This window comes from Gilliamella apis (assembly GCF_030758615.1).
Classification (GTDB): Bacteria; Pseudomonadota; Gammaproteobacteria; order Enterobacterales; family Orbaceae; genus Gilliamella; species Gilliamella apis_A.
This window is the reverse complement of sequence record NZ_CP132381.1, coordinates 2,595,219-2,652,889: the sequence shown is the minus strand read 5'-3', so window position 1 is coordinate 2,652,889 and position 57,671 is coordinate 2,595,219. Positions and strand designations below refer to the sequence as shown.

General features: G+C 34.8%; 52 protein-coding genes and 1 tRNA gene (1 of these 53 only partly in view). 25 read left to right on the top strand and 28 right to left on the bottom strand.

What is annotated here, in order from left to right; all coding sequences use genetic code 11:
• Positions 1 to 404: 404 nt before the first annotated feature.
• The 4 genes from RAM17_RS12180 to murJ all read left to right on the top strand — a co-directional run bounded on the left by RAM17_RS12180 (position 405) and on the right by murJ (position 7,005).
• A complete protein-coding gene (locus RAM17_RS12180; protein ID WP_110447062.1) occupies positions 405 to 2,669 on the top strand; it encodes an aconitate hydratase in 2,265 nt (754 codons plus the stop codon).
• Between the two features lie 21 nt (positions 2,670 to 2,690).
• Entirely contained in the window at positions 2,691 to 3,953 is a 1,263-nt protein-coding gene (gene icd / locus RAM17_RS12175; protein WP_110447063.1) for an NADP-dependent isocitrate dehydrogenase, read from the top strand.
• Positions 3,954 to 3,972: 19 nt separating this feature from the next.
• Positions 3,973 to 5,328, top strand: a complete 1,356-nt coding sequence (locus tag RAM17_RS12170; RefSeq protein ID WP_086362290.1) for a citrate synthase — start codon at positions 3,973 to 3,975, stop codon at positions 5,326 to 5,328.
• A 138-nt stretch (positions 5,329 to 5,466) separates the two neighbouring features.
• Positions 5,467 to 7,005, top strand: a complete 1,539-nt coding sequence (gene murJ / locus RAM17_RS12165; RefSeq protein WP_110447064.1) for a murein biosynthesis integral membrane protein MurJ — start codon at positions 5,467 to 5,469, stop codon at positions 7,003 to 7,005.
• 1,047 nt (positions 7,006 to 8,052) lie between these two features.
• Here murJ and dusC read toward each other — a convergent pair.
• The 6 genes from dusC to RAM17_RS12135 form a co-directional block, all read right to left on the bottom strand.
• Entirely contained in the window at positions 8,053 to 9,003 is a 951-nt protein-coding gene (gene dusC / locus RAM17_RS12160) for a tRNA dihydrouridine(16) synthase DusC (protein WP_110447066.1), read from the bottom strand.
• The gene (locus RAM17_RS12155; RefSeq protein ID WP_110447067.1) at positions 8,994 to 9,773 is read right to left on the bottom strand and encodes a molybdopterin-synthase adenylyltransferase MoeB; all 780 of its coding nucleotides are present in this window, start codon (positions 9,771 to 9,773) and stop codon (positions 8,994 to 8,996) included. The genes dusC and RAM17_RS12155 overlap by 10 nt, the downstream gene beginning before the upstream one ends.
• A 79-nt stretch (positions 9,774 to 9,852) precedes the next feature.
• Positions 9,853 to 11,172: an amidohydrolase gene (locus RAM17_RS12150; protein ID WP_110447068.1), complete on the bottom strand. Its 1,320-nt coding sequence runs from the start codon at positions 11,170 to 11,172 to the stop codon at positions 9,853 to 9,855.
• A gap of 21 nt (positions 11,173 to 11,193) precedes the next feature.
• A complete protein-coding gene (locus RAM17_RS12145) occupies positions 11,194 to 11,643 on the bottom strand; it encodes a hypothetical protein (protein ID WP_065577773.1) in 450 nt (149 codons plus the stop codon).
• A 10-nt stretch (positions 11,644 to 11,653) separates the two neighbouring features.
• Positions 11,654 to 12,430, bottom strand: coding sequence for a DUF3100 domain-containing protein (locus RAM17_RS12140; RefSeq protein ID WP_086354316.1), 777 nt, complete (start codon positions 12,428 to 12,430; stop codon positions 11,654 to 11,656).
• A 45-nt stretch (positions 12,431 to 12,475) separates the two neighbouring features.
• Complete coding sequence (locus tag RAM17_RS12135) at positions 12,476 to 13,021, bottom strand: cysteine hydrolase family protein (protein WP_110447069.1); 546 nt, start codon at positions 13,019 to 13,021, stop codon at positions 12,476 to 12,478.
• A 285-nt stretch (positions 13,022 to 13,306) separates the two neighbouring features.
• On the opposite strand from RAM17_RS12135, the gene aspS reads away from it, so the two are divergent.
• From aspS to RAM17_RS12110, 5 genes are all read left to right on the top strand, one after another.
• Positions 13,307 to 15,064 carry an aspartate--tRNA ligase gene (gene aspS / locus RAM17_RS12130; RefSeq protein ID WP_110447070.1) on the top strand — a complete coding sequence of 586 codons (1,758 nt, stop codon included), beginning with the start codon at positions 13,307 to 13,309 and terminating at the stop codon, positions 15,062 to 15,064.
• A gap of 10 nt (positions 15,065 to 15,074) precedes the next feature.
• Positions 15,075 to 15,542, top strand: a complete 468-nt coding sequence (gene nudB / locus RAM17_RS12125; protein WP_110447071.1) for a dihydroneopterin triphosphate diphosphatase — start codon at positions 15,075 to 15,077, stop codon at positions 15,540 to 15,542.
• Positions 15,539 to 15,955 carry a hypothetical protein gene (locus tag RAM17_RS12120; RefSeq protein ID WP_086359542.1) on the top strand — a complete coding sequence of 139 codons (417 nt, stop codon included), beginning with the start codon at positions 15,539 to 15,541 and terminating at the stop codon, positions 15,953 to 15,955. The genes nudB and RAM17_RS12120 overlap by 4 nt, the downstream gene beginning before the upstream one ends.
• Positions 15,956 to 16,011: 56 nt before the next feature.
• Positions 16,012 to 17,475 carry a 4-hydroxy-3-polyprenylbenzoate decarboxylase gene (gene ubiD, locus RAM17_RS12115; protein WP_110447072.1) on the top strand — a complete coding sequence of 488 codons (1,464 nt, stop codon included), beginning with the start codon at positions 16,012 to 16,014 and terminating at the stop codon, positions 17,473 to 17,475.
• 115 nt (positions 17,476 to 17,590) lie between these two features.
• Positions 17,591 to 18,661: an SEL1-like repeat protein gene (locus RAM17_RS12110; protein WP_110447073.1), complete on the top strand. Its 1,071-nt coding sequence runs from the start codon at positions 17,591 to 17,593 to the stop codon at positions 18,659 to 18,661.
• A gap of 11 nt (positions 18,662 to 18,672) precedes the next feature.
• Here the strand turns inward: RAM17_RS12110 and ppc are convergent, their stop codons facing one another.
• Complete coding sequence (gene ppc, locus RAM17_RS12105) at positions 18,673 to 21,315, bottom strand: phosphoenolpyruvate carboxylase (protein WP_110447074.1); 2,643 nt, start codon at positions 21,313 to 21,315, stop codon at positions 18,673 to 18,675.
• Positions 21,316 to 21,643: 328 nt separating this feature from the next.
• Here ppc and RAM17_RS12100 point away from each other — a divergent pair, with 328 nt between their 5' ends.
• The 11 genes from RAM17_RS12100 to RAM17_RS12045 all read left to right on the top strand — a co-directional run bounded on the left by RAM17_RS12100 (position 21,644) and on the right by RAM17_RS12045 (position 32,938).
• A complete protein-coding gene (locus RAM17_RS12100; protein ID WP_110447075.1) occupies positions 21,644 to 22,135 on the top strand; it encodes an NADH-quinone oxidoreductase subunit J family protein in 492 nt (163 codons plus the stop codon).
• A 1-nt stretch (position 22,136) separates the two neighbouring features.
• Positions 22,137 to 22,439, top strand: a complete 303-nt coding sequence (gene nuoK / locus RAM17_RS12095) for an NADH-quinone oxidoreductase subunit NuoK (RefSeq protein ID WP_065577763.1) — start codon at positions 22,137 to 22,139, stop codon at positions 22,437 to 22,439.
• Positions 22,436 to 24,283 (top strand): NADH-quinone oxidoreductase subunit 5 family protein, encoded by a 1,848-nt coding sequence (locus RAM17_RS12090; protein ID WP_110447076.1) that lies wholly within the window; start codon positions 22,436 to 22,438, stop codon positions 24,281 to 24,283. Before nuoK ends, RAM17_RS12090 begins: the two co-directional genes overlap by 4 nt.
• A 16-nt stretch (positions 24,284 to 24,299) precedes the next feature.
• The gene (locus tag RAM17_RS12085) at positions 24,300 to 25,844 is read left to right on the top strand and encodes a complex I subunit 4 family protein (RefSeq protein ID WP_110447077.1); all 1,545 of its coding nucleotides are present in this window, start codon (positions 24,300 to 24,302) and stop codon (positions 25,842 to 25,844) included.
• A 6-nt stretch (positions 25,845 to 25,850) separates the two neighbouring features.
• Positions 25,851 to 27,566 carry an NADH-quinone oxidoreductase subunit N gene (locus RAM17_RS12080; RefSeq protein WP_110447078.1) on the top strand — a complete coding sequence of 572 codons (1,716 nt, stop codon included), beginning with the start codon at positions 25,851 to 25,853 and terminating at the stop codon, positions 27,564 to 27,566.
• Between the two features lie 182 nt (positions 27,567 to 27,748).
• A complete protein-coding gene (gene yajC, locus RAM17_RS12075) occupies positions 27,749 to 28,081 on the top strand; it encodes a preprotein translocase subunit YajC (RefSeq protein ID WP_086359534.1) in 333 nt (110 codons plus the stop codon).
• Between the two features lie 58 nt (positions 28,082 to 28,139).
• On the top strand, positions 28,140 to 29,996 hold the full coding sequence (secD, locus tag RAM17_RS12070; protein ID WP_110447079.1) for a protein translocase subunit SecD: 1,857 nt from the start codon (positions 28,140 to 28,142) through the stop codon (positions 29,994 to 29,996).
• A gap of 15 nt (positions 29,997 to 30,011) precedes the next feature.
• Entirely contained in the window at positions 30,012 to 31,007 is a 996-nt protein-coding gene (gene secF, locus RAM17_RS12065; protein WP_110448012.1) for a protein translocase subunit SecF, read from the top strand.
• A 123-nt stretch (positions 31,008 to 31,130) separates the two neighbouring features.
• Positions 31,131 to 31,206, top strand: a tRNA-Ala gene (locus RAM17_RS12060).
• A 183-nt stretch (positions 31,207 to 31,389) separates the two neighbouring features.
• On the top strand, positions 31,390 to 31,641 hold the full coding sequence (locus RAM17_RS12055; RefSeq protein WP_110447080.1) for an integrase arm-type DNA-binding domain-containing protein: 252 nt from the start codon (positions 31,390 to 31,392) through the stop codon (positions 31,639 to 31,641).
• 514 nt (positions 31,642 to 32,155) lie between these two features.
• The gene (locus RAM17_RS12045) at positions 32,156 to 32,938 is read left to right on the top strand and encodes a primase-like DNA-binding domain-containing protein (RefSeq protein WP_110447081.1); all 783 of its coding nucleotides are present in this window, start codon (positions 32,156 to 32,158) and stop codon (positions 32,936 to 32,938) included.
• Between the two features lie 167 nt (positions 32,939 to 33,105).
• Here RAM17_RS12045 and RAM17_RS12040 read toward each other — a convergent pair whose 3' ends face one another.
• Positions 33,106 to 33,726 (bottom strand): NADPH-dependent F420 reductase, encoded by a 621-nt coding sequence (locus tag RAM17_RS12040; RefSeq protein ID WP_110447082.1) that lies wholly within the window; start codon positions 33,724 to 33,726, stop codon positions 33,106 to 33,108.
• Between the two features lie 100 nt (positions 33,727 to 33,826).
• Here RAM17_RS12040 and RAM17_RS12035 point away from each other — a divergent pair, with 100 nt between their 5' ends.
• Entirely contained in the window at positions 33,827 to 34,723 is an 897-nt protein-coding gene (locus tag RAM17_RS12035) for a LysR family transcriptional regulator (RefSeq protein WP_081298781.1), read from the top strand.
• 154 nt (positions 34,724 to 34,877) lie between these two features.
• On the opposite strand, the gene RAM17_RS12030 is transcribed toward RAM17_RS12035, so the two are convergent.
• The 7 genes from RAM17_RS12030 to RAM17_RS12005 all read right to left on the bottom strand — a co-directional run bounded on the left by RAM17_RS12030 (position 34,878) and on the right by RAM17_RS12005 (position 40,702).
• Positions 34,878 to 35,237, bottom strand: a complete 360-nt coding sequence (locus RAM17_RS12030; RefSeq protein ID WP_110447083.1) for an MmcQ/YjbR family DNA-binding protein — start codon at positions 35,235 to 35,237, stop codon at positions 34,878 to 34,880.
• An 810-nt stretch (positions 35,238 to 36,047) separates the two neighbouring features.
• Positions 36,048 to 36,263, bottom strand: coding sequence for a LysR substrate-binding domain-containing protein (locus RAM17_RS12650; protein WP_370548274.1), 216 nt, complete (start codon positions 36,261 to 36,263; stop codon positions 36,048 to 36,050).
• A 104-nt stretch (positions 36,264 to 36,367) separates the two neighbouring features.
• Complete coding sequence (locus RAM17_RS12025) at positions 36,368 to 36,619, bottom strand: LysR substrate-binding domain-containing protein (RefSeq protein WP_181414614.1); 252 nt, start codon at positions 36,617 to 36,619, stop codon at positions 36,368 to 36,370.
• A 217-nt stretch (positions 36,620 to 36,836) separates the two neighbouring features.
• Positions 36,837 to 37,295: a cyclophilin-like fold protein gene (locus RAM17_RS12020; protein ID WP_110447086.1), complete on the bottom strand. Its 459-nt coding sequence runs from the start codon at positions 37,293 to 37,295 to the stop codon at positions 36,837 to 36,839.
• Positions 37,296 to 37,318: 23 nt separating this feature from the next.
• Complete coding sequence (locus RAM17_RS12015) at positions 37,319 to 38,350, bottom strand: alpha/beta hydrolase (protein ID WP_110447087.1); 1,032 nt, start codon at positions 38,348 to 38,350, stop codon at positions 37,319 to 37,321.
• 30 nt (positions 38,351 to 38,380) lie between these two features.
• The gene (locus tag RAM17_RS12010; RefSeq protein WP_110447088.1) at positions 38,381 to 39,589 is read right to left on the bottom strand and encodes an MFS transporter; all 1,209 of its coding nucleotides are present in this window, start codon (positions 39,587 to 39,589) and stop codon (positions 38,381 to 38,383) included.
• Positions 39,590 to 39,820: 231 nt separating this feature from the next.
• A complete protein-coding gene (locus RAM17_RS12005; protein WP_110447089.1) occupies positions 39,821 to 40,702 on the bottom strand; it encodes a LysR family transcriptional regulator in 882 nt (293 codons plus the stop codon).
• A 515-nt stretch (positions 40,703 to 41,217) separates the two neighbouring features.
• On the opposite strand from RAM17_RS12005, the gene RAM17_RS12000 reads away from it, so the two are divergent.
• Complete coding sequence (locus RAM17_RS12000) at positions 41,218 to 41,535, top strand: chorismate mutase (protein WP_110447090.1); 318 nt, start codon at positions 41,218 to 41,220, stop codon at positions 41,533 to 41,535.
• 121 nt (positions 41,536 to 41,656) lie between these two features.
• Here the strand turns inward: RAM17_RS12000 and ureG are convergent, their stop codons facing one another.
• The 12 genes from ureG to urtA form a co-directional block, all read right to left on the bottom strand.
• On the bottom strand, positions 41,657 to 42,274 hold the full coding sequence (ureG, locus tag RAM17_RS11995) for an urease accessory protein UreG (RefSeq protein ID WP_086359531.1): 618 nt from the start codon (positions 42,272 to 42,274) through the stop codon (positions 41,657 to 41,659).
• A 38-nt stretch (positions 42,275 to 42,312) separates the two neighbouring features.
• Entirely contained in the window at positions 42,313 to 42,981 is a 669-nt protein-coding gene (locus RAM17_RS11990; RefSeq protein ID WP_370527345.1) for an urease accessory protein UreF, read from the bottom strand.
• A 1-nt stretch (position 42,982) separates the two neighbouring features.
• A complete protein-coding gene (gene ureE, locus RAM17_RS11985; protein ID WP_086359529.1) occupies positions 42,983 to 43,450 on the bottom strand; it encodes an urease accessory protein UreE in 468 nt (155 codons plus the stop codon).
• A gap of 20 nt (positions 43,451 to 43,470) precedes the next feature.
• Positions 43,471 to 45,174, bottom strand: coding sequence for an urease subunit alpha (ureC, locus tag RAM17_RS11980; RefSeq protein WP_110447091.1), 1,704 nt, complete (start codon positions 45,172 to 45,174; stop codon positions 43,471 to 43,473).
• On the bottom strand, positions 45,167 to 45,496 hold the full coding sequence (locus RAM17_RS11975; protein WP_110447092.1) for an urease subunit beta: 330 nt from the start codon (positions 45,494 to 45,496) through the stop codon (positions 45,167 to 45,169). The genes ureC and RAM17_RS11975 overlap by 8 nt, the downstream gene beginning before the upstream one ends.
• 12 nt (positions 45,497 to 45,508) lie before the next feature.
• Positions 45,509 to 45,811, bottom strand: coding sequence for an urease subunit gamma (ureA, locus tag RAM17_RS11970; RefSeq protein WP_086363101.1), 303 nt, complete (start codon positions 45,809 to 45,811; stop codon positions 45,509 to 45,511).
• A gap of 33 nt (positions 45,812 to 45,844) precedes the next feature.
• Entirely contained in the window at positions 45,845 to 46,687 is an 843-nt protein-coding gene (locus RAM17_RS11965) for an urease accessory protein UreD (RefSeq protein ID WP_110447093.1), read from the bottom strand.
• Positions 46,684 to 47,379, bottom strand: coding sequence for an urea ABC transporter ATP-binding subunit UrtE (gene urtE / locus RAM17_RS11960; protein ID WP_110448013.1), 696 nt, complete (start codon positions 47,377 to 47,379; stop codon positions 46,684 to 46,686). The genes RAM17_RS11965 and urtE overlap by 4 nt, the downstream gene beginning before the upstream one ends.
• Positions 47,372 to 48,232: an urea ABC transporter ATP-binding protein UrtD gene (gene urtD / locus RAM17_RS11955; protein ID WP_110447094.1), complete on the bottom strand. Its 861-nt coding sequence runs from the start codon at positions 48,230 to 48,232 to the stop codon at positions 47,372 to 47,374. The genes urtE and urtD overlap by 8 nt, the downstream gene beginning before the upstream one ends.
• Entirely contained in the window at positions 48,229 to 49,329 is a 1,101-nt protein-coding gene (gene urtC, locus RAM17_RS11950; RefSeq protein ID WP_110447095.1) for an urea ABC transporter permease subunit UrtC, read from the bottom strand. Before urtC ends, urtD begins: the two co-directional genes overlap by 4 nt.
• A 2-nt stretch (positions 49,330 to 49,331) precedes the next feature.
• A complete protein-coding gene (gene urtB, locus RAM17_RS11945) occupies positions 49,332 to 50,906 on the bottom strand; it encodes an urea ABC transporter permease subunit UrtB (RefSeq protein ID WP_110447096.1) in 1,575 nt (524 codons plus the stop codon).
• Positions 50,907 to 51,029: 123 nt separating this feature from the next.
• The gene (gene urtA, locus RAM17_RS11940; protein WP_110447097.1) at positions 51,030 to 52,325 is read right to left on the bottom strand and encodes an urea ABC transporter substrate-binding protein; all 1,296 of its coding nucleotides are present in this window, start codon (positions 52,323 to 52,325) and stop codon (positions 51,030 to 51,032) included.
• Between the two features lie 317 nt (positions 52,326 to 52,642).
• Here urtA and RAM17_RS11935 point away from each other — a divergent pair, with 317 nt between their 5' ends.
• Together RAM17_RS11935 and RAM17_RS11930 are read left to right on the top strand one after the other, a co-directional pair.
• The gene (locus RAM17_RS11935; protein WP_110447098.1) at positions 52,643 to 53,155 is read left to right on the top strand and encodes a ClbS/DfsB family four-helix bundle protein; all 513 of its coding nucleotides are present in this window, start codon (positions 52,643 to 52,645) and stop codon (positions 53,153 to 53,155) included.
• A gap of 36 nt (positions 53,156 to 53,191) precedes the next feature.
• Positions 53,192 to 53,425 carry a helix-hairpin-helix domain-containing protein gene (locus RAM17_RS11930; RefSeq protein ID WP_110447099.1) on the top strand — a complete coding sequence of 78 codons (234 nt, stop codon included), beginning with the start codon at positions 53,192 to 53,194 and terminating at the stop codon, positions 53,423 to 53,425.
• A gap of 368 nt (positions 53,426 to 53,793) precedes the next feature.
• Here the strand turns inward: RAM17_RS11930 and cas3 are convergent, their stop codons facing one another.
• On the bottom strand, positions 53,794 to 56,502 hold the full coding sequence (gene cas3 / locus RAM17_RS11925; protein WP_110447100.1) for a CRISPR-associated helicase Cas3': 2,709 nt from the start codon (positions 56,500 to 56,502) through the stop codon (positions 53,794 to 53,796).
• 413 nt (positions 56,503 to 56,915) lie between these two features.
• Here cas3 and RAM17_RS11920 point away from each other — a divergent pair, with 413 nt between their 5' ends.
• A protein-coding gene (locus RAM17_RS11920) for an extracellular solute-binding protein (RefSeq protein WP_220000017.1) crosses the window boundary here: on the top strand, positions 56,916 to 57,671 show its 5' end (the start). 1,200 nt of this gene lie beyond the right edge of the window; the window shows 756 of its 1,956 coding nt (coding positions 1-756); it begins with the start codon at positions 56,916 to 56,918; its stop codon lies off the right edge, out of view.

Below are 57,671 nucleotides of genomic sequence, written 5' to 3'. Positions count from 1 at the left end.
AATAATGAGATTAATGTTAAAAAACTTAAAATAAAATTTAGATGTAACAAAAAATTATTTATTAATATCAAAAAAACATCCTCCGTTTGCCATTTTATAGCTTAAAAAACCCCTCTCCTCAAAATTTTCACATTATTTTTACTTATACAATTTGCTAATTTTGAATTTTCTTTAATGTGCATAATATTTAATATTCCGCTAGTATAGAATTTGTACTAGTTAACAAGTCTAAACTAATTACTGCTAATAATATTTATAGTAGCAATTACGTTAGGATTGCATAAAATAAAAACAATGCTATATTATATGAATAATTAATCAAAAAAATAGAATAAATATTCAATTATTGTGCTTGTGAATAGAGCTTTAAAGGATATTATAATATCAGCAATGGGAGCTTAATTATGGTTTTCGATATTGATTTAATAAAAGGTATTTATCAAAGTTATCCACAAAAAATTGATGTTATCCGCCAGAAAATTGGAAAACCATTAACATTGACGGAAAAAATTCTCTATACTCATCTTGCCGAAGATGAAGAGCTGAAAGCTTATAAAAGGGGAGAGGATTACGTAAATTTTTCACCTGATCGAGTTGCAATGCAAGATGCAACTGCACAAATGGCGCTATTACAACTGATGAATTCTGGACGTAAACGAGTTGCAGTTCCATCAACAGTCCACTGTGATCATCTGATACAAGCCTATAAAAATGCACATGATGATCTGATTATTGCTGAAAGTAATAACCATGAAGTTTATCAATTTTTACGTGATGTATCGAACAAATATGGTATTGGATTCTGGAAACCTGATGCCGGAATTATTCATCAAGTGGTACTTGAAAATTATGCCTTTCCGGGCGGAATGATGATTGGTACTGATTCACACACACCAAATGCTGGTGGTTTATCGATGATTGCTATTGGTGTTGGTGGGGCTGACGCGGTTGATGTTATGGCTGGTATGCCATGGGAATTGAAAATGCCGAAAATCATCGGTGTAAAATTAATTGGGAAATTATCCGGTTGGGCCTCTCCCAAAGATGTCATCTTAAAGTTGGCTGGAATACTAACCGTCAAAGGAGGCACCAATTCAATCATTGAATATTTTGGAGAGGGTACTGAGTCGTTGTCTGCTACTGGTAAAGCTACGATTTGTAATATGGGGGCTGAAGTAGGAGCGACCACTTCAATATTTCCTTATAGCCAAAAATCAGCTGATTATCTAACCATGACCGGTCGTCAAGAGGTAGTTGATTTAGCAAATACATTAATCTCTTGTTTTAATCCTGATGCAGCTGTTTTAGATGCTCCAGAAAGCTATTATGATCAAGTTATCGAAATTGATTTGTCGACGTTAGAGCCTTATGTAAATGGTCCATTTACACCTGACTTAGCTTATCCAATTTCACAGCTAGCAAACGCAGTTCAACAACATGATTATCCTGATAATATGGAGGTAGGTCTTATTGGTTCATGTACTAACTCTTCATATGAAGACATGATGAGAGCTGCTTCTGTAATCGATAGTGCCAATAAATTAGGCTTAAAAGTAAATGCAAAACTAATTATTAATCCTGGTTCAGAACAAGTTAAATATACTTCTAAACGTGATGGTATTTTGCAGTGTTTTGAACAAGCAGGAGCAGCTATTATGGCTAATGCCTGTGGTCCTTGTATAGGCCAATGGCGTCGTGATGATGTTGCCGATGAGCACAAAAATTCGATAGTTACTTCGTTTAATCGTAATTTTGCTAAACGAAATGATGGTAGTCCAAACACTTATGCATTTGTGTGTTCGCCCGAAATTGTTGTTGCATTATCGATTGCGGGTAAATTAAGTTTTAATCCAATAACTGATGAACTAATTAATGATAAAGGTGAAAAAGTTAAGCTGCCGGAACCTATCGGTGATGAGTTACCAAAACGAGGATTTGCTGTCGATGATGCCGGATATATTAAGCCAATTGCTGATGGTAGTTTGGTTGAAGTAAATATTGATCCGCATTCTGAACGTTTACAACAGCTTGTACCTTTTTCCCCATGGGATGGTAAAGATATTCTTTCCCAACCACTGCTGATTAAAGCAACAGGTAAATGTACCACGGACCATATTTCAATGGCTGGTAAGTGGTTAAAATTCCGCGGCCATCTAGATAATATTTCGAATAATATGTTAATTGGTGCCGTTAATGCCTTCAATCAAAAAACTAATAGTGTATTAGACACTCAATCTGGTAATTATATTGAAGTACCTGCTTTAGCTCGTAAATTAAAAGCGCAAGGAATGGGGTCGATAGTTGTAGCCGAAGAGAATTATGGTGAAGGGTCATCTCGTGAGCATGCTGCAATGGAGCCTCGTTTTTTGAACGTTAAAGCAATTGTCGTTAAATCTTTCGCTCGTATCCATGAAACGAATCTGAAAAAACAAGGTATGTTAGCGCTAACTTTTGTTAATAAGGATGATTACGACAAAATTCAAGAAGATGACCAAATCAGCATTACTGGACTTAGTGATTTTGCTCCAGGTAAAAATCTAACATTAACCCTTCATCATCATGATGGTAGCATAGAATCTTTTGCTGTTGCACATACTTACAATCACGCACAAATTGAGTGGTTTAAAGCGGGTAGTGCATTAAATAAGCTAAAAGAAGAATTTAAGTAACAGATAAGAGGAAGAGACAATATGAATCAGCAAGTTTCAATTGAAAATGGACAATTAGTCGTCCCAAATCATCCAACTATTCCTTTTATTGAAGGTGATGGTGTTGGCAAAGAGATTTGGCAGGCTGCTCAAACAATTTTTGATAAAGCTATTGAAAAAGCTTATCAAGGTAAGCGTAGTATTCAATGGCAAGAAGTACTTGCTGGCGAAAAGTCATACAACCTAAATGGTACATGGCTCCCAGAAGATACCATGAATGCTTTTAAACATTATCTTGTTGGTATTAAAGGGCCATTAATGACACCTGTTGGTGGTGGGATCCGTTCACTTAATGTTGCGTTACGCCAAGAATTAGATCTTTATGTCTGTTTACGGCCAGTGCGTTGGTTTAAAGGGGTAGAATCACCATTAAAGCATCCTGAAAAGGTTAGTATGACGATTTTCCGTGAAAATACTGAGGATATTTATGCTGGGATTGAATGGCAACAAGGTACAGTTGAAGCTGAAAAGTTTTATCATTTTTTATCTGAACAAATGCAAGTGAGTAAAGTACGCTTTCCTAATACATCCGCTTTTGGTGTTAAACCTGTTTCAATTGAAGGATCGGAACGTTTAATTCGATCTGCCATTAACTATGCACTACAACATAAATTACCGTCGGTTACTTTAGTTCATAAAGGTAATATTATGAAATTTACTGAAGGTGGATTTAAGCAATGGGGCTATGAACTTGCGGAAAGAGAATTTTCTGACGCTGTGTTCACCATGAATCAATATGGCAAAATTCAAAAAGCCGAGGGTAATGCTGCAGCTGAACAAGCATTACAAACTGCTAAATCAGCCGGTAGATTAATTATAAAAGATGTTATTTGTGATGCATTCTTACAAAATACCTTATTAAAACCAGAAGATTATTCGGTTGTTGCAACATTAAACCTTAATGGTGATTATGTTTCCGATCAGCTGGCTGCGATGGTTGGAGGAATTGGTATTGCGCCGGGCGCTAATATTAACTATTTAACCGGACATGCTATCTTTGAGGCAACTCACGGAACTGCCCCTGATATAGCTGGCAAAAATCAAGCTAATCCGTCATCACTTTTATTATCTGGCGTGATGATGTTTGAATATTTAGGATGGCATGAAGTTGGGCAACGAATTACTAATGCCATGGAAAGCTTATTTCAATCAGGCAAAGCAACTGCTGATTTAGCACGTTTTATGCACAATGGGCAATCACTATCAACAACCCAATTTACTCAAGCAGTAATTGATAAATTATAGTTCAAAAGGGAGGTGATTAATGAAAGAAAAGTTTTTGGTTTATAAATTATCGGAAACGATTAAAAACACGAGCAAAATTGAATCACAACTATTTGAACAATTTAATGTAAAACGCGGATTACGTAATGCCGATCATACTGGGGTTTTAGTAGGATTAACTAAAATTGGCGATGTACTAGGTTATGAACGCTTAGATGATGGTTCATTGAAACCCATCGCGGGTAAATTATTGTATCGTGGTATCGATATTGAAGAATTAGTACATAATGCACAGAAAGAACAACGTACAGGTTTCGAAGAGACTATTTATTTACTCTTATCTGGTTCTTTGCCCGATAAAGAAGAATTACGTGATTTCTCACGTTTACTTTGTGAATCAATGGCATTAGAAAAGCAAACCAAGATTGCAATTATGGAGCTTGAAGGGCACGATGTAATGAACATTTTGGCTAGAACTGTTCTAGAAATGTATACTTATGATTCACTACCAGATGATACTTCTCGTGATAATTTAATGCGTCAATCCATAGATCTGATTGCTAAATTTCCAGCTATTATTGCGTATGCTTATAATATGTTAAGCCATAGCGCTAAAGGTAAATCCTTACATATTCGCCATCCTCATGAGGATTTTTCAATTGCGGAAAATTTTCTTTATATGATGAAAGGGTCAGGCGGATATACCGAGTTAGATGTAAGAGTACTTGATTTAGCGATGATTATTCATGCTGAGCATGGTGGTGGTAATAACTCGACGTTTACCGTTCGGGTAACAAGTTCAACAGGTACAGATACCTACTCATCAATTGCCGCTGGGATTGGTTCATTGAAAGGGCCATTACATGGCGGAGCAAATTTACAAGTCGGAAAAATGCTTAAACATCTTGCTGATGAGATTAAAAATTGGACTGATGTAAATGAAATTGATGCTTATTTACAACGTATTTTAAATAAAGAGGTCTTTGATCAAAAAGGGCTAATTTATGGTATTGGTCATGCTGTTTATACGGTGTCAGATCCACGGGCAATGTTACTAAAAGAGATGGCATATAAATTAGCTCAAGAAAAAGGCCGTGAAAAAGAGTATAACTTCTTAAATTTATTAGAAGAACGAGCTATTCATGCGGTGGTGAATCGTAAAAATGCCAGAACCAAAAAACAAGTTTGTGCCAATGTCGATTTTTACTCAGGGTTTGTTTACGACATGATTGGTTTACCTAAAGAAGTTTATACCCCTCTATTTGCTATGTCGCGAATTGTTGGTTGGTGTGCTCATCGCATTGAAGAACTCAATTTTGATGATCGTCGAATTATACGTCCAGCCTATAAAAACATTGGACAACTTATGTCATTTACTCCTCTAAAAGATCGTTAGTTTATTTACCGTCAGTATTCTCTGACGGTAGCACCCCAAAATATTGCTTATTAAAAAATCGTGGTGATTTAGAGCAATAGTTTGTAGACTATGCCTAATTAATCGTTTTTGGCTATGTACTTTGTACATAAATTATATATGAATCTTTTAAAATCTTTAGCTACAGTCAGCTCAATGACAATGGTTTCACGAGTTTTAGGCTTTGTTCGTGATGCGATTATTGCCCGCTTTTTTGGTGCGGGGATGGCAACTGATGCCTTTTTTGTTGCTTTCAAATTACCAAATTTGCTTCGCCGTATATTTGCCGAAGGTGCATTTTCACAGGCGTTTGTACCGATTTTAGCTGAATATAAAAATCAACAAGGTATTGAGGCATCACGTACTTTTGTGGCTTATGTTGCTGGGCTATTAACGCTAGTATTAGCTATTGTTACCTTAATTGGTGTTATAACTGCACCTTTTATAATAATGTTAACTGCACCTGGATTTATGCAAGATTCAACTGAAAAGTTTGAGCTTGCTACTGTAATGTTGAGAATAACATTTCCATATATCTTTTTTATTTCACTCGCATCATTAGTTGGTGCCATACTTAATACCTGGAATCGTTTTTCTGTTCCTGCTTTTGTGCCAACTTTACTTAATTTAAGTATGATAGTTTGTACATTATTTTTAACACCTTATTTTAATCCGCCAGTACTTGCACTCGCTGTTTCGGTCGTTATTGGTGGTGTTTTACAACTGCTTTATCAGCTACCATATTTAAAAAAGATTGGTATGTTAGTTTTACCTCGGATTAGCTTTAGAGATAGTGGTGTTTGGCGAGTGTTAAAACAGATGGGGCCTGCTATTTTAGGTGTTTCGGTTGGTCAAATATCGTTGATCATTAATACGATATTTGCATCATTCTTAATTTCTGGTTCTGTTTCTTGGATGTATTATGCTGACCGACTTATGGAGTTTCCTGCCGGTGTGCTCGGTGTGGCACTAGGTACTATTTTATTGCCATCTTTAGCTAAAAGTTTTGCTAAAGGTGACCAACAGCAATATTCTGAATTATTAGATTGGGGCCTTCGTCTCTGTTTTTTACTAGCATTACCAAGTACTGTCGCATTAGGTGTAATTTCTAAACCATTAGTTTCAACACTCTTCGAGTATGGGCAATTTACTTTGAATGATACATTAATGACTCAACGTGCTTTAATTGCGTATTCAATTGGTTTACTCGGGCTGATTTTAATTAAAGTATTAGCTCCTGCGTTTTATTCCAGACAAGATATTAAAACACCCGTTAAAATAGCCATTGTCACTTTGATACTAACTCAGTTAATGAATTTGGTATTTATTGGGCCATTACAACATGCAGGGCTTTCATTATCAATTGGCCTTGCTGCTTGTTTTAATGCCGGTTTATTATTTTGGCAATTACGTAAAAAGAATCTTTATCAACCTCAACCTGGCTGGTATCGATTTTTAATCAAGGTAATTATTGCTGTTGTATTGATGTCTTTGACTTTATGGTTTGGTGCTCAGTTATTACCTGATTGGTCTACTGGCTCAATGTTAACCAGAATTGGTCGTCTATTGTTGTTGGTTATAGTTGGTATTGGCATCTATTTCGGATCACTGGCTTTAATGGGGTTTAAAATAAAGCATTTTATTAAACGAATTGAATAAATTATTTTTACCTGCTAATTAAAACCAGTTATTCAAAAAGAGTTGAATGACGAGTTATTATCAATAAATAAAAACATTGATAATTAGGAAATTAAATAGAAATGGAAAACGGGTCCTTCTTCCAATTGTCGCTAATAGGCAGTTTAGTCTATTTTTTAATAAGCATATTATTGACTATATTGGTTTTATTTTTACAAACAGATATTTTATTGCCACAAGGTCTATTCTGGCATCTTTTTTTGAATTCATCATTCTTTTTGCGAATTCTTTTAGATGTTTGTTTGGTTGAAATTCTATGGACGTTTGGTATTTTAACGTTATTTTTGTATTCAGCTCATATTAATATAGTTAATAGAATTAATGTCATTTCATTAATCATTTTAATGTCGATTTATTCAGTTATAGCTTATTTTATTTCGATAAATACTAACATTCACTTGCAAACTCTATCGCCGTTCGGGCAAATATTTCTTAGCATAATTTTTGCTATTATCCGATATTTACTTGAAGCTTTGCTGTTATATTATTTAATTGAATTCTCAAAAGGTTATTTTGTTAAAAGTCAAAACAAGTTTCGTTTAACTGAAAAGAATCTCTCACAAATTCATTATATTGTTTTTTCTACTTTTAGCTGTTTTATATTATTGAAAGGTTATATTTTGGAAAGTAACGCTTTTACAGCTTTATTTTCTGGTACATTACATAATTATTTAGCTACTATTTATTTGTTTGCTGTATTGCTAGGTCTTATCATAAGTAAGCGGAATTTTAAGATTTTCTCTGATAAAATTCGATATGGAAAACTTGTTAAAAGCATATCAATATCAAGTATTTTTATTTTATCGGTGATTTTTATTGTCTTTAGCCTTATTGATAATAATCCATCAAAATATTATGTTGATTCATTTAGTGCTATTTTTAATAGTATTCATAAATTGTTTTTGTTGTTATTACTTAGTTCATTAATTTGTATAATTCTTAATATCACTACTCAATATCATTTTAATAAGACACGAATTAGAGACAATAAAATCGATTAGATTACCTCTAATTAGCTAAGTGGTTGTTCAGGAATTCGCAAATATCATTTTGTGATTTTAGTTGCCTGATTTCAGGTAATAATATTGATGCTTGTGGGTAATATTGCCTTAAATAAGCTAACCACTGCTTTATCCTAGCCGAATGATAAAGTGGTTTAACATCTTCGATTGATGTCATTGCATAACGAAGTAGTAATTGCATTACTTGATGCCAATTTAATGGTGAATGATTAAAACGAATTGTATTGGCTAAATTAGGAATATTAAGTATTCCTCGACCTAGCATAATGTCATTTGTATGACATTGTGTTATGCAATTTTTAGCATCTTCAGCAGAAAATATTTCACCATTAGCAATAACAGGAATGGTTAATTTTTGCTTAATTTTACCAATGGTTGGCCAATCAATTTTCTCGGCTTTATATCCATCAATTTTTGTTCGTCCATGAATAACAATTTCATTAGCACCAGCTTGTTCAATTGCTTCAGCTATTTCGTAACAGTGAGATTTATCATCCCAACCTAATCGAATTTTAACCGATAAAGTTGGGATAGCGCCTATTGCTGTCCTAACCTGCGTTACAATCTTCAATATTTGTTCGGGATATTGTAATAAATAAGCACCACCGTGGCTGCCAACAACGGTTTTAGCGGGACAACCAAAATTGATATCTATGCCATAAGAACCTAGTTCAAGCGCTCTAATGGCATTTTCTGCCATCCATTCAGGAGATTGTCCTAATAGTTGAACTCGGACTGGCGTTCCTGATAAGGTTTTTCCTTCATTATAAAGTTCTGGACATAGTCGATAAAAAGTTCGGTTTGATAATTTATGCTGGGTTACTCTTACAAATTCAGTTACACAATAATCAAATTGATTGATTTCGGTTAATATTTGCCGCACATGATAATCAAGAACCCCTTCCATTGGTGCTAAAATGATGCGATTTATTTGCATTTTAAATCCTGTTTAGCATGTTGGTTTCCACACACAATACAATTAGTTTGTTTAGTAAATATGACTTGGTTAAATTCCATTGTCATACTATCAATCATTAGAACTCGACCAATTAAAGGTTTTCCATAATTGGTAAGTACTTTGATTGCCTCTAGAGCTTGCATTGAACCGAACATACCAACTAATGGAGCCATTACGCCCGCTTCAATACACGTCAGCTGGTTTTGCCCAAATAATTGACTTAAGCATTGATAGCATGGTTGATTCTCTTGATAATTGAATACAGTGAGTAAACCTTCCATGCGGATTGCTGCACCAGAAATTAATGGTTTCTTTTCGATAAAACAACAGCGATTAATTTGTTCACGGCTAGTTAAATTATCGGTGCAATCAATAACGATATCATGTTGTTTGATTAGGGAAATTAGCTCATTATCACTCAGTTTCTGATTAATTGTTTCAATAATCATATCGGCATTAATATTACATAATGCTTGTTTTGCGACTTCAACCTTATACTGATTTATTGATTGTTGAGTATATAAAATTTGCCTATTTAAATTCGACGCTGATATTGTGTCAAAATCAATCAATGTTAGTTTACCGATGCCTGATGCTGCTAAATAGACGGCAGCAGCACAACCTAACCCGCCTAATCCTATAATTAATGCTGTACTATTTTTTAAAATTTGCTGCTTGTCGATATCGAATCCATGCAAAGTGATTTGTCGATCGTAGCGTAGCAATTCTTGATCAGAAAGCGTTAACATATGAAATGATAGTTATTGTTGATAATGATTTGTATAGTATAACAAAAACTTGGCACATGATTGTGCCAAGTTTTTAACTTTATTTATCAAAACCAGATAGGAATGTTAAATATTCTTCTTTTGTCATAAGTGGCTTGTAGTTTGCCATTAGTGTTTGAGCTGATTCAGCATCATCATAAAGTAAATCAATAATGGTACAGGCCATCATTTGTGCAGGGCGGATATAAGCCATATCTTCATCAAATACGGTGTAATCTTTACCATGTAATACGCCTCTAACCGAACCAATCCAAGGGTGACTTACTGGCATAATATGCGATAGATCACCTGTGTCGGTACTTCCTGTCATATGAGGTGCAATTGAAACATTTTCTTCACCAATTAAATTTTCAGCATTTTGTTTTAGAAAATCATTGAGTGTTGGATTATTATTTAACGGCAGATAACCTGGAAGATCTTTAATTTCACAAGTAGCACCAACAGCCATTGCTCCTGCCTTTAGTGCTTGATTAATTCTTTCATTAGCATCAATCATGGCTGGTACATTACCTGCTCGCACATAACTTTCCATTCTTACATCGCTTGGTACAACATTCACTAAATCACCACCTTGGGTAATAATTGGATGAAAACGAATATAATCTTTTTCTTGAAATGTTTCACGGATAGCATGTACACCCATCATTCCCATCATAGCTGCATTTAATGCATTTACACCAGCATGAGGAGCTGCGGCAGCATGGGATGCTTCACCTTTATATTTAATTAGTTTACCAATAAAGCCATTGCTTGTAGTTGAGATCTCAATAAAACCATCTTGGCGTTCAGCAGGTACACTGGTTAAATGTATTTGTAATGCCATATCAACATCATCAAAATCACCACGTGAAATTAATTCTGGTTTACCACCAATATATTTAATCTTACCTTCTTCTATTAATCGATTTCGATAAGTAATTTCAACATATTCTTCTGCAGGAACGGCAAATGGTACTACATCACCAGCTAAAAATTCCATTGCACCTGAGTCAATTAATCCCATGGTAACCGCCATCATGTTGGCTATTTGGGCATTATGTCCACAGCAGTGAGCTGCACCTGATGTTTCATCAGCAGCTGGGTGGTCGGCACAGATGATAGCATCTAGCTCACCAATAACCGCTATACTATATTTGCTACCTTTACCGCCTTTAAGACGACCTTTTACCCCGGTTAAGGCTAATTTATTTTTAAAAGGAACACCTAATTTTTCAAAAGCATCTTCTACTTTTTTAGCGGTTTTATGTTCTTTGTAACCAAGCTCTGGTTCTGACCAAATTGCTTCGGCAATTGACTTGATATCTGCTTTTCGATTTGCAATTGCATCGCAAACTTTTTTCTTTAGTTCTTCTTTTGTCATAAATAAAATCCTTATCTAAATTTAGATAACGCCTTCCCAGTGTAGTGTGACTTGAGCAATTATAGCAGCAAAAATAAATGTACCAGAAAAAACAGCTAAAGATACGGGAATAATGCGCCAAGATATATTTTTAAATAGTGCAAGATCTTTACCGATAGCCAATCCTGCATAAGCAAGTATAGGAGTACAAACAGCAAGTAATGACACTTGATCAGTAATTGCAACAATTTCTTGATGGTATGGGAATATTGGTGCTGACATGATAGCTGCAACCACAGATACCCATAAAATTACCGGTAATTTATTAAATCCGGGTAACTTACTGATTAACAGTCCTACAATAGAGATAATAACTAGCATCGCTACTGCTTCAAGCGATGAAATCAAATCAATTTTATATCCCACGGTGTTACCAGCTGCCATAATAATGGCGACTAGAATAAATACAAAAATCGTCTCAAAAATCTTCATTATGACATCCTTATTTCTTGCGTCGGAAACGGTCTAAAGTGTTATACATAAAAGAAGCGAAAGGCAAAGAAAATAGTGTGTAAATATACATGCCCACCATTCCCGACATTAAATTCGCTGTGGTAGCATAAGCATTAATGTTTTCTGATAAGTCAGGGTATAAATCACTTATTGGTGCAAGAGAGGCTGCCATCATACTTCCACTACCTACGCCAGCTCCCATTGCTAGCGCATATGGGTGTAGAATGTTCAATTGTGCTATTAAGCTGGCAAGAATACTCATCCAAATCGCACCATAAAGCGTACCGCAGACATACATAGCCATGACACCTCGACCTTCGGGTGAATCTAAACCATATTTATCAGCAACTATGGCGATATTAGGTTCGCGAGCTACCGAATAAGTAGCCCCAACAGCTTCTCGTTTCATACCTAATATCATTGCTAATGGTAGGCCCAGTAAAATGGTTCCGGCAAAATGACCTAATTCTTGAAAAATTAGGGCTAGCTTGGCATCTTCTAAAATCATATCAATTTTCGGGCCTACAGCTACACCAAGTTTTGCCACAAGTAGAATTAATGTAACCATCATCACAAGACTTGCATTTTGCATATTTTTGTTGGTTAATATTTTTAGTTTTGGGAAGCTAATGATGCCACCAAAAATCATTGCATATAGCATTGGATAAACTGCAATAATCCATATAGTTTGTCTACCGATAAGCTCACAAATAATTACTACTAAAAAGGCAATTAAATGCAATTTATAGTCTCGTAAAACTTCCATTCTTGCTCCTTCTTCATTTTTTTATCTATTTTTACACTGCACTTCTTATACTACGGTTGCTCCTAAGGTATTTTGAAAATGCTTTAAAGCCCATTGATGGCCAATGGGATCAAAGCTTGCAACAGCATTTTGATGAATAACTAATTTATAACCTAAGTTATAGGCATCTACAGCCGTATGTAAAATACAAATATCAGTACAAACGCCAATCAGATGGATTTCAGTGATATGTCTTTCGCGTAAACGGAGGTCAAGATCCGTACCACAAAATGCTGAGTAGTGACGTTTATTGATCCAGTAGATATTGTCTGAATATTGATGTTGTTGGTAAAGTTGCTGTAATTTACCAAATAATTGTTGGCCAAGAGTCCCAACAAGATTGTGAGGGGGAAATAGCAAATTTTCCGGATGGTATTTATCTAAGGGATTATGAGCATCAATAGCAAAAACGATAAACTCATTATTTTTAATAAATGATTGAGTTATATTTATCATTTCTGATTCAATTTGTTGACCCACAGCGCCAGTCGTTAATGCTCCATCATCAGCAATGAAATCATTGGTATAATCAATTGAAATTAAAGCTTTCATATCCAATAAACAATATTTAAATAGTCCTAAAGCTTATTAATAAATATCAGATATGACAAGTTATTAAATTAATCATTTTTCAAATTTATTTATAAAAGATGTAATTTGATTAATTATCTTATTGAATTTAAATAAATTTATAAATGATTATATAAATTAAAATTATTATCATAAACTGAGTATAAATAAATTAAATAAGGATTATTTTTATAGATGGTCTTTATCCCCCGATAAATTGCTCTATAATAATTATCATTTTTGACAATTGTACACAGGATATATTTAATGAGAACAATTTATTGCGGACAATTAAACGCAAGTTATATTAATCAAGAAGTCACACTATGTGGATGGGTCAATAAACGCCGAGATTTAGGTGGAATGATTTTTATTGATATGCGTGATCGTGAAGGAATTGTGCAAGTTTTTTTTGATCCTGATTACCCACAAGCACACGAATTAGCTGGTGAATTACGTAATGAATTTTGTATTCAAATTAAAGGGAAAGTAAGAGCAAGACCTGACGGTCAAGTTAATAAAGATATGGCAACGGGTGAAGTTGAAATTTTGGCCACAGAGCTGATTATTTTTAATCGTAGTGATATCTTACCTCTTGATTTTAATCAAAATAACAGTGAAGAGCAGCGTTTAAAATATCGTTATATTGATTTGCGTCGCCCGGAAATGTCTACCATTTTCAAAACTCGAGCCCAAATTACCGCATTTGTTCGTTCTTTCATGAATGAACATGGCTTTTTAGATATCGAAACACCAATGTTAACCAAAGCTACACCTGAAGGGGCTCGAGATTATCTTGTACCAAGTCGTGTTCATAATGGTGAGTTTTATGCATTGCCACAATCGCCGCAGTTATTTAAACAGCTACTAATGATGTCAGGCTTTGATCGCTATTATCAAATAGTTAAATGTTTTCGTGATGAAGATCTTCGCGCTGATCGTCAACCAGAATTTACCCAAATTGATGTTGAAACTTCTTTTATGAGTGCTGAACAAGTACGTGAAATAATGGAGAAAATGATTCGTGAACTTTGGTTACATGTGAAAAATGTCGATTTAGGTAGTTTTCCAATATTAACTTTTGCTGAAGCAATGCGACGATTTGGTAGTGATAAACCAGATTTACGTAACCCACTGGAAATTATTGATGTGGCTGATTTAGTAAAAGATATCGATTTTAAAGTATTTTCAACGCCAGCGAATGATCCAAAAGGTCGCGTTGCACTGCTTTGCGTACCAAATGGTGCACAATTAACGCGCAAACAATTAGATGATTATACGCAATTTATCTCGGTATACGGCGCGAAAGGTATGGCGTGGATCAAAGTTAATGAACGTAACAAAGGTTTAGCTGGTGTACAAAGCCCTGTAGCTAAATTCTTTAATGAAACTCAAATGGAAGCTTTATTGAATCGTGCTGATGCTGAAGATGGTGATATTTTACTATTTGGTGCAGATAGCTATAAAATTGTTAGTGATGCATTAGGGGCTTTACGTTTGAAAGTCGGTAAAGATTTAAGTATAACTGATGAAAATAAATGGGCAGTACTTTGGGTTGTTGATTTCCCTATGTTTGAAGAAACAGACGAAGGCTTAAGTGCTATGCATCATCCATTCACATCACCGAAGGATTTCACTCCAGAGCAATTAATCAGTAACCCTGAAAATGCGGTAGCTAATGCATACGATATGGTTATTAATGGTTATGAAGTCGGTGGTGGTTCTGTGCGTATTCATCGAAGTGAAATGCAACAAGCCGTATTCTCAATTTTAGGTATTAATGAAGATGATCAACGTGAAAAATTTGGCTTCTTACTTGATGCGCTAAAATATGGTACGCCACCGCATGCAGGTTTAGCCTTTGGCTTAGATAGATTAACTATGCTATTAACTGGAACAGATAATATCCGTGATGTTATTGCTTTTCCAAAAACAACTGCAGCAACATGTTTGTTAACTGATGCACCTAGTCCAGCTAATCCAGCAGCGTTAAAGGAACTTGGTATCGAAGTGAGCCAAAAGTAACGGTATTTATATGCAAAAGTATAAGAACCCTGAGTCAGTTTTAGTTGTTATTTATTGTAAAAGCACTCAGCGTGTTCTTATGTTGCAACGTAAAGATGATCCTAATTTTTGGCAATCAGTTACAGGTAGTTTGGAAGAAAATGAATTGCCAAGGGAGGCGGCAATTCGTGAAGTTTTTGAAGAGACCGGTATAGATATTAATGGAAAAAATCTTAAATTAATTGATGCAAAACATGTGGTTGAATTTGAAATTTTCCCTCAGTTCAGATATCGGTATGCACCAGAAATAAAGATAAATAAAGAGCATTGGTTTTATTTACCTCTTTGTGATGAGATAACGCCAGTGCTTACAGAACATTTATCTTATCAATGGTTAACTATAAATAGTGCAGCCAATCTTACTGTATCACCAAATAATTGTGAGGCTATTGGTAAAATTGGTTCAATTGAGAAAATTAATTTAAGAGACCAAAAATGAAATTTAACCAATATATCTTTTTGTTGTTTAGTTTATTCTTTCTAATGTCAAACAGTTATGCTGAGATAAATATAAAAAAATGTAAAGCAAATCAAGGTGACTACATTATTTTTGATGAGTATGATTCTCAAATTGCCGAAAAAATTATCGATTATAAATTACATAATCAACCTGAGAAACGAGAAAATAGCATTATTAAAATTTTTGCCAATGAAAATAGTGATGATCGTAATTACTGGTTAGCTTCGATTCAAACAGATAATAAAGCTGAGGATTATCTATTTTATCAAGTAGATCAAAATAAATTTACTGAAGTTGATCAGCAACAGTTTCAAATTTTATTACCTAAAATTGTTGAGTGTAATCAGATCAAAGAAGTTCCTATATATAGTGAAAACTTCGATGCAGATTAGTTAATATTTATCAGCTTGTATTTGATTAATGTAATTTAGAGTTGAAAGGAGTAATAATGGCATTATCTAATTTTCGAAATTTTTTAGATTACCTTGAGCAGCAAGGCGAACTGAAACGAATTAGTTATCCCGTTAATCCTTATCTTGAAATGACAGAAATCGCTGATCGTGTATTACGTTCACAAGGCCCGGCATTATTATTCGAAAATCCAATTGGTTATAAAATTCCAGTATTGTGTAATCTTTTCGGTACGGCTAAACGAGTCGCTATGGCGATGGGACGTGAAGATACCACGGAATTGCGAGAAATTGGCGAATTACTCGCTTTTTTACGAGAGCCTGAACCACCGAAAGGTATTCGACAGTTTTTTAATGTTTTGCCTAAATATAAACAAGTTCTCAATATGCCGGTAAAGCATCGGTCTTCAGCACCTTGTCAGGAATTAATTTTTAAAGATGATGAGGTCGATTTAACTCAATTACCTATTATGCATTGCTGGCCAGGAGATGTTGCTCCACTTGTAACTTGGGGGTTAACAGTAACCAAAGGGCCTCATAAAGAGCGTCAAAATATTGGCGTTTATCGCTTACAATTATTAGGTAAAAATAAATTAATCATGCGTTGGTTATCGCATCGAGGTGGCGCGCTTGATTTTGCTGAATGGCAAAAATCTCATCCAAATGAAAATTTTCCAGTTAGTATCGCAATAGGCGCAGATCCGGCAACTATATTAAGTGCCGTTACGCCGGTACCAGATACATTATCAGAATACGCTTTTGCAGGATTGTTACGAAATAGTCGAACTGAAGTTGTGAAGTCATTATCAAATGAATTAGAAGTGCCAGCGACAGCTGAAATTATTCTCGAAGGTTATATCAATCCCAACGAACTAGCTGCTGAAGGCCCTTACGGTGATCATACTGGTTATTATAATGAAGTTGAAAAATTTGCCGTGTTTACGGTGACTCATTTAACTCGACGCAAAGATGCAATTTATCATTCCACTTATACCGGTAGGCCTCCAGATGAACCAGCTGTAATGGGATTAGCATTAAATGAAGTGTTTATTCCGATATTGCAAAAGCAATTTCCTGAAATTGTTGATTTTTATCTTCCACCAGAGGGATGTTCTTACCGTATTGCTATTGTCACAATTAAAAAACAATACCCAGGACATGCCAAAAGAGTCATGATGGGCGTTTGGTCTTATTTAAGACAATTTATGTATACAAAATTTATTATTATTTGTGATGATGATATTAACGCAAGGGATTGGAAAGATGTTATGTGGGCGATCTCAACAAGAATGGATCCACACCGAGATACTACTTTTGTTGATAATACTCCAATTGATTATCTAGACTTCGCTTCACCAGTGTCTGGTTTGGGATCTAAAATGGGATTGGATGCTACAAATAAGTGGCAGGGCGAAACAAATCGAGAATGGGGTAGCATTATTACGAAAGATGAAAAGGTGGTAGCCCATGTTGATGAAATTTGGCACGAACTTGGTTTGTAATATATTTAACTAATTAATGGGGAAAGTAATGGATAACGTTTATTGCAAAACAAAACTATTCCCTTTTAGGGCAATTATGTATAATTATTGCCAATATTATGGCATTTAGACAATTATGAAAAAACTTCAAATTATATTGGCTTTGATGTTATTTATCTCTTGTGGAGTAATGGCAATTGAAGCTAAAACACAGCCTGATACGGAATTAAAAGTGAGCGATCCTAGTTCACTAATACCTTCTTTATTACTTGCTGCTGAAAAGGGTGATATGCAATCACAATATACTCTCGGTACCATTTATAAACAAGGATTAGGTGTTGAAGTTAATGATTTAAGAGCCTTTTTTTGGTTTAATAAAGCTGCTGAACAGGGATCAGCTAGGGCACAAAACAATTTAGCCTATATGTATCAAAATGGATTAGGAACCAAAGTAAATTTATCTGAAGCATTTAAATTTTTTAAATTGGCTGCAGATCAGAATTACGCTTTAGCTAAATATAATTTAGCGTTAATGTATAAAAATGGAGAGGGAGTTGCTAAAGATATTTCTGCTGCGATTAATTATTTTACTCAAGCCGGTGATCAAGGTATTTATGATGCCTATTTAAATTTGGGTATTATGTACTTTTTTGGTGATGATGTCGAAAAAGATCGAATGATTGCTGCTGATTGGTTTAGTCAAGCTGCAAAAGATAATAATGCTGAAGCACAATATTATTTAGGATTAATGTCTCAAAATGGTGATGGTTTAACTCAGGATTATGTTGCAGCACTTTATTTTTATACGCAAGCCGCAGAACGAGGCCATGTATTGGCAATGTATAATTTAGGTATTATGTATGCAACAGGCTCGGGGACAAGACCAGATAATACTCAAGCAGCTTATTGGTTTACTAAAGCAGCCGAGGGTGGTAATGCTGATGCCCAATATAATATTGCTGTTATGTATGATGTCGGTGGTGGGGTCCCTAAAGACGAGAAAAAAGCTATAGATTGGTATAATAAAGCCGCCAATCAAGGAAGTGTTGATGCTCAATATAATTTAGCTATTAAATACCTTGAAGGTCAGGATGTTAAACAAAATATCAAGTTAGCTATCTATTGGTTCACCAAAGCTAGCGAGCAAGGTGATGAAGATGCTAAAGCATATTTGGAACAACTTTCTCAAAATAAAAAGGGCGAATAAGCCCTTTTTTATTATCCTGAATTTCGCATTCCAGCTGCAATACCTGAAATAGTTATCATTAATCCTTGTTCAACGATACTATTTTCATCATTATTTTTACGAGAACGACTCAATAATTCGGCTTGCAATAAGTTAAGAGGTTCAATATAAGTATTACGCAATGCGACTGATTCGGCAATCCATGGCAAGTCTGCCATTAAGCTAATATCATCTGTGATCGTTAGTACAGTATTGATATCTTCAGTTAATAAATTTCTTAATTCATCACCTAATGGCCATAATGTAGAAGAAACTAGACGTTGTTCATAATATTCATGAATATTTGGTGCTGCTTTGGCATAAACCATTTCTAGCATTCCTAAACGAGCATTAAAAAATGGCCAATTATGATACATATCTTGTAATTGCTCTTTTTTGCCTTCACTGATAACAACTCTAAGTGCACTACCTGCACCAAGCCATGATGGCACCATTAAACGGTTTTGTGTCCAAGCAAAAATCCATGGTATTGCTCGTAGGCTCTCAATCCCCCCACCTGTTCGACGTTTTTGTGGACGAGAACCTAATGGTAATCTACCTAGTTCAGCTTCTGGTGTAACGGCTCTAAAATAATCGACAAATTCAGCTTTTTCTCGAACATAGCTTCGATAGCATTGGCAAGAATAATCTGACATTTCATCCATAATATCTCGCCAGACTTGCTTAGGCTCTGGAGGTGGAAGTAAATTTGCTTGTAAAATCGCTGAGGCATAAAGCATTAAACTACTAAGTGCAACCTCAGGTAAACCAAGCTTAAATCTAATCATCTCACCTTGTTCGGTAACACGTAAACCACCTTTAAGTGATCCTGGTGGTTGTGAAAGTAAAGCCGCATGAGCTGGTGCACCACCACGTCCAATTGAACCACCACGACCATGGAATAATACTAAGTTGATATTATATTTTTCAAATAAATTGACTAGTTCTTCTTGTGACCGATATTGTGCCCATGACGCAGCAAGCGATCCTGCATCTTTCGCTGAATCTGAATAGCCAATCATTACCATCTGTTTGCCATTGATCTTTTCACGATACCAAGGAATATCTAAAAGTTTTTGCATAACAGATTTAGCATTATTTAAATCTTCTAAGGTTTCAAATAAAGGCGCAACAGGAATATTTTTTTGGCAATCAACACTTTTTAGAAGTAAATAAACAGCCAAAATATCAGAAGGTGCTTTGGCCATTGAAATTACATAAGAAGCAATTGATTCCTCACCAGCTTTTTTGATAACTCGGCAGGTATCTAATACTTCTTGAACCATTTCATCAGGTTGCCAATTATAAGGAAGTAATGGTCGATTAGATTGTAATTCAGCTAATAAAAATTCCTGTTTTTCTTCTTCTGTCCATGAGGCGTAACTACCTAAATTAAGTTCTTTAGTTAAGGCGTCTAATGCTTCTGTGTGTACAGAACTATCTTGGCGAATATCTAATCGAACTAATTGCAACCCAAAGCTTTTAATACGTCTTAATGTATCTAATAATGGCCCATGGGCAATAGTTGACATGCCATTCTCTATTAAAGATTCATAACAGATATAAAGTGGTGTCCATAATTGTTCATTTTTAGTCAACAGATCGGCTGGTGCTAAAACTTGCTCATTGTTTAATAGAGAAACGATATAACTATGAGTTTTAACTAAACGAGACCGTAGTTGTTTCATTACCGCTCGGTAAGGCTCTGATGCTGTTTTATTTTGTTCGTTTAATAAATCAATAACCGACTGACTACATTCTGTCATGGATAATTCACGAACTAAAATCTGAATATCAGCTAAAAATAATTCGATTGCTTTTAATCTGGCTTGTAACATGACCTTTTCAGTCACCTTTGCTGTCACATTTGGGTTGCCATCTCGATCTCCGCCCATCCATGAGGTAAATTTAACTGGTACATGTTCAACGGATAGTTCTTCATTAAAGGAATCAACTAGCTGGTCATTGAACTCACGTAAAAATAAAGGAACACCTTCCCATAAACTATCTTCAATAACCGAAAATCCCCACTTAGCTTCATCAAGCGGAGTAGGGCGTTTTTTACGAATTTCATCGGTATACCATGCTTGGCAAACGAGCTGTTTTAAACGACGCATAATCCGTTCTTTTTCATAATCGGCTAAATCATTATGGTCAAGTTGTGATAAGCAACTATTAATTGCGGTATAAGTATTAATCATTGTGCGGCGGTTAATTTCCGTTGGATGAGCAGTAAGTACTAACTCAATAGATAAATTATTAATCGCTTGTGAAATAGTCTGAGGGGCAAAATTTAAGTTTTTAAGTGATTTGAATAATTCAGTCATTTTTTTAGGACTGCTTGATGCTTCGCCATGAGGCGAAATACCATAATACTCTGCAGCAGTGTTAACTAAATTTAAAAATTGGTTAAATGCACGTGCAACATGAAGTAGATCTTGATCATTAAGATTCTCTATTAACTTAAGTAATTCGTTATGCGCTTGTTTATTTCCTTGTTGCGCCGATTTGGATAACTGACGGATTTTTTCGACTAAATCGAAAGTTTCATTACCTGTTGCGCGTTTAATTGCATCGCCCAATAGGGTGCCTAACATGTTGACGTTGCTTCGCATTGATGAGTATTGATTATTCATTCTATTCTCTACTTGTTTATATTTTGCCTAAGTACCTTTAAGCTGCATGATTAAAATGACAATTTAAAGAAAAAGGTATAAATATAGGTTAATCGCTCAGAATACATACTTTATAACAATGTTGTATTGAATTTAAATAATAAAATTTTATGGATTTTATTATTTCTATTGTTTTTATTATATTTGCTAAATAAATATCCTGACTATTATGAAAGGTTAATATTCTATTTAGAAAGACTTTTTTGCATTAACACTAGGTTAGTAAACTGTATATTGTTGTCAATTAAGTATATACTAGTGGCATTATGAATAGGTATTGGATGAATTAATGATCGTTGTTTTTTATATCGCATCGATAATTGCTGTTGTTGCAAGTATAAAAGTGATTTTTTGTCGGCGAGTAGAAAAAGCAATTTTATATCTGGCTATATCACTTTTTGCATCAGCATTAATATTTATTCTCCTTGAAACGTATATTTCGGCTGTTTTATATATTCTCTTTTTTATAAGTGGAGCAGTCATTCTGTTTAGAGCTGTTTCTTTAATGCTGGAAATACGTCGTGACAATGTTGAAAATGGTAAACATGGTATTAGTCCTAAAATTTGGCTAGGGCCATTAGTTTTAGCATTTATTTTATTAGTTGTTCTTATTTATGGCGTAGTAAGTACTGACTATACACAATTCACTGAATCGCATGAATTGATGCACCAAATGTCAATCTATGCTTATGTATTAATGGCTGAGTTAGCTGCGTTTTTATTATTAGGCGCTGCAGTTATATCTTATCATTTTATGCATCGAATGCTGTCGGAGAAATAATGTGATACCACTTATGTATGGTTTGATTTTTGCCTCAATCTTATTTGTAATAGGACTTTTAGGGGTAATGATTAGACGTAATCTCTATTTCTTATTGTTAAGTCTTGTCATCATGAATAATGGGGCCATCGCTGCACTTTTTGTCGCAAGTAGTTATTGGCAACAATCCGATGGAGAGGTGCTTGCTATATTAGCGGTAACGGCTGTATTAGCTCAAATATCTGTCGGGCTTGCTTTATTGGTAAAATTAATTTATCGACGTAAAAACTTTAATATTGACTCATTGAGTGAAATGAAAGGATGAATTTACTTTATTTAACTATCATTGTTCCATTGCTATCTTTCTTGATATTAGTCTGTTTTGGGCGACAAATACAATCCATTAATGTTATGTTAATCGGGATTTGTACGATGTTTCTTGTTGGATTAATAACAATATTTTCTTGTATTGATTTTACTACCAATACAGTTCCAGATATGACATTGGTTTATACAAGAAATTTATGGACTTGGTTTTCAGTTGGTGATTTTGATGTTCCTATATCTTTAACGCTAGATGGCTTATCACTGACATTCTTGGTATTAATATCATTCTTTGGTTTGTTGATCTATTTTTTTGCTGCCTGTTATTTAAAATCGAGGAAAGATATTTACACTTTTTATGCATATAGCAATTTACTGATAGCAAGTGTGTTAACGGTTGTTCTTGTTGATAATTTGTTTGTGATGTTACTTGGTTGGGAAGGGGTAAGTATAAGTACTTACTTACTTATTGGTATCTACTACAAACAAACTCGCAATAGTTATGCAGCAGTTAAAGCATTTGTTATGATGCATTTAACTGATATTTTTCTAATCATAGGTATATTTTTACTTTATCAGACTTTAGAAACATTAAAAATCAGTGATATTTTAATAAAAGCACATAATGACTTAGCAGTTGATTCAGACATTATTTTTTGGATTACGTTGATGTTATTCCTTGGCGCTATGAGTAAATCAGCGCTTTTCCCAATGCATTCATGGTTCAAAGAAACAACACTAGCACCGATGCCTGCTGTCGCGTTATTGCAATCATCTACTGTTATATTCGCTGGTGTTTATCTAGTCCTAAGGCTAAGTAATCTGTTTATGATGTCAAGTGATACGCTTTATATAATGCTTTTATTCGCTTCTTTAACTGTTATTTTTGCTAGTAGTATTGCTTTGGTTCAAAATGATATAAAACAGATTATAACTTATATCAATTTAGCGCAAATAAGTTATCTATTTTATGCATTTTCGACACAGAGCTGGAATTTATCCTTAAGTTGTTTGATTAATTATACTGTTACTAGCACTTTACTCATTCTTGCTTCTGCAATTTTAATCAAACAGTGCCAAGGTGAACGGGACATCAATAAACTTGGTGGCTTGTTAAAGTCTAATAGAGTCTTATATGCAATTTTCTTAGTCATCATGTTATCACTTAGTGCCTTACCGTGGGTCTCCGCATCTTTTTATATTAAAGGCGATATTATCTGGGGTTTAATGGTTCAAGATAGCTTAATGGCCGGTACTATTGGCTTATTAGGAATTTTATTGTCGAGTTTATGCATTTGGCGTTTGATATTTTTAGTTTTTCATCATTCAATTAAAATTGAAAAAATAATAAGAATCAGAAAAATAAATTATTATCCGATTTTTATTTTATTGATATTTACTACGGCACTGTTTATCTACTTACCATTACCGATACAAGGGATAATCCCACTAGCCAATTTAGATACACAAGGTCAAATCCCATTTAGAATATTATTGTGTGCAGTAACCCTATTAAGTTTTGTCATTGCATATATTCTTTATGCTCATCCGAATGCTGAAGTTCATGAAATTCTTAATACTCCGATGATCAAATCGTTAGGAAAATTATGTAAAAGTGATTGGCGATTCGACTATTTGTTAAATAATTTTTTTGTAAAACCGTATATTTATTTAGCAAACTTATTGAAAAAGGATCCACTAGCCTTATGGGATGATTGGATTATGTGGGGTATAAAGAAAATAAATGCCTATATTGTCAGTTTAGAAAATGGACAAATAAGATGGTATATGGTTTCAATGGTAATAGGTAGCATTATTATATTAATGTTATTGATTTTTATTTGATAAAGGTGTGAACTTAATGTTGTTATGGCTTGTTTTCTTACCTGTAATTGGTGGATTTATTGGTTGGTTTTGTCATGTATTTTTACAAAGAATCGTGACTTCAACCGATATACAGTTGCGTTGGCAACGTTTACCAATGATGATTGCTCTTACAACCATATTAATCACATTTATTTTGGTAATTGTTTTATGGGCAGATGCAAATAGTGCTTTAGAACAAAGTCCAAACTGGATTAAAGAAGTTAATATTGATTGGATACCTTTACTTGGCATTCATTTTCATCTGGTATTAGATGGTTTATCTTTGATTGTTATTAGTTCAACACTCTTTATTGTATTGTTAGTTATTGTTTATTCTAGTAAAGAAAATCTTAATAATGTCGGATTGTTTTATTTATGTGTATTATTTATGACATCAGCCATTATGATGTTATTCGTAATTACTGATCTGTTTTTAATGTTTTTCTTCTGGGAAGCGGTAGCTATTCCAATTTATTTTTTAATTTCATTGTGGGGCAGACGCGATTTAAATTCTCAATTACGTTTTAATGGGGCTAGTAAATTTTTAATTTACACTCAGATAAGTAGCCTACTAATGCTAATATCGATTGTGTCGTTGGCTTTGATCAACTGGAATCTAACGGCAAAATGGACTTTTGATTATCAAATTTTAACTAAGACGCCGATTTCAAGTAATACCGAATTTTTATTAATGCTAGGATTTTTAGCCGCTTTTATTATACGAATTCCTTTAATCCCTTTTCATAATTGGTTTATTGAGGCACATATCGAATCTTCAACAAGTGGTTCGATGATGATTAGTGGTTTATTAGTTAATACGGCGGCATTTGGTTTATTACGTTTTGTGATACCTCTTTTCCCTAATGCTTCGTTAGCGATTATGCCGTTTATTTTAGTATTAGCTATATGCACGCTATTTTACACCGCGTTACTTGCTTTTAATCAAACCGATATTAAGAAACTGATTGCTTATATCCATATTGCTTTAATGGGGTTTGTGACGGCGATTATCTTTAGCGGCTCAGTTATTGCTTTCCAAGGTGTTGTTATTCAAATGATAGCGATTAATTTAGCTATTGTTGGTATGTTTATAATAAGTGGTTTATTAGCAGAATGCTATTTAACTCGAAATATTAACCAATTTATTGGCTTAAAAGAACAAGTAAAGTATTTGTCTTCTTTTACTCTGTTTTTCATGTTAGCTGTGTTAGGTATTCCCGGAACAGCTAACTTCATAGGTAATTATATGATGTTATTAGGTAGTTATAATTCATATCCTTATTACACTATTTTATTAGCAATTGGATTATTGTTATTGTCGATATCGTTAATTATTCGCATGCAACCTATTTTTTATGGTGAAGTTGATAAAATTACGGTTACAAAACACTTGCTGAGTAAAAAAGATATTTTTCTATTGTCTAGTGTTCTTATTGTATTAATTTTTATTGGATTATATCCAAAAATGGTTTTAGATATGTCTTATTCTATTGTTAACCAAACACTGCAATATATAATTACCGAACGAGTGGGAGAGTAATAACTTATGATAGCTTTATTGCCAATATTTATATTGAGCTTTGCCATAATAATTTTGCTCATCGCACTATTTATTTTTAAAATAGATACTAAAAAATGTGCTACTTTAACCATATCGGGATTAATTTTTGCACTAATCGGCTCAGCATTTTTGGGGTATAAAATTTCCTTTAATACCGAAGCAATATCAGATATTAGTAGTGATAATATGCAAATATCGGTTTCTTCGCCAGCAGAGAATACCGATACAACATCTGCAACAGAACAAACAGTCGCTATTGATACCGTACCTACGGAGCAAGAAACCACCGCCTCAACAAGTGAAGAAGTTACCGAATCTATTGCGGAAAATAATGATATGGTTGGACCATTCCCTCAGGTTGATGATACTCAGCAGTATGATACCAATAACGAATGGCAAGCACGTCATGTTACTGCATTATTTACTTGTGATGGTTATGGATTACTTTATACCTGCTTAATTTTAATTATTTCAATTGTGGTTTCATCATTAGCTTATCGATGGTTTGTACAAGAAAAAATCAACCATGGATTATTCTATCTAATTTTACTGTTTATGGCGTTAGGCGGAATAACTTTAGTTTATGCTAGCCACTTAATGTCATTCTTTCTTGGCATTGAGTTGCTTTCAATTCCATTTATAGGTTTAATAGGCTATCAATATATCCAAACTCATGCGCTTGAAGCTGCGATTAAATATATGATTTTGTCCGCCATTGCTAGTTCATTTTTGTTAATGGGAATTGCTTTCTATTATGCAACTACTGGTGAGCTCACATTTAGTGGTTTAAGTTATCAATTATCAACTATGACTTATCCAAGTACTTTATTATTAATCGGTATTTGTTTAATGTTAGTTGGTATTGGTTTTAAACTTTCGCTGGTACCTTTTCAACTTTGGTTACCCGACGTTTATCAAGGGGCTCCGACTGTTGTTTCATTACTACTATCAACTGTAGGTAAAGTTGCTGTGTTTTGTGCTATTGCCAGACTATTTTTATTAGCGCCAATAGTGAATAATGAAACAATCCGTATTATTTTGGTTATTATGGCCTTTTGTTCAATTCTATGGGGAAATTTATCGGCATTAATGCAAAGTAGCTTAAAAAGGTTACTGGCTTATTCATCAATTGCTCATTTTGGTTATCTTTTGCTGGCATTAATTGCCGTGCAGTATCAAGTGCTCGCTTTAGAAACAATAGGTGTTTATTTAATTGGCTACATTTTTGCCAACATCTGTGTTTTAGGCGTGATCAGCTTAGAATCCCATTCCAATGAGTTACAGGATCATGAAAAGGAAATTGATCTTTCAGGATTATTTTGGCGTCGACCTATTTTAGCCTTAGCAATGGGAGTCGGTTTATTATCTCTAGCAGGAGCACCACTTACTGCGGGTTTTGTGGGGCGTTTTCTTTTAGTTCTATTAGGGGTTACGGCTGAATTATGGTGGTTAATTGCTGCAGTAGTGATTGGTAGTACCATAGGATTATATTTCTACTCAAGACTTATTCTCAATCTTTATATCAGGCCTATCAATCGTGATGATTTCTCCAGTAATAATTCTATTATTAAATTGAAGTGGCGAGATATAAAAGTGAGTGAATTGTTTATTGTTATCGCAGCATTTTTAACCATGGTATGTGGTGTTTATCCTAAATGGTTATTTAACCTGGTTAGTATGGCACAATATTTAACGACTTAATTTTTTTGCTGGTTGATTGTTAGTGGGTACTGTATTTATTTAGTTAATTGAATAAAATAGTTAATAATAACGATATTTGTTGTTGACTTAAAAGATATTGGCAAGAAATAGTTAATAATCGATTTATTTATTGTGTTATAATTCTGCACTTTAATATTTTTATATACATTAAGAGGACCAATATGGACTTTTTTATTTCTAATGCATACGCAGCTGATGGTGCTAGTGCTGAAGCAAATCCTTATTTTTTACCTATCATGTTAGTCGTGTTTGGACTATTTTTCTATTTTATGATTATGCGTCCACAACAAAAACGTGCTAAAGCACATCGCGAGTTAATGGCTTCTATTTCAAAAGGTGATGAAGTATTAACTAATGGTGGACTTATTGGTCGAGTATCAAAAGTTAATGAAAATGGTTATATTGTGTTAGAGTTAAATGATACAACTGAAGTTGTTATCAAACGTGACTTTATCACATCAGTATTACCAAAAGGAACAATGAAATCATTATAATAGATTTTCCTATTATAATTCATTGTATTAATTATCTAATCCCACAAGAGAATATGTCGTGCTAAATCGCTATCCTTTGTGGAAGTACATTATGTTGGTCGCCGTGATTTGCGTCGGCCTACTTTATGCTCTTCCAAATATTTATGGTGAAGATCCCGCTATACAAATTTCAGGTTCAAATAGTGCCGAAATTAATGTTGCTACGCAAGATAAAGTCAAACAACTTTTGGTGAAAAATCAAATTGAACCTAAATCACTAGTTTATGAAAATAAATCTATTTTAATTCGTTTAAGTGATAATGATACTCAGCTGAAAGCTAAGGAATTAATATCACAAGAATTAGGTGATGATTATACTGTTGCACTAAATCTAGCGCCTGCAACACCATCATGGTTAACGATCATTGGTGCCGAACCCATGAAATTAGGGCTCGATTTGCGTGGTGGTGTGCATTTCTTAATGGAAGTAGATATGACTACTGCGTTAAGTAAATTGACAGAACAATCGATTGAAAATTTAAAAGCAGAGTTCAATAAAAATAATTTAAATTACAAAGCATTAAATAAAAGTAGTAATCAACAAATCTTAATGCAATTCGATAATACAGAAGATCGAAACAAAGCTATTACTAAAATTAATGGATTGCTAGATTATGAATTAACTTCGCAAAGTGAAAATAGCATCGTTATTAGTGTTAGCCAACAGCGCCTACAACAAGCTAAAAGTGATGCTGTACAACAAAATACCACCATTTTGCGTAATCGTGTTAATCAATTAGGTGTTGCTGAACCAATTGTTCAACGTCAAGGCTCTGATCGTATTGTTGTTGAGTTACCAGGTATTCAAGATACTGCATTAGCTAAACGAATTTTAGGTGCAACTGCAACCCTTGAGTTTAGACAAGTAAATGAAGATGGTTCAACTAATTTAGAAGCTATTTTAAAAGGTGAAATGCGTGTTCCATATGGTTCTGAAATAAAATATATGGAAAATGGTCGTCCGGTCTTACTTTATAAACGTGTGGTATTAACGGGTGATCATATTACCGATTCTTCATTTAGAGTAAATGAATATAGCCAACCAGAAGTTTCTATTAACTTAGATAGTGCTGGTGGCAAAACCATGCTTGATTTCACGCAGAAACATCTGAAAAAAGCAATGGCAACATTATTTGTTGAATATAAAGATACTGGAAAACGTGATGAAAATGATAAACCTATTCTTGAAAAACAAGAGAGAGTTATCAATGTAGCAACGATCCAAGGTATTTTTAGTGACCGATTCCAAGTAACTGGGATTAGTAGTGTTGATGAAGCTAGAAATTTATCACTATTATTAAGAGCAGGAGCCTTGATTGCGCCGATCCAAATAATCGAAGAACGCACCGTTGGGCCATCAATGGGGCAAGAAAATATCACTCAAGGTTTAGAATCTTGTGTATGGGGATTATTAATTTCGGTAATCTTTATGTTAGTGGTATATCGTCTATTTGGTGTATTTGCTAGTCTTGCATTAGTTGCAAACTTAATTTTAATTGTTGGTGCAATGTCTTTATTACCTGGAGCAACATTAAGTATGCCAGGGATTGCAGGTATCGTACTAACTGTAGGTATGGCGGTCGATGCGAATGTTTTAATTAATGAGCGTATAAAAGAAGAGCTCAGTAATGGTCGAGGTGTCCAACATGCAATTAACGAAGGTTATGCTGGTGCTTGGAGTAGTATTTTTGACGCCAATATTACTACATTGATAACTGCGATTATTCTTTATGCAGTAGGTACAGGTTCTATCAAAGGCTTTGCCATTACATTAGGTATCGGTATTGTAACATCGATGTTTACCTCGATCGTAGGGACTCGAGCTCTGGCCAATCTTATTTATGGTGGTCGTCGCGTCAATAAGTTATCAATTTAGAGGTTTATTGTGACTATTAATAAAAAAGAAAATCATGATGTTAGAGAACTAAATCATGGACGAAGAGTACTCGACTTTTTAAAATTTGGCTTTATTGCTTTTGTTATCTCAATGTTATTGGTTGTTGTTTCATTTGTGGTTATTCTTGTTAAAGGCTTTAATCTTGGACAGGATTTTACCGGTGGTACCACCGTTGAACTGACAGTAACTAAAGCTGTAAATCTTGATGATTTACGTAATAGTTTACGTGATGCAGGTTATCATGAGCCAGTCGTTCAGTATTATGGTAGCAGTAAAGATATTATTATCCGATTAGCCACCGCCAATCAAAATGAGAGTAGTGCATCATCTGCAATTGATAATGCATTAGGTACTAAAATCTCTAATTTAGTACATAAAGATATTGATAGTAATGCTGAAATTAAGCGAGTTGAATTCGTTGGTCCTACGGTTGGTTCTGAATTAGCTCAAGATGGTATTTTGGCGATCTGCGCCGCATTAATTTGTATCTTAATCTATATTGCATTTCGATTTGAATGGCGATTTGGTACTGGTGCTGTTGTAGCATTAGCGCATGACGTGGTTATTACCGCTGGTTATTTATCACTCTTTGATCGTGAGTTGGATTTAACCATTATTGCAGCAATGTTATCTATCATTGGTTATTCTCTTAATGATACTATCGTTGTATTCGACCGAATTCGTGAGAATTTTAGAAAAATACGACGTGCGTCGCCATATGATGTTATCAACATTTCGTTAACCCAAACATTACATCGAACCTTAATGACATCTGGCACAACGTTAGCCGTTGTTATTATCTTATATATCTTCGGTGGTTCAATGTTAAAAGGTTTCTCTGAAACATTAGGGGTTGGTATTGTGTTAGGTACAATTTCATCAATTTATGTAGCAGCATATATGTCGCTTAAATTAGGTGTGAAACGTGAACACTTTATGCCACCAAAAGTTGAAGCAGAAGGCGCGGATCAAAACGCAATTTTACGTTAATCATTTAAGCTCTGTCATAGACTGACAGAGCTTTGTTAGCTTTTTTTTTGAGCAAATAATATTAAATTATTTGACACCCTTTAACTAGTTGCATATTATTAGCCACAGTTTTTTATCCCTTTAGGGGCCATAGCTCAGCTGGGAGAGCGCAACGCTGGCAGCGTTGAGGTCAGGGGTTCGATCCCCCTTGGCTCCACCAATTCAATAATCAGTAACATTCTTTTAAACCCTACAAAGTACACCAAATCCAGTAATAACAAGCCTTAATGTCTATTTCATTGCCCATTAAGTATCAGTAAGGTACATTTACAACCATAATTTTTAGGTATACGCTTAGGTATACAGATGCAATATACCTATATATCGTATACCTTAAATAATTATGGGAAGGAAAACACATCCATTAACAGACACCCAAATAAAAACCGCCAAACCAAGAGATAAAGATTACTCTTTATTTGATGGCGGTGGTATGTATCTCTTAGTTAAATCGAATAATTCTAAAATCTGGCGTTTTAAGTATACTCGTCCGTATACCAAAAAGGGCGCATTAATTAGCTTCGGTAGTTATCCTGAGGTTTCACTACAGCAAACACGAAAACAACGAGATGAAGCGCGAGAATTAATAAAGTAAGGTGTAGATCCTCAAGAGCACAAAGCAGAACAAGAACAACGCAAGCATGACGAAATTACTAGCACCTTTAAAAAGGTAGCCGCTGATTGGTTTAAAGTTAAAAGTGGTAAAGGAGTAACTGAAAGCACCTTAAAAGAACGTGGGAATCGTTAGAGTTACATTTATTTCCTTATATTGGTGATAAATCAATCTTTAAATGAAAAGCAAAAGAATTTATTAAGGCCATGGAGCCACTAAGAGCTAATGGTAAATTAGAAACAATTAAAAGACTTTGCCAACGTATCAATTAGGTTATGTTTTATGCGGTGAATATAGGCTTGATTGATGCTAACCCAGCAGCCAAGATAAAAGATGCTTGAAAGCCCTATAAAAGGGCAGATGCCAACAATAAACGCACAAGAGCTTCCCCAATTTATGCAATCCCTTACTATGGCCCGAATCGAATTACAAACGCGTTGCTTGATTGAATGGCAATTATTAACGCGGTAAAAGTGTTTTTGCTGAAATTGCGACGATGTTATCAGGTAAAAACAATACTGTAATAGGCACTATGGACGCATTAGAAAAGGCAAGGGACAGAGCCTTAATCGTGGGTTACTCATTAGTCATATTACCCGACCAACCACGTTACATGGGCAGTGGCGCAGGATTAAAAGCGATTACTGGCGGTGATGAAGTCGCAATTGACCCTAAACATAAGCAACCCTATTCCTGCAAGATTCCAGCAGTAGTGTTAGTAATTAACAACGAAGCCATGCGATTTAATGAGCGCAACGGGGGCATATCAAGGCGAAGAGTAATATTTCACTTTGGCGAGGTTATACCAGAAAAAGAGCGAGATTTAAACTTGGTTAGCAAAATAGAGCAAGAGCTACCCTCAATTGTTAGACTGCTACTTAATGAGTTCTCTAACCCTAATGATGTCAAAGAACGATTACACAAACAGCAACAATCAGAAGAAGCAACGACTATTAAAAGAGAATCGGACCATTTAGTCGATTTCTGTAGCTATTTTGACGCGTTAAACAACCCTACCGGTATGTTAATAGGAAATCTTGGAATTACGCCATTTAATCCAAGAAAGTATCTTTACCATGCTTATATCGAATACATCCGTAACACAGGGCTGAATAATCCCCTATCCCTTACCCAGTTCGGCACATCTTTAAGTTATGCAATGAACGAGAACGGCAAGCAATACATGAAGAAGCGCTATACAGCAGGAAATAAAACTAATTTAGAACTTAATTTAAACGTCAGCAAAGACTGGTTACCTAAAGCGGAAGAGCCTATCTAAAGCTAATTATTTATTAATGTTTAAACCGCCTTGATTGGCGGTTTTTTGTATAGTACGAATGTAGAGTTAAAATATAGACCGTACATGATGATTATTCAGAAATATAAATTTTAATATCATTTTGTTCATTATAAATTGAATAACAAAATTGACTGTTATTTTCGTATTTATGCTTTGACCCAAATCGGGGCTACAGTTGGTCCTTGCCCAAGGAAAAAGGCAAAATGAATATTCATTGCACCAATAGGTTCAATAAAACGACTATTACACAAAGAACCAGCGTCAATCGGTTCAAATCCAATTGAATTAGCAATGTTTGATACAACGGTTTTCGCGTTATCATCATCAGAAGCAATAAAAACTTGCAAAGTTTGTTTTGTTCGTGCTGATGTAGGTAATAATTGAGCAAAGATAGTATTAAATGCTTTTACGATTTTCGCCTTTGGTGCCAATGCTTGAATTTCTTCTGCGCCTGATGTGACATGACCAATCAGTAACTCTTTAAAGTCTTCCGTAACTGGGTTAGTTATATCAATTAATATTTTATCGGTTAAATCACCACAAGAGAGTAATACCTCTTTTACGGCTTGATAAGGTAGTGCTAAAATCACCATTTCGGCTGATTTTACCGCAGTTTCAATACAACCGCTTTCAGCGCCTATATTTTTTGCGAGAGTCTGAGCTTTTGCTGAGTTTCTGCTTGCAATTACAATATCATGATTTGTTGTGGCAAGTACATTTGCAAGTCCTGTCCCCATATTTCCTGTTCCAATAATAGCAATTTTCATTTTTATCTCCTGTTTATGAATGAATTGATAAAACTATACAATAGAAATAAAAAGTGATAAATTTCAGTTATATTTCATATTTAAAAACAAATTGTTTCTAATGGATAGATTAACTTCTATGTCTGTTTTTGTGAAAGCCGTTGAATTAGGCTCATTTTCGGCTACAGCGAACGTATTTAATATGTCACCACAATTAGTCGGTAAACATGTCCGAATGCTTGAAGAACACCTAAATGTTCGTTTGTTAAATAGAACAACTCGTCACCAGAGCTTAACCGAAGTAGGACGTGCATTTTATGAACGTGCCAAAAATATTCTTGCCGAAGTTGAAGAGTCAGAAGCGATTGCAGCACAAATTAATGCCATACCTCGAGGGCGAATTAAGATTAGTGCACCAACAACATTTGGCACTCATGCATTAGCACCTCAGTTACCCGAGTTTTTAAGCACTTATCCAGAAATTTCCATTGATTTATCACTTACTAATCGTATTGTTGATTTAATTGATGAAGGATTTGATTTAGTTTTCAGAGTTGGCGAATTACCTGATAGTGGATTAATTGCAAGAAAATTAAAACCTTACCAGTTGATTTTGTGTGCTGCCCCTTTATATTTAAAATCCTCACCACCGATTAATTCACCAAAAGATCTTAAATATCACGAATGTTTAGGTTTTTCTCATACAACATTACAAACTCATTGGCAATTTGAGGGAGCTGAAGGTCATTTTTCTGTACCTGTATCAGGGCGATTCATGACCGACAGTGGTGATGCACTATTACCAGCTGCCATTGCTGGATTAGGTATTATGTTACAATCAGCCGAAATGGTGACACCAGCAATAGAAAAAGGACTGTTAGTTCATCTTTTACCTGATTATCATGTACCAACCCGACCCATGCATATTCTTTATGCATCTAATCGCCATGTTTTACCTAAACTAAGATGTTTTATTGATTTTTGTATTAAAAAATTTGGTGAATGTGAACAAAGTTAGAAATCATAATAAGCTGTATAAATTGGTTACCTAAAGCAGATGAGCCTGCTTTTTTGTTCATGAGTATTCTAATCGCCTTGATTGGCGGTTTTTTTGTATTATACAAAATAGATACTTAAGGAAATAAACAAATATATTAAAGCTAAGGCTAAACTTACTTTGAAGTTAAGTGATAACTTTCGGTAAGTAAATCGAATATTTCTTTATCTGATAAATGTCCAGAAAGAATAATGCTGATCCAATGTTCTTTATTCATATGATATGCTGGCAAAATACCTTCTTTTTTCCTTAAAGATCCTATATGTTCAGGTCTTGCTTTAATATCCAGAATATCAATCTCTTTATCATCTTTTATACCAAGTTTTGAGCCAGATACATTCATAACAATAGCATACCATTTATCACCATCTTGATGATGTCGCAATACTGCATAATTAGGTAAATTTTCCCACAGATAATTAGGTTCTGAATGAAAATGTTTTTTGGCATAGTTAAATAATGTTTCTCTATTCATTATAATCTCCTAAAGATGTTGGATATAGAAAATACAACTTAACCGCATTGAAGTTTATTCCCTTAAGTATAACATTATAGTTGACTTGGAATAATCAAAATCATAAAAAATAAATAGCCCATTATTTAGCTAATCTAGTAATAAATTTTTACACCACTGAATTATGTACAGCTCGAATGTAGAGTTATGTATAGTTAAAATGCCGACTATACATAGCATAAACCCTTATACAATAGGGCTTATAAGAAATCATGTATAGTATGTACAGTTTTTTATAAAATTTTATGTTAATGGGGAAGTAATTTCTTTACCACTCAAATTTGGGTGCAGTCTCTTTGGACTGATTTTTACATCTGCGAAAAATCAACTTTAAATCAAAAATAAGAGAGTACTAAAAATACCCAATTTTAGGGGTTACTTTTTATTTTTTGGGTACACTAACAAATATAAAAAATAGAAATCATTTACCCAAAAGGGTTTAAAAGACGTTTTTCAAGTCCCGACCATGCACCATTAACAAATCTACACAACTCTACCGAAGTCAATCAAACCCTTATATACAAACACTTTCAAGAAATCCTTACTCAACTGAGTTCAACTGCAATTATCCCAAATCTAGTATTAAATCGGATACCAAACAGGATACAGAAAAAACATTAACTAAATTTTTTATTTTTATTCAACATGTTAGTTAAGTTATTCGTGTCCTATAACAGGGCTTGAAAAATATATTTCATAACTTTCCCTTAATAACGATTATAATTTTATTTCTTAAAAATTGAACAATCCTCTAAATATTCACATTTAAATTTAAACCCTCAACGTATTCACCACAACCCGTAATGCGGATGATATATTGCGATGTGGATAGTAGAGGTATAAAAATGGAAAAGTATAGCTATACTCATTAAAAATGCGGATGAGTTGACCATTAACCAGTTCCTTTGCAATCAGTTCTTCGGGTAAATAAGCAATCCCTAATCCCATTTTTGCGGCAACGAGCGTTGGATAATCATCATTTAAAATCCATTGTCCTTGTGGGGTGATTTTAACAATTTGACCTGAGTATTCAAATTGCCACTAAAAAAGATGTCCGTTGGATAAACGATAACCAATACCTTGATGTTGTGTTAACTTTTGTATCGTGCTAGGAAATCCTTTTTTTGAAAATAATCAGCCGTTGCTACAACCGCCATTTTCATAGGTTGACTAATGCAAAAAGCGACCATATCTTCCGCAACACCACTACCAAAACGAATACCCACATCAAATCCTTTTGCAACAATATCAACAAAACGATTATTACTAATAAACTCAAACTGAATATCAGGATATTTGTCCTTAAAATGGGCTAATTTAGAGAGTAGTAGCCTCTCAATCACTTGTAGTCCACAGTTAATACGCACTAAGCCAGATGGTCAATTTCGATAGTGTTCAATCTGTTGAAGTTCGTTATCCATTTTAGCAAAACTTGTTTCAACAGTACGAAATAGCTGCTCGCCAACTTGGGTAAGCGATTGCCAGTGCAACGGATAAAAGTAATAATATTACCACTATTTTATAAATCCACTTTTTTTATATTTTAATGCCTTATTTAATTTACTCCACACGACTTAGTGTTGCCACAAAATCCTGTTTTAAATTTGCTAATACGGTTCGGCCAGACTCAATATGACCCAATGTATACAATTGTGAATTAGTACCTACACCTTGATAAAACAGAGCCAAATTCCCCCAAGGTGCATAATAAGTAAAATCCCCAGAAATATGAGCGGCACTTGCCATACCTTGAGTAATTAAGCGTTGTGGCAGATAAGCGATCTTCTCGGCACCAACATAATCACTAAAAGTCAGTGTTAAAGGTAGCAGTGCCAGTAGCTGATGACTGGCAGGAGTATCGAGCAAATTGACAATCACTTGCTGATCGTCAATAGTCAGTTTTATTTTTGCTAATGTTGCACTTTCAGTTTTTTGACTAAACGCCGAGAAACTCATCAAAAGTGTAATAAATGCGGTTATAAACAAGTTTAATTGTCGTAATGGATGTCTATTTATCATGATGATATCGCCTAGAGTGAGAATTAGTTAGCTAGATACTGATCAAAAAACTGACTTGCTTCATTAAAATAACGCTGGGCTTCTGGCGCATCAGAAACCATTAAATATTGGGCATGAGATACGCCTTCTAGCACCACTAAATCAGCAGCCACGCCGGCATCTCGTAATTTCAAATGCATTCTGATTGTGTTACTTAAAAATAGATCGCGCGTTCCCGTAACTAACAGCGTTGGTGGAAAATCATTCACGTCACCATAAATGGGAGATAATAGTGGCTCTTTAAGATCATGATCGCCAGCATACAGTTTGGCTGCGTCTCCCAACCAGCCGTCATAACTGACGAGCACATTATCAATCCCCTCATGCGTAAAATAGGAATCACCAGTTTTACTTAAATCGGTCCAAGGCGTGCCAACAACGATCGCCGCTGGTAAAGGTAGGTCGTGAGCTTTGGCATTTAGCATTAAGGCTAGTGTCATACCACCGCCAGTTGAGGTGCCAAATACGCCAATATTCTCGGCAGGATACTGTTTAAGCAATTCGCGATAGGCTGTTAGTGCATCGTCTACGGCCGCTGGAAACAGAAAGTCTGGTGCCATTCGATAATCAATTGAAATGACGTTGATTTTTCCATATTCCGCCATCATAATTGCTTCAGCGGTACCTGCCTCACCTGGATTAAGCACATAACCACCGCCATGAAAATGTAATAAGATACGATTTTGATTATATGGTGCAATCGTTTTAGGTGTGACCATAAAGGCATTAACATTACCAAGCTGCGTAGCTGTAACACTGACTTGCATTCGTTCTTTTAACATAGGAAGTGTTTTTAATGTTTGGGCAGCAATCGTATCAACCCATTGATGCCATTCGGAATTAGTTTTAGGATGATCATTCCAAAAGGAAGGGGGTTCGCCAGAGACTAAAGGTTGTAATGCTTGACTCACTGTTGATGGATTTGGAAAATGTTGCACAGCCACTTCTGCCGTGTTCGCAAGTGTTGTTTGTACAAAAGTTAGCATAAACACTAAAGCCGTAAACTTGATTTTCATTTGTGCTCCTTTTTATCTATATAAGATTGATTAAGCATGGTTGCCTGTTGCTTTTTTATATAAACTAAAACACAAGGCGGTAATGATAGCACCTATAATACAAATAATCGTGGCCGTGATAAAAATGCCACTAACCCCTAATTGGTCAAAGGTCATTCCACCAACACCAGCTGCTAAACCAATGGAAAGTTGAATCGCGGCAACCGACAATCCACCAACCAATTCAGCTTTATCAGCAAGCGTTCGAGTGATCCACGTTGACCAACCAACAGGGATAAATCCAAACACAAATCCCCAAGCAATCACTAATGTAGTATCCATAGTCACATTATCAGAACTTAAAAACCTATATTTAATAAATAAGAGCATGGCTATAGCGGCTAAGACTAAATGAATAGCGATCATCACAGGTCTAAAAAATCGGCCAAGTAGTAAACCCGCAACAAAGGTTCCGATGCAATTAGCGATACCAAACACCAATAAAATAAGGGTTAATGGACCGGTTTGTAGTGCTAAATTGTGTTCTAAAAACGGTCGCAGATAAGTAAAAAAGAGGTGATAGCCTCCATAACTAAAAATTGTACCGATAATGCCAAGAAAACACCAATTTTGCTTAAATAGGGCAAACATATTTTTAAAATTACTGCTTTCACGCGGCGGTAAAGATGGTAGGGTAAGCCGTTGCCAAACTAGTGCGATAAAACTTAACGCCGCAGCAATAAAAAACACATTACGCCAACCGACTAAATGACCTAAATAACTGGCAAGAGGCAGTGAAATAATCGTTGCAACCGACACTCCGGTATAGACAATACTTAATGCTCGAGGAATATCTTTACTCGGCGCTAATTGTAATACTACAGCAGATGCCATTGACCAAAATCCACCAACACAAATCCCTAATAGCGCTCGACCAATCAGCATAATGAAATAATTAGGCGCAACAGCAACGAACAAATTGGATAATACTAATAAAATAGAAAAAGTGAGTAATACTACTCGACGATTAATATTTTTGGTCATGGGTGCGAGAACCAAACTGGTGACTACCGCAAAAATCCCCACCATTGTGACGCTTTGGCCTGCTTGACCTTCAGTAATATTGAAATCTTGTGCGATAGGGGTTAATAAGCTAACAAGAATAAATTCCGCGGCAATCAAACTTGTTACTCCAATAAATAGTGAAAATATTGCTCCCCAATACGCCGTACTTGGGGAATTTAATGTGTTATCTGACATGGTTAATCCCATTATTATATTAAAGACGAATGAATTGAATAGTTGTGGAATGGGTCATAGTCTAAATAGCAGCTAAATATATGTAAATTACTTATATTTTATGGTTATTTATGCCTTAAAAGCATGGGTATAAACTGTATTTAATGTCATTAATATCAATAAAAAGAAGTCATAAGAATAAGCCCAGCAAAATAGGAGGATCATTTTGCTCACTTCTATATTCAGAGGAATTTATTGAGAAAAAGCCCGTTTCATTCGCTGTAAACAGATTTCAGCTGCTTTTGAAAAAATTTGATAACGTTTCCAAACTAAGTGAATATCAACCATTAATTGTGGCTCTAAAGGTTTAAAACAAAGATGACTATTACCTGTCGTGTTAATCAGCTTATCAATACTTAATGCATAACCCATATTTTTTTCGACCATAAGTGAGGCATTGTAAAGTAGGTTATATGAGCCAATTACATTGAGTTTATCTAAATCACGTTTTAACCAGCGCGTAATTCGGTTATCGACTTCTTTCTGTTTAGAGATAATAAGTGGCAAGTTCCATAAATCGCTAGGTCTAATCACATCTTGATGTGCAAGTGGACTATCTTTACGCATTAACACTCCCCAAGTATCTTTTTCCGGTAATAGCAACGACTCATATTTGCTGATATTTTCCACACCAATTAATAATCCAAAATCGAGCAAGCCTTTATCGAGACGTTCTGTTACTTCATCAGCATCACCACTATAAATATGCACATGAATTTGCGGATAGTCGTGTTGTAATGCTTTAACAACCTCAGCAATTAATCCCATGGCATGGGTTTCACCACAACCAATATAGATATTGCCACTGATTTCCTCAGCTGAGGTTTGAAACTCTAATTCAGTTTTTTGCACTAATTCTAAAATTTCTTCAGCACGTTTGCGTAAACGCATACCTTCATCGGTTAAGGTAATTTTACGACTGCCTCGAATAAATAAGGTGTTACCCAATTCTTGCTCTAATTCAGCCAGTTGACGAGATAATGTTGGCTGAGTCAGATGTAAATACTCAGCAGCCGCAGTGATACTTTCCGCTCTAGCAAGAGCTAAAAAATAACGTAATACTTTAATATCCAAAATGACCTCACATACAACTATTTTTTATGCTTAAAAAGTATAACAATAATTAAGTTATAGGAAAAAGGTTCGTTGTTTTTATGTACAGTAAAAATGTAGAGTTATGCAGAGTTAAAATGTAGACTATACATAGCACAAACCCTTATACAATAAGGCTTATAAAAAATCATGTATAGTATGGACAGTTTTTTATAAAATTTTATTTTAATGGAGGGGGTAATTTCTTTAACACTCAAATTTGGGTACAGCCTCTTTGGACAGATTTTTACATCCGCGAAAAATCAACTTTAAATCCAAAATAAGTGAGTACTAAAAATACCCAATTTTAGCGGTCACTTTTCGTTTTAGGTATACGATTGAGTTTGTTAAAAATAAAAATATAGTACTAATAAGGTTTTTTATTGGGTTGTTTAGTTTCCCTTGGCTCACCAATTCCAAATTTGGCAATTTAAATTCTTTTAGCAATATTTATACAGTGCTAAGATAGCAAAACTATCAATTATCGGCCACACTATATGTTTCAATACCATCCAAATGTCTTAGCCAATGAATGTCGTGATATGAATGATATTCGCGCGGAAATTGATAATATCGATCATCTAGTAATTCAATTACTAGCAACTCGTTTTGACTATGTTAAAGCCGCCAGTCAGTTCAAAAAAAATGCTATCGATGTTCAAGCTAAAGAACGTTTTAATAGTATGCTTGAGCAACGTAAGCTTTGGGCTGATGAGTTAGGTCTCGATGGTGATATCATTAAAGAATTGTATGCTAATTTAGTGAAATATTTTATTGATGAAGAATTAAAGCGTCTTCAACATAAAGAAAAATAATTACATTAACTTGTTATTAACAATTTAATTTAAGCTTATTAATTGCTAGGTTAAATGTTTATGCTTGGTTCTTAACTTCCCCAACATTATTTATCTGGATAATGTTGGGAATGTGATAAACTTATTTAAATAAACCATTGGTTTCAATAAATTCAATGACTTTATCTAATCCTTGTTTCGTCCGTAAATTAGTAAATGCCCATGGTTTATCAATGCGCATTTTATTGGTATCAGATTCCATCACTGCTAAAGAAGCACCGACATACGGTGCGAGATCAATTTTATTAATGACTAAAAAGTCTGATTTAGTTATACCAGGACCTCCTTTTCGTGGAATTTTTTCTCCTTCAGCAACATCAATGACATAGATAGTCAGATCGGCCAATTCAGGACTAAAAGTTGCACTAAGATTGTCTCCTCCACTTTCGATAAAAATAATATCTAGATGTGGAAACATTTCCATTAATCCCTCAACTGCAGCTAAATTCATTGATGCATCTTCGCGAATTGCTGTATGTGGGCAACCACCAGTTTCAACACCAACAATACGTTCGGGATCTAATGCTTTTGCATCGGTTAATATTCGCTGATCTTCTTTTGTATAAATGTCGTTAGTGACAACGGCTAATTGATATTTGTTGCGCATTGTTTTACATAGCATTTCAAGTAGGGCCGTTTTTCCTGAACCTACCGGTCCGCCAACTCCAATTCTTAGCGGTGTATGTGTAATGGTATTCATATTCTCTTCTCTTTTTTCTATAATTTTATGAGCTTAATTTATGATCGAAACAGTCTTGAGTACTGTGTTTCGTGACAACTACTGGCAATAGCTACTAAAGGCGATCCTGCGCCAATATCATCATCTTTAACATCATTTGCTTGCTTAATAATTGAAGGTAATAATGTTGATAATTGATAAATCAGCTGTTGTCCTGCTTGCTGTCCTAAAGGTACTAATTTGATTGCCGCCATAATGTTGCTTTCGAGCCAACTGTAACTCCAGCTTATTTGTATATCTTCTAACGACATTTTATTTGTCGCACCATACCAAGCAAATCCGGCAACTTGTGATTGTATTAATAAATTTTGCCATGGATGAATAAACCCTAATCCTTCTAGGAATCGAAAAAAGGCTTTTCCTCGTTGCTGTTCTTCAAGTCTTAATTCACTTGTTTCTCGTTGACGTAGTAAATTTCTAGTCCAATAACTAAAACCTTGTTCATCTTGGTTAATAGTACATTGATGTAGTCGAGCCAAAATAGGTAAGTCACAAAAGCGCAATGTGCTATACATTTGCTGTATTAGCCAATCTTTGGTTTCGATTTGATTAGTTACCCATTTGGCTTCAACTGCCCATTCTAATCCTTGAGAATAGGTGAATCCCCCAACAGGTAAATTTGCACTGGCTAATTGTAAGTTACGTAAATATTGCAGCATGTTTTTTATCTTAATGATGATGGTGGCCAATAGCACTACTTTGATAAGCTCCAGCTTCCGGTTCAAATGGAGCTTGTTCAACCAGTACTTTAATTCCTAATTGTGTTAGCATTTCATCCAACACATGATCATGTTGATAACGAACAAAGTCTGTAGCAATTTGTAATGGAACATGACGATTACCTAAATGATAACATGCTCTGGCTAACAACAATTTATCATTGCAGTAGGCTGTGGATACATTTTCGTTTGCAGCCAATACTTCAATAATTATTGATTCATCCTCTGTTGCAAGATAATCACCACCGCGAATTAATAAACCTCTAGGTAATATAACACCGGCTTCCTGACCACTATTAAGCACTATTTTGCTGCGGCTTTTTATTCGGCTATCAATATCTAATTTAGTACAGTATTTGACAGACTGTAGTTGTGTTTTTGTTAATGGTTTAGTAAGTATCTTTGTTAAAATTATCATGATGTTATGTTCTCAATTTATTAAAATAAAAAGTATCTCTGTGCCATTGGTAAGATAGATGCAGCTTCACAACTCAATAGATTGTTATCGGCCTTTACTTCATAGGTTTGGGCATCCACTTCAATATTGGGTTGCCATGAGTTATGGATCATGTCTTGTTTTTTAATCTGACGGCAATTTTTTGCCACACCAATCAAACTTTTTAATCCCAAGTTTTTTGCTACATTTAAATCGGCAGCTGTTTGTGAAATAAATGTCATTCTAGATAAAAAACCTGCTTTTCCTAAGCTAGCAAACATAGGGCGATAGTGTACGGGTTGTGGTGTGGGAATTGATGCATTAACATCACCCATTTCGGCGTAAGCAATCATTCCCGCTTTAATAATTAAACTTGGTTTTATGCCAAAAAAAGCAGGTTGCCAAATGACTAAATCGGCTAATTTTCCTACTTCAATAGAACCTACTTCATGGCTTATACCATGGGTAATCGCTGGATTTATAGTGTATTTAGCTAGATAACGTTTAACTCTAAAATTATCATTCTGTTGATTATCTGGATATAATGGGCCACGTTGCGTTTTCATTTTATGAGCAGTTTGCCATGTTCTTATGATAACCTCTCCCACTCGTCCCATGGCCTGAGAGTCTGATGAAATCATAGAAAATGCGCCTAAATCATGTAATATGTCTTCGGCAGCAATAGTTTCTCTGCGTATCCTTGATTCGGCAAAAGCAACATCTTCTGCAATTCCAGCATCTAAGTGATGACAAACCATCAACATATCTAAATGTTCATCAATAGTATTGATAGTATAAGGGCGAGTAGGATTTGTGGAGGAAGGTAAAATATTAGCGTAACCACAAGCTTTTATAATATCGGGGGCATGGCCGCCTCCTGCGCCTTCCGTATGATAAGTGTGAATGGTTCGCTCTCCAATGGCAGCGAGAGTGTCTTCTACAAAGCCAGATTCATTTAAAGTATCGGTATGAATAGCTACCTGTACATCCATCTTATCGGCTACATCAAGGCAATTACTTATTGCTTGTGGTGTTGAGCCCCAATCTTCATGTAATTTTAAGCCAATAGCGCCGGCATTGACTTGTTCGATTAATGGCTCAATAACACTGCAATTCCCTTTAGCTAATAACCCAACATTTACAGGTAAATTATCACAAGCTTGTAACATTTTTTCGATATACCACTTACCTGGTGTACACGTGGTTGCGTTTGTTCCCGTTGCTGGGCCGGTACCACCACCTATAAATGTAGTTATTCCTGAACATATAGCCTCTTCAGCTTGTTGTGGGCAAATGAAATGGATATGAGAGTCAATTCCGCCTGCTGTAACAATGCTATTTTCGCCAGCAATAATTTCAGTGCTAGCACCAATAGCGATGGTTATATCTGGTTGTATATCGGGATTTCCCGCTTTACCAATAGCTAAAATACGTCCATTTTTAATACCAATATCAGCTTTAACAATTCCCCAATGATCAATGATTAAAGCATTGGTTATTACAACATCGGCAACCAAATCTGCACATAATTGGCTTTGCCCCATACCATCACGGATTACTTTTCCACCACCAAATTTAACCTCTTCACCATAAGTAGTGAAATCTTGCTCAACTTGTATCCATAACTCGGTGTCGGCTAAGCGAACTTTATCTCCGGTGGTTGGGCCAAACATTTCTGCATACGCTTGTCTAGAAATATTACTCATTTTCAATTCCTTTATTATCTAATGCACCCATTACAGCACCTTGGAATCCATACACTTGCCTTTTACCAGCTAGTTCAACTAACACTACAGTACGGCTTTGCCCGGGCTCAAACCGTACAGCTGTACCGGCGGCAATATCTAAGCGAAATCCATAACTTTTGGCTCGCTCAAATTTTAAGGCTTGATTAACCTCGAAAAAATGATAATGAGAGCCTATTTGAATAGGTCTATCACTATGATTAGCAACCGTTATTTGAATGGTTTTGCGATTTTTATTTAATTCAATATTACCTGCTTGTACAATCACTTGGCCTGGAATCATATAATTTACCTTTTAAATAATAGGATTATGAACAGTCACTAATTTAGTCCCATCAGGAAATGTTGCTTCAACCTGAACATCTTGGATCATATCGGCAATTCCCTCCATTACGTCGTTACGCGTTAAGACTTTTCGTCCTAGATTCATTAATTCAGTAACGGTTAAACCATCTCTAGCACCTTCTAAAATTGCGGCACTAATTAGTGCTATTGATTCAGGATAATTTAATTTTACCCCTCGCGCTTTTCGCCTTTCGGCGACCAATGCTGCTGTAAATAGTAATAATTTGTCTTTTTCTCTCGGAGTTAGTTTCATCGTTATTTTCTCATTGCATATATAATAAATAAGTTAGGTTGCCCAAATTCGAGGTGGACATGCGGGTAAATTGATAATTAACGGACGCAATAATGCCCATAATTGGTGTAAATATTGTTGGCAAATTTGGTTATCATTTGCTAGCAAGCGAACGGTTAATAATTGTCCCAAAGCAGTTGCACCGATTGGAACCCTACTATTTTCAAGTTTTTTTTGCACTTGTTGTAAAATGGTTAGATTAATCGGATAGGCAAATAAAGTTGCACTATATGTGTAATTACCTATAGGAGCACAATTACCATCAATAATTTTTAAGTGCTCCTCAAGACCTAATTCATCCGGTAAATTAATTGTTAAACGGCTTTTGATATTGCCTTGTCCAAATTTTTCATGCATAACCGGTCGACCAAAGCATAATGTTTCCCAGCCAAGCAATCGACTATTTAACGTTAAATTAAATTCAGTCGTTAAATTAGCATTAGTACCATTAAAAAAAATATTTTCTTGCGGTAACCATTCCATAATACTATTCGGCGCTAAAGTAAATTTTTGTTTTAGCTGTGCAATATTGCCGTGACTGCGATAAAATTTACTTGCTCCGGGCATAGTCATTAATAGATGGCTATCGTGATCTAAAAAAATATCCAGCTCAAGTTTATCCCCTCCAACAATCCCTCCTGGGGGATGGAGTAAATAAATATGGCAAGGTTTTCCTTCTGGATAGAATGGCCGTTGTATAGTTAAAGGCCCTTGTTGTTGACGATCAACTAACTCAGTTCGCTGTAGTTCACCATTTACAAAACGGTTAGCAAAAGATAGTGATAGTTTACCTAGCCAGCCATTAGCATTTTTTTGAGATGTATTATTTTGAATCATACCGTTAAATAATTTTTTATTAAATCTGGTGTTAGTTGTTGTAAGGCGCCATTAGCGATATTTCGTCCTCGGTCAAGTAAATAAAAATCATCAGCAACCATCTGAATAAAAGGCAATTTTTGTTCAACTAACAATACAGTTAAACCTAATTCATGATTGAGTCGATTAATGATATCGCCTATATCATGTACAATATTGGGTTGAATACCTTCTGTTGGCTCATCTAAAATTAATAATGATGGTTCAATAACTAAAGCTCTTCCAATCGCTAATTGTTGTTGTTGTCCTCCAGATAGATCGCCGCCACGACGGTTTTTCATCTCTTTTAATACAGGGAATAACGAATAAACTAAATCAGGTATTTTGGCTGAGCGGGATCTTTTAGCAGCTAAACCAACACGTAGATTTTCTTCAACAGTTAGTTGAGAAAAGATTTGTCTACCCTGTGGAACGTAACCTATTCCCATATAGGCGCGGGTTTCGATAGATTTATGGGTAATATCGGTATCATTAAATTGTATATTACCTTTTTTTATCTTTAAATTTCCCATAATAGACTGTACTAGAGTAGTTTTGCCAACGCCATTACGTCCCATTAGACATGTACATTTACCTTTGGCTAAACACAGATCGATATCCCATAAAATGTGCGTTTGTCCATAAAATTGATTGACATTAGATAATTTAAGCAACATTAACGTTCCTCCTAGTAGTAGATTGTCCTAAATAGACTTCAATTACTTTAGGATTATTTTGTACTTGTTCCATATTTCCTTCAGCCAATATTGAACCTTGATGCAATACTGAAACAGTTTTGGCAATTTGTCTGACGAAATCCATATCATGTTCAACAACAATTAACGAATGTTTGCCCGCTAACGAATTTAATAATTCTGCGGTTTTATCCATTTCTTGAGTTGTCATTCCGGCAACAGGTTCATCAACTAATAATAGTTGAGGTTTTTGCATTAATAACATTCCTAATTCCAACCACTGTTTTTGTCCATGAGATAAAATAGCCGCATATTTATGACGCATGTCCATTAAACCGATTAGCAGAAGTATCTCATCTATTTGTTCTTGTTCTATCTTGTTAACTCGATGGCGAAGAGTATGCCAAACTGTTTTTTTCCCGGCATTTGCTATCATTAAATTGTCATTAACTGTTAAGGCTTCGAATACAGTCGGTTTTTGAAATTTGCGACCGATGCCGGATTGGGAAATTTGTGGTTCATCCATAGTTAATAAATTAAGTTTTTGACCAAACCATGCTGTGCCTGCTTGTGGTTTTGTTTTACCAGTGATTACATCCATCATTGTCGTTTTACCTGCGCCATTAGGACCAATAATGCAGCGTAATTCACCCTGTTTAATATAAAGATTCAAATCATTAATCGCTTTAAAGTTATCAAAACTAACATTAATGCCTTCCAAGTAAAGAATAATACCTTTATTGGTATCCAAATCTGGTTGTGGTAGTGCTTCAAAGTCTTTAAGCAAAGGAGAGGCAGATTTTAATTTTTTATTTAAACTTTTTTTATTCATATATTTGCCTCCAATTGTTTTAGTTTGTATTTTTTAGATATAGTTAGATTGATTAAACCAACAATACCTTTTGGAAGAAATAAAGTAACTAATACAAACAGAAGGCCTAAAGCAAATAGCCATTGGTCAGGGAACCATACGGTGAAAAGTGATTTGCAATAATTAACTAAAAATGCACCAACAATAGCGCCATATAAAGTCGCTCGTCCGCCGACTGCAACCCAAACGACAATTTCGATTGAATTTAAAGGTAAAAATTCAATAGGTGTGATAATTCCTACTTGTGGCACATATAACGCTCCTGCAATACCAGCTAATACGGCTGAAAACGTAAAAACAGCTAATTTGATATTTTCAACTCGATATCCAACAAACCTAATGCGTGGTTCTGCATCTCGAATAGCAATAATTACTTTACCCAATTTACTTTTGATTAATTGATAACATATCAGATAACTAATAATGACAGCCATTAACGTGATAAGTAATAATGTTATCCGCATTCCGTTAGTGGTGATTGAAAAACCTAATAAATATTTAAAGTTAGTCAGACCATTATCACCCCCAAATCCCATCTCATTGAGTTGAAAAGCTAGCATTAATGCAAAGGTGAGTGCTTGTGTAATTATTGAAAGGTAAACCCCAGAAACACGGGAACGAAATGTCATATAACCGAATATAAAAGCTAATAATCCAGGTACTAGAATAATTAATAGCAAAGTAATTAAAAAATTATCTGATCCTTGCCAATACCAAGGTAAACTTTGCCAATTAATAAATGAGGCAAAATCAGGCAGAATGGTCGAACCATTTTCTCCCTGTACAGACAAATACATTCCCATCATATAGCCACCCAGTGCAAAAAAAGCACCGTGACCTAAACTTAAAATGCCTAAATATCCCCAAACTAAATCAACAGATAGTGCAAGCAAGGCATAACATAGATATTTACTGACTAAAATAATAGTCTGATTACCAACATAAAATAGGCTATTAGTTGGGAAAAAAAGATTAGCTATTACTAAATAACTGACTAATAAAGTTAGACAAAATAGAACATAACCGCCATTATCTTGTTTAAAATATTTTGTTAACATATTTACCCCTCTACAGCTCGACCGCGTTGTGGGAAAAGACCGCGAGGTCGTTTTTGAATAAACAGTACTAAACTAATCAGCACCACAATTTTAGCTAACATGGCTCCAGTAATTGGCTCTAAAAATTTATTGGCCAACCCTAAAATTAAGCCAGCAATTAATGTTCCCCATAAATTACCAACACCACCAAATACCACTACCATGAATGAATCAATGATATAATTTTGACCAAGATTTGGGCCAACATTGGTGATTTGTGAAAGAGCAACGCCTGCCAATCCAGCTATACCGGAACCAAGGCCAAAGGTTAGCGCATTTACCCAGCTGGCTTTAACGCCTAAACATCTTGCCATTAATGGATTCATCGAAATAGCTCTGACATTAAGTCCTAAAGCTGTTTTTTTCATAATCAATAACAAAATAATGAAAATGGTTAAGCTAAAACCAATAACATATAGCCGATTAATCGTGAGCGATAAAAAGTCATTGATCTGAATTGAACCTTGCATCCAACTCGGCGTGATTATTGCTTTATTTAACGGTGAAAATATTGTTCTGAATAACTGTTGTAATAATAGACTGATACCAAAAGTGGCTAATAAGGTTTCGAGAGGTCTACCATATAGATATCTAATAACGCTTATTTCTATTAACATTCCTACCGCACCGCATACCAAAAATGCAGCAGGGATAGAGAGAATTAACGCTATGCCGGGATAGTTAGGCAATAGTTGTTGCATCACGTATGTGGTATATGCGCCAATCATAATTAATTCACCATGCGCCATATTAATCACGCCCATAACCCCAAAGGTAATAGCGAGTCCAATGGCAGCAAGTACGAGTACTGCACCTAAACTAATACCAAAATAGACTTGTTCAGTTTTTTCATACATTGCTTTTTTTTGGGTTAATTTATCAAGTAGGTTTTGTGCCGTATCTTTGACTATTTGTGAATCATTGATGGTAGTCAATTGTTGTAGTTTCTGAACAAAAATAGGGTTAGTCACCTGACTAAGTTGTGTCAGTAGAACCAAACATTCATTTTCATCGCAATTTGTCAGTTTTGCGAATGATAATGCTTCAAGTAATCGCTGTTTAACTTCACTATCTTGTTCTTGAGCTAACCTTTCAACAATGAAATTCATTTGTGATGGTGATTGAATATGTCCGAAAAGCTCTTTCGCTGCAATACGTCTTGTTGGAATAGTATTACTACTTAGCTTCATTTGAAGTTGATATTCGGCAATTAATTGACGAATATTATTGTTAATCGCAATACGTTTAAACTTATTTTTAGGTACATCCAGTACTTGCTTGTTATTCCAATTAACAAATTGATTATCCTTTTTTATAACTAGTGTACTATTGGTCTCCAGCCAGTATAAGTTCCCCTCAACTAATGCATTGAAAAGAGGCTGTATTGTTGCATTATTTTCCTTAATCATGTCACTGATTAATTGTTGTTTTTCAGTTAGTGAACCTTTTGCTAGTCTTTGCTCAAAATGTTCTGGTAGTACTGCTGTTGCTAGATTGGCGATCATCCATAACAGACAAATCAATATTATTCTTTTCATTATTTATTCCTATGCTTCTGCTCGTCATATTGATTAACCAATGATCGGTTTTGTATTTTCATCTTTATTGAAGAGATGTGGTGAGATATAACTCACCATGCATAATTTTTTGGCTTCAAATGATTAATCTTTTAGGCAAACTTTTTTACTCACATCATATTTACCGCATGCTAATGGTGCTCGCCAATCAGCAATCATTGATTTAGAACTAGGTAAATAATCTGACCATTCATCACCAACAATAGTACCTGCTGACTTATATACCACTTCAAATTGACCATCGTTTTGAATTTCTCCAATCATAATAGGTTTAGTAATATGATGGTTTGGCATCATTACTGCATAACTACCAGATAAATTAGGTACTGTTACACCTATTAATGCATTTTGAACTGCGGATGGATCATCGGTACCTGCTTTTTCTACCGCTTTTACCCACATATTAAATCCAATATATGTGGCTTCCATCGGGTCATTTGTTACCCGTTTATCACTTTTAGCAAAGCTATGCCAGTTATCTATAAATTCGCTGTTTAAGTCAGTATCAAGTGATTGGAAATAATTCCATGCTGCTAAATGACCGACTAATGGAGCCGTATCAATACCTGATAATTCTTCCTCACCTACAGAAAAAGCAATGACCGGAAGTTGGTTTGCTGTAATACCTTGGTTAGATAATTCTTTATAAAAAGGAACATTGGCATCACCATTGATGGTTGATATCACGGCTGTCTTTTTACCTGTTGCGCCAAATTTTTTGATATCAGCAATAATAGATTGCCAATCAGAATGACTAAATGGGGTGTAATTAATCATTATGTCACTATCTTTCACACCATAATGGTCTTTAAGATAGGTTTCTAAAATTTTGTTAGTCGTTCTAGGATAAACATAATCAGTACCCACTAAAACCCAACGTTCAATATTAAATTCTTTCTTCAAATAATCTACAGCAGGAATGGCTTGTTGATTTGGTGCTGCGCCGGTATAGAAGATATTTTTTGAGGATTCTTCTCCTTCATATTGTACTGGGTAAAATAGAATACCGTTAAGTTCTTCAAAGATAGGTAATACCGATTTTCTTGATACCGATGTCCAACAGCCGAATACCGCTGATACTTTATCTTTTGCTAGTAGTTCTCGTGCTTTTTCTGAAAAAAGACTCCAATTTGATGCTGGATCGACGACCACTGCTTCTATTTGTTTACCTAACACACCACCTTTTTTATTTTGTTCATCTACCAGCATTAAAAGTGTATCTTTTAAAGTGCTTTCTGAAATTGCCATCGATCCAGAAAGTGAATGCAATACACCAATTTTAATGGTATTTTCAGCCGCATAAATTAGATTAGTCGTGAATAAGCCAACAGCTAGACAAGTTAACTTAATGGATGTATTTAATTTGCTCATTATTGACATAGTAATACCTCTTTAAACATACAATTGGTGTGATTTATTGTTATTTAAGGTAATGCAAAAGTTATGCCAAATAGATGATGAACAGTGTTTTTTATTTAATAAACTTATAGATACAATATTTTATACTAGCAATAGACGTTTATTGTGTAGGATGAATAGTGGTATTTTTAGCTTATAAACAATATGAATAAAAATAGATAACGCACTTTATTTGATCGAATGGTCTAAATTGGTGCAGATTAAATATGTCTTTTGACCTGAAGCTATAGTATTGATATGATTGATTAAAATGATATAAAGATGAAAGGTAATCAGATATGAATTACGCCAATAAACAACAACTATTAGATGAAATTAATAAAACAGCTAAGCTATTTATTGATGAATTCAGTGGATTAACCGAAGCGGAAAAAGATAAATTAATTGAAGGTGTTGATCGAACGCCAGCCCAGATGATTGCTTATCAATTAGGATGGTTAGATCTTGTTAAATCTTGGGATGATGCTGAACTTGCTGGGCAAACGCCTATATTGCCAGCGGAAGGATACAAATGGAATCAGTTAGGTGAATTATACCAACATTTTTATAAAATTTATCAAGATGATTCATTACAAGAACTGATCCAATTATTTAAACAGAAACTAGCTACTTGGAATAGCTGGATTGAGTCATTAGATGATAATACGCTTTTTACTAAAGATGCTCGCAATTGGACTAAGCCTTATCCTTCAGCGTGGCCTGTGGCACGATTTATCCACATTAATTCAGTTGCACCATTTAAATCCTTTAGAACTAAAATCAGGAAATGGAAAAAACTAAATTCGCATTAGTAACATCATAACAATTTTTTAAAATGGACAGAAAAAATGGCCTTTTCAGAAACCGAACGCCAACAATTATTAGAATTAAAATTTGTTGGCACTAAAATTATTGAAAGACTTGAAGAGATGCAACTTGATTCTTTTGATAAATTACGCAATGCCTCGTTAGATGAAATTCTTAACAAAGGTGCTTTACTAACAGGATCATCATGTTGGAAAAATAGCCATCAAGCTAAAACAGCCATCCAAAATATTTTGGCTTTGGTTAATCAAAGCTAATTAATATTTGATTCTAACTAATTGCTAACTCTTTGTTTATTCCTATATGTATAGGGAACACATCCAACCGAGGCACCAAAAGCCCTAATTGGGCGGTTTATCCCTATGTATATAGGGAACACCCACGGGTATATAAATATGTCTTTACCATTACCGGTTTATCCCTATGTATATAGGGAACACAGATTCTAGTTTTTTAATATTGATGCTATCCGCGGTTTATCCCTATGTATATAGGGAACACTCTAATTATAACTAATTGTTTTATAATTGAAATATACAGTTGTCATTTTTTACCGATTTTATTGGTTTAAATTTTAATCAATTTATTAGAAGATAGAATTATTACTTTTTAAATGTGGATTAAATTAATTAAGATAAAAACCTAATTCTTTAGTATAAAAGGAAGATTCTTTTTCTAACTTAATTAAAACAATTATTGCATTAGATCTATGTATTTGTTGTCTTAATTTTTCTAGATGTTGTTGATCAAGTTGTGGAATGTCATTTTTAACCCTAGCCCATTTAGATGCACTAATTGTAAGATGACTTTGTTCCCAAGCATACTCACTACTACTTGAGTAAGGCAGAATTTTATCTTCATGTTGATATGCTAAATAAAGATCAACATTATCCTTTGATAAACGGGTAGAAACTTCAATTTCCTTATCCCATTCACCATTGAATTGTTCACGGCTGTAGCATTTATTAAAATTTAATGTGATACTTTTAGCTTGTGAGCTTTGGCCAAGTTGTTGTCCTAGTGCTTGATAAAAAGCTTCTTGTAAACCTTCTGGTGGTTCAAGATCATGGCGATAAACAGCTTCTATAAGTAGTCTCGCATCTTCAGGCATTGTTATAACACCTCTTTCACGTAAAACTCGTTGGGTAAACCATAAATAGGCATGATTAACGTAAACATATTTAGTATTGCGAAATTCTGGATTATCTAGCCAATCTTCGCTTGGATCATCATCCCACGTTGGTGCAAAAACGGTCAATATTGGTTTGTTACGATCATCAATGGGACGATTTTGCTCTGTAGATGGTTTGATATTGCCTTGTTTATCGCGTACATGCCTTTGTAAACGTCCTGCACGTTGAATCAATAGATCAATAGGTGCAGTGTCACTAATCATTTCGTCAAAATCAAGATCTAATGATTGCTCAATGACTTGAGTAGCAATAATAACCTTACCTGTACGAATTGTATGATTTGAAGTTTTCCCCGCCCATTCGATAGTTTTTTGCTCGATAGCCAAACGGTCACAATAAGCAAAACGACTATGAAATAGCAAAATTTGCTTAGTATCAAGATGCAAATTTTGTTGTATTTGTTGATATAAACTAATGGCATCAGCCACACTATTTTTTATCCAACAAATAATTTTTCCTTGCTCAATTGTACTCTTTATTTTTTCTATACCGGAATTGATATTATCAATCCAGTCAATCTTAACTTGTCGCTTTACTTCATCTCTTGTTTCTATTGCTTGTTCGACTAAGCTTTTTTGATTTAGTTGAGTAAATAAAGGAAAAGGTAAATCTGTATTAACTGTTAAAGATGATGGTGTTGATGTTAATCCACTATAGAAGGCGTTAAGCAATTTTTCGCGCAGAAAAAATGGTAAAGTCGCAGTAAGAATAATTGCACTGCCACCTTGCGATGCATGATTATGCAATAATGATTCTAATAGTTTTACCATATAACTATCATAAGCATGAACTTCATCTAAAATAAGTAATTTATGACGCAACCCTAATAATCGCAAAGATTGATGTTTAAATGGCATTACAGCCATCAAAGCTTGATCCAACGTACCAACCCCAACTTCCGCCAGTAATGACTTTTTACGAGTATCGACAAACCATTCATTGCACTCGCTACTGGCTGAATTATCATTGTTGAGATATTTTTGCTGACTAATATTATCTAAATTAATTATTGTTTGAGTAAAAGTCGGATTCATGTAACTTGCACCATGAGCCAAAACCAGTGATGGATGGCTGTCGGCTTGATACAATTGGCCGTAGACCTCTGCCGTTCGTTGATAGATACCATTAGCGGTTGCTTGAGTAGGCATACCGATGTAAATACCGTGTGCTTTCCCGGCAGCCATTAATCGATGTGCCAAAATCATGGATGCTTCGGTTTTACCGGCACCGGTGACATCCTCCATAATAAATAATTCAGGTCCAATATTGGTTAATTGGCAGGATAGTGCTTGTTGTTGTAGTGGTGTCGGTTTTTCTATAAATGGAAACAGGTTTTTAATACCATTAAAAGGAGTAATGGAGGATCTTTTAGGTAAAGTTGCTACGGATTTTTCAGCATTAGCGAGTGCATAGTTTGCCCAATACTCTGATAACTCCATTGATTTTGAACAAAAAGGAAAAAATTGCTCATTGGAACCTAACCAATCGCTAATAACGGTTATGGCTACGATTAACCAGCTCAATTTGCTGAGAATTTTGCGAAATTTTTTATCAAAAAAACTAGTGTGGTAGCCAGCTAACCGATTATCTACGATAAACAACTTATTAATTGCTTTAATATAATCTAAAGATGCTTGTTTATCTTGTGAATTAAATGCTAAGTTGCCTTTGGCATCTAAGATTGGCGGCTTGCCATGGTGGCCGGTCATGATTAATAACCAAATATTATATATTTGGTCAATATTATAATTGTAATGTTCTAATTGGATTTCTGATTCTTGCATTAAATAATTCTTCCATAACCAGTGTCCAAGAGAATCATGTCGAGTTAAATAACTTTTGGCAGGATCTGGGGCGACGAGATGGGGATTATTGTGTTTGAATAATTGCTGAAATCCATTAGCGAATTTGCCAATATCATGCCAAGCTAGAAAATAGGCGAACCAAAGGGCTGCTGTTTCAGTCTCATTTGATGAAAAACCAATCTGCTCAAATAGCTCTGCAGAATTAAAATGATTGTTTTTTACTATATGATATCCACAAGCTGCAACATCTAAATTGTGGTAGGCTAAAAGGTGATAATTATCTGACTGATCGCCTTGTTGGCATTTTCCCCAATATTTGTAGAATGATTCAAGCATTAAAACGGATATCCTTATTTTAGATGATTAACTGGTTGGAATATTTAGCTTAGTATCATTAATGATTCTAAAATAATAAAAGAATATTGATTAAATTGCTAAATTTTTATACTAAAAAACCCCGTTCCTCAAAATTTTTTTATTATGAATCATGACGATTTATTCTTATCTAGTTAAAAATTTGTTTTTATAAAAGAATATATCTTAAACAAATATTGATAACAATTAATGTTATAATCGCTGTTCATTATTAAGTTTATTAATAAGGTTTTGCTCATTCGATTGAAGTTTGGCAAAATAGTTAGCTTACTGTGTATGATTTAGCGTATTCTAAATCGTTTAAAAATTTCTAATACTCAATAGGGTAAAATCTTATTTTGATAAATTGTTGATAAAACAGGAACTAAATTAGGATGATTAGTCAAAGAAAAAAAAATATCAAAAAGTTATTCATCTCAAGCTGTTTGAGTGGATTATTCTTTTGTTCAATGACTGTCTATGCCGAAGAAGAACCAAATATCACTTTACTGTCAGATACAACGGTAGAAGCTAACCCATCAACTGAGACCATTGAATCCCAGCCGATTGACAGCATTGAACCGAATCAACCAAGCGAGCATATTTATCATAAAACCATTTTTTCGTTATTGGGTGATCCGAAATATCCTGAAAATTTTGACCACCTAGAATATGTGAACCCCAATGCCCCTAAAGGTGGTATTATCAAACTACATGAAATAGGTACCTTTGATAATTTTAACCGTTTTGCTAGTCGTGGCGCACCTGAACACCATTCTGGTTCGTTATATGATTCTCTTTTTACCTCAACAGCCGATGATATTTCCAGCTTTTATCCACTGATAGCAACTTCAATTACTTATTCTGATAGTTATCGTTGGGCAGAAGTCTCGATTAATCCTAATGCACGATTTCAGGATGGTAAGCCAATAACCGCATATGACGTGGAATTTACTTTTCATAAATTTATGACCGAAGGTGTTTCACAATATCGAGTTTATAACAAAGGGATAAATGTTAAAGCGATAGATGATTATCGGGTTAGGGTGGAATTGCCTGAAACCGATCGTGAAAAATTACTTTCTTTTGTCGGTAGTATGCGTGTTATTCCTAAACATTTTTGGCAAGATCATAATTTTTCTGAGCCGTTA

Bases quoted from the DNA above. Each gene is read 5' to 3' on its own strand.
- RAM17_RS11930 (WP_110447099.1), top strand. From the start codon at position 53,192: ATGGCCTTTTCAGAAACCGAACGCCAACAATTATTAGAATTAAAATTT.
- aspS (WP_110447070.1), top strand. From the start codon at position 13,307: ATGAGAACAATTTATTGCGGACAATTAAACGCAAGTTATATTAATCAA.
- RAM17_RS12110 (WP_110447073.1), top strand. From the start codon at position 17,591: ATGAAAAAACTTCAAATTATATTGGCTTTGATGTTATTTATCTCTTGT.
- RAM17_RS12145 (WP_065577773.1), bottom strand. From the start codon at position 11,643: ATGAAGATTTTTGAGACGATTTTTGTATTTATTCTAGTCGCCATTATT.
- RAM17_RS12080 (WP_110447078.1), top strand. From the start codon at position 25,851: ATGATAGCTTTATTGCCAATATTTATATTGAGCTTTGCCATAATAATT.
- urtA (WP_110447097.1), bottom strand. From the start codon at position 52,325: ATGTCAATAATGAGCAAATTAAATACATCCATTAAGTTAACTTGTCTA.
- RAM17_RS12170 (WP_086362290.1), top strand. From the start codon at position 3,973: ATGAAAGAAAAGTTTTTGGTTTATAAATTATCGGAAACGATTAAAAAC.
- ubiD (WP_110447072.1), top strand. From the start codon at position 16,012: ATGGCATTATCTAATTTTCGAAATTTTTTAGATTACCTTGAGCAGCAA.
- RAM17_RS12040 (WP_110447082.1), bottom strand. From the start codon at position 33,726: ATGAAAATTGCTATTATTGGAACAGGAAATATGGGGACAGGACTTGCA.
- RAM17_RS12045 (WP_110447081.1), top strand. From the start codon at position 32,156: ATGTTATCAGGTAAAAACAATACTGTAATAGGCACTATGGACGCATTA.
- RAM17_RS12000 (WP_110447090.1), top strand. From the start codon at position 41,218: ATGTTTCAATACCATCCAAATGTCTTAGCCAATGAATGTCGTGATATG.
- RAM17_RS11935 (WP_110447098.1), top strand. From the start codon at position 52,643: ATGAATTACGCCAATAAACAACAACTATTAGATGAAATTAATAAAACA.
- yajC (WP_086359534.1), top strand. From the start codon at position 27,749: ATGGACTTTTTTATTTCTAATGCATACGCAGCTGATGGTGCTAGTGCT.
- urtD (WP_110447094.1), bottom strand. From the start codon at position 48,232: ATGAATAAAAAAAGTTTAAATAAAAAATTAAAATCTGCCTCTCCTTTG.
- RAM17_RS12135 (WP_110447069.1), bottom strand. From the start codon at position 13,021: ATGAAAGCTTTAATTTCAATTGATTATACCAATGATTTCATTGCTGAT.
- RAM17_RS12030 (WP_110447083.1), bottom strand. From the start codon at position 35,237: ATGAATAGAGAAACATTATTTAACTATGCCAAAAAACATTTTCATTCA.
- ureA (WP_086363101.1), bottom strand. From the start codon at position 45,811: ATGAAACTAACTCCGAGAGAAAAAGACAAATTATTACTATTTACAGCA.
- RAM17_RS12090 (WP_110447076.1), top strand. From the start codon at position 22,436: ATGAATTTACTTTATTTAACTATCATTGTTCCATTGCTATCTTTCTTG.
- RAM17_RS11965 (WP_110447093.1), bottom strand. From the start codon at position 46,687: ATGATTCAAAATAATACATCTCAAAAAAATGCTAATGGCTGGCTAGGT.
- ureG (WP_086359531.1), bottom strand. From the start codon at position 42,274: ATGAATACCATTACACATACACCGCTAAGAATTGGAGTTGGCGGACCG.
- icd (WP_110447063.1), top strand. From the start codon at position 2,691: ATGAATCAGCAAGTTTCAATTGAAAATGGACAATTAGTCGTCCCAAAT.
- RAM17_RS12150 (WP_110447068.1), bottom strand. From the start codon at position 11,172: ATGACAAAAGAAGAACTAAAGAAAAAAGTTTGCGATGCAATTGCAAAT.
- nudB (WP_110447071.1), top strand. From the start codon at position 15,075: ATGCAAAAGTATAAGAACCCTGAGTCAGTTTTAGTTGTTATTTATTGT.
- ureC (WP_110447091.1), bottom strand. From the start codon at position 45,174: ATGAGTAATATTTCTAGACAAGCGTATGCAGAAATGTTTGGCCCAACC.
- ureE (WP_086359529.1), bottom strand. From the start codon at position 43,450: ATGATAATTTTAACAAAGATACTTACTAAACCATTAACAAAAACACAA.
- RAM17_RS12120 (WP_086359542.1), top strand. From the start codon at position 15,539: ATGAAATTTAACCAATATATCTTTTTGTTGTTTAGTTTATTCTTTCTA.
- ppc (WP_110447074.1), bottom strand. From the start codon at position 21,315: ATGAATAATCAATACTCATCAATGCGAAGCAACGTCAACATGTTAGGC.
- RAM17_RS12035 (WP_081298781.1), top strand. From the start codon at position 33,827: ATGGATAGATTAACTTCTATGTCTGTTTTTGTGAAAGCCGTTGAATTA.
- RAM17_RS12055 (WP_110447080.1), top strand. From the start codon at position 31,390: ATGGGAAGGAAAACACATCCATTAACAGACACCCAAATAAAAACCGCC.
- murJ (WP_110447064.1), top strand. From the start codon at position 5,467: ATGAATCTTTTAAAATCTTTAGCTACAGTCAGCTCAATGACAATGGTT.
- cas3 (WP_110447100.1), bottom strand. From the start codon at position 56,502: ATGCTTGAATCATTCTACAAATATTGGGGAAAATGCCAACAAGGCGAT.
- RAM17_RS12015 (WP_110447087.1), bottom strand. From the start codon at position 38,350: ATGAAAATCAAGTTTACGGCTTTAGTGTTTATGCTAACTTTTGTACAA.
- urtB (WP_110447096.1), bottom strand. From the start codon at position 50,906: ATGAAAAGAATAATATTGATTTGTCTGTTATGGATGATCGCCAATCTA.
- urtC (WP_110447095.1), bottom strand. From the start codon at position 49,329: ATGTTAACAAAATATTTTAAACAAGATAATGGCGGTTATGTTCTATTT.
- RAM17_RS12010 (WP_110447088.1), bottom strand. From the start codon at position 39,589: ATGTCAGATAACACATTAAATTCCCCAAGTACGGCGTATTGGGGAGCA.
- RAM17_RS11975 (WP_110447092.1), bottom strand. From the start codon at position 45,496: ATGATTCCAGGCCAAGTGATTGTACAAGCAGGTAATATTGAATTAAAT.
- RAM17_RS12085 (WP_110447077.1), top strand. From the start codon at position 24,300: ATGTTGTTATGGCTTGTTTTCTTACCTGTAATTGGTGGATTTATTGGT.
- RAM17_RS12180 (WP_110447062.1), top strand. From the start codon at position 405: ATGGTTTTCGATATTGATTTAATAAAAGGTATTTATCAAAGTTATCCA.
- RAM17_RS12020 (WP_110447086.1), bottom strand. From the start codon at position 37,295: ATGATAAATAGACATCCATTACGACAATTAAACTTGTTTATAACCGCA.
- RAM17_RS12155 (WP_110447067.1), bottom strand. From the start codon at position 9,773: ATGTTAACGCTTTCTGATCAAGAATTGCTACGCTACGATCGACAAATC.
- RAM17_RS12140 (WP_086354316.1), bottom strand. From the start codon at position 12,430: ATGGAAGTTTTACGAGACTATAAATTGCATTTAATTGCCTTTTTAGTA.
- dusC (WP_110447066.1), bottom strand. From the start codon at position 9,003: ATGCAAATAAATCGCATCATTTTAGCACCAATGGAAGGGGTTCTTGAT.
- RAM17_RS12100 (WP_110447075.1), top strand. From the start codon at position 21,644: ATGATCGTTGTTTTTTATATCGCATCGATAATTGCTGTTGTTGCAAGT.